This window comes from Rhodospirillales bacterium (assembly GCA_016712595.1).
Classification (GTDB): Bacteria; Pseudomonadota; Alphaproteobacteria; order Rhodospirillales; family Defluviicoccaceae; genus Defluviicoccus.
The window spans coordinates 1174216-1231886 of the sequence record JADJQT010000001.1 but is presented as its reverse complement, the minus strand read 5'-3'; the positions used below and the strand labels follow the sequence as shown (position 1 = coordinate 1231886).

51 protein-coding genes and 1 other RNA gene (2 of these 52 only partly in view) are annotated in these 57671 nt (G+C 64.1%); 37 read left to right on the top strand and 15 right to left on the bottom strand.

Annotated features, from left to right (window positions below; all coding sequences use genetic code 11):
- From IPK66_05595 to IPK66_05580, 4 genes are all read right to left on the bottom strand, one after another.
- Positions 1–106 carry the 5' portion of a DUF1178 family protein gene (locus tag IPK66_05595; GenBank protein ID MBK8174755.1) on the bottom strand. 344 nt of this gene lie to the left of the window's left edge, so only the first 106 of its 450 coding nucleotides appear in the window; the start codon lies at positions 104–106; the stop codon falls past the left edge of the window.
- Between the two features lie 126 nt (positions 107–232).
- Positions 233–1051: a carbon-nitrogen hydrolase family protein gene (locus IPK66_05590; protein MBK8174754.1), complete on the bottom strand. Its 819-nt coding sequence runs from the start codon at positions 1049–1051 to the stop codon at positions 233–235.
- A gap of 10 nt (positions 1052–1061) precedes the next feature.
- On the bottom strand, positions 1062–1325 hold the full coding sequence (gene grxC, locus IPK66_05585) for a glutaredoxin 3 (GenBank protein ID MBK8174753.1): 264 nt from the start codon (positions 1323–1325) through the stop codon (positions 1062–1064).
- On the bottom strand, positions 1312–2163 hold the full coding sequence (locus IPK66_05580; protein ID MBK8174752.1) for a ComF family protein: 852 nt from the start codon (positions 2161–2163) through the stop codon (positions 1312–1314). The genes grxC and IPK66_05580 overlap by 14 nt, the downstream gene beginning before the upstream one ends.
- Before the next feature lie 81 nt (positions 2164–2244).
- Here IPK66_05580 and IPK66_05575 point away from each other — a divergent pair, with 81 nt between their 5' ends.
- The 6 genes from IPK66_05575 (at position 2245) to IPK66_05550 (ending at position 7564) form a co-directional block, all read left to right on the top strand.
- The gene (locus IPK66_05575) at positions 2245–3150 is read left to right on the top strand and encodes a methyltransferase domain-containing protein (GenBank protein ID MBK8174751.1); all 906 of its coding nucleotides are present in this window, start codon (positions 2245–2247) and stop codon (positions 3148–3150) included.
- 63 nt (positions 3151–3213) lie between these two features.
- Complete coding sequence (gene sfsA / locus IPK66_05570) at positions 3214–3948, top strand: DNA/RNA nuclease SfsA (protein MBK8174750.1); 735 nt, start codon at positions 3214–3216, stop codon at positions 3946–3948.
- A 22-nt stretch (positions 3949–3970) separates the two neighbouring features.
- Positions 3971–4786 carry a type I methionyl aminopeptidase gene (gene map, locus IPK66_05565; GenBank protein MBK8174749.1) on the top strand — a complete coding sequence of 272 codons (816 nt, stop codon included), beginning with the start codon at positions 3971–3973 and terminating at the stop codon, positions 4784–4786.
- A 271-nt stretch (positions 4787–5057) separates the two neighbouring features.
- Positions 5058–5918 (top strand): DUF1217 domain-containing protein, encoded by an 861-nt coding sequence (locus IPK66_05560; GenBank protein MBK8174748.1) that lies wholly within the window; start codon positions 5058–5060, stop codon positions 5916–5918.
- A 189-nt stretch (positions 5919–6107) separates the two neighbouring features.
- On the top strand, positions 6108–6569 hold the full coding sequence (locus IPK66_05555) for a YaiI/YqxD family protein (protein ID MBK8174747.1): 462 nt from the start codon (positions 6108–6110) through the stop codon (positions 6567–6569).
- Positions 6570–6838: 269 nt separating this feature from the next.
- Positions 6839–7564: a peptidase gene (locus tag IPK66_05550; protein ID MBK8174746.1), complete on the top strand. Its 726-nt coding sequence runs from the start codon at positions 6839–6841 to the stop codon at positions 7562–7564.
- Between the two features lie 67 nt (positions 7565–7631).
- Here the strand turns inward: IPK66_05550 and fumC are convergent, their stop codons facing one another.
- Complete coding sequence (fumC, locus tag IPK66_05545; protein MBK8174745.1) at positions 7632–9047, bottom strand: class II fumarate hydratase; 1416 nt, start codon at positions 9045–9047, stop codon at positions 7632–7634.
- Between the two features lie 92 nt (positions 9048–9139).
- The gene (locus IPK66_05540) at positions 9140–9766 is read right to left on the bottom strand and encodes a dienelactone hydrolase family protein (GenBank protein MBK8174744.1); all 627 of its coding nucleotides are present in this window, start codon (positions 9764–9766) and stop codon (positions 9140–9142) included.
- 160 nt (positions 9767–9926) lie between these two features.
- Between IPK66_05540 and IPK66_05535 the strand changes: the two genes are divergently transcribed.
- Together IPK66_05535 and IPK66_05530 are read left to right on the top strand one after the other, a co-directional pair.
- Positions 9927–10775: an alpha/beta hydrolase gene (locus IPK66_05535; GenBank protein MBK8174743.1), complete on the top strand. Its 849-nt coding sequence runs from the start codon at positions 9927–9929 to the stop codon at positions 10773–10775.
- An 84-nt stretch (positions 10776–10859) separates the two neighbouring features.
- Complete coding sequence (locus IPK66_05530; GenBank protein MBK8174742.1) at positions 10860–11681, top strand: metallophosphoesterase; 822 nt, start codon at positions 10860–10862, stop codon at positions 11679–11681.
- Here the strand turns inward: IPK66_05530 and IPK66_05525 are convergent.
- The 4 genes from IPK66_05525 to ssrA form a co-directional block, all read right to left on the bottom strand.
- Entirely contained in the window at positions 11627–12118 is a 492-nt protein-coding gene (locus tag IPK66_05525) for a cyclic nucleotide-binding domain-containing protein (protein MBK8174741.1), read from the bottom strand. The two genes, IPK66_05530 and IPK66_05525, sit on opposite strands and share 55 nt — an antisense overlap.
- A 77-nt stretch (positions 12119–12195) precedes the next feature.
- Positions 12196–13833, bottom strand: a complete 1638-nt coding sequence (locus tag IPK66_05520; protein ID MBK8174740.1) for a fumarate hydratase — start codon at positions 13831–13833, stop codon at positions 12196–12198.
- 52 nt (positions 13834–13885) lie between these two features.
- Entirely contained in the window at positions 13886–14374 is a 489-nt protein-coding gene (locus IPK66_05515; GenBank protein MBK8174739.1) for a hypothetical protein, read from the bottom strand.
- 49 nt (positions 14375–14423) lie between these two features.
- Positions 14424–14750, bottom strand: a transfer-messenger RNA (tmRNA) gene (gene ssrA / locus IPK66_05510).
- A 105-nt stretch (positions 14751–14855) separates the two neighbouring features.
- Here ssrA and IPK66_05505 point away from each other — a divergent pair.
- The 3 genes from IPK66_05505 (at position 14856) to polA (ending at position 18938) form a co-directional block, all read left to right on the top strand.
- On the top strand, positions 14856–15764 hold the full coding sequence (locus IPK66_05505) for an FAD-dependent thymidylate synthase (protein ID MBK8174738.1): 909 nt from the start codon (positions 14856–14858) through the stop codon (positions 15762–15764).
- A 91-nt stretch (positions 15765–15855) separates the two neighbouring features.
- Positions 15856–16068: a zinc-finger domain-containing protein gene (locus tag IPK66_05500; GenBank protein MBK8174737.1), complete on the top strand. Its 213-nt coding sequence runs from the start codon at positions 15856–15858 to the stop codon at positions 16066–16068.
- A gap of 20 nt (positions 16069–16088) precedes the next feature.
- Complete coding sequence (polA, locus tag IPK66_05495) at positions 16089–18938, top strand: DNA polymerase I (protein MBK8174736.1); 2850 nt, start codon at positions 16089–16091, stop codon at positions 18936–18938.
- A gap of 29 nt (positions 18939–18967) precedes the next feature.
- Here polA and IPK66_05490 read toward each other — a convergent pair whose 3' ends face one another.
- The gene (locus IPK66_05490) at positions 18968–19681 is read right to left on the bottom strand and encodes a sulfoxide reductase heme-binding subunit YedZ (GenBank protein ID MBK8174735.1); all 714 of its coding nucleotides are present in this window, start codon (positions 19679–19681) and stop codon (positions 18968–18970) included.
- Positions 19682–19689: 8 nt separating this feature from the next.
- Positions 19690–20682 carry a protein-methionine-sulfoxide reductase catalytic subunit MsrP gene (gene msrP, locus IPK66_05485; protein MBK8174734.1) on the bottom strand — a complete coding sequence of 331 codons (993 nt, stop codon included), beginning with the start codon at positions 20680–20682 and terminating at the stop codon, positions 19690–19692.
- A gap of 222 nt (positions 20683–20904) precedes the next feature.
- Between msrP and IPK66_05480 the strand changes: the two genes are divergently transcribed.
- Both IPK66_05480 and IPK66_05475 read left to right on the top strand, forming a co-directional pair.
- Positions 20905–22044 carry a DUF3616 domain-containing protein gene (locus IPK66_05480; GenBank protein MBK8174733.1) on the top strand — a complete coding sequence of 380 codons (1140 nt, stop codon included), beginning with the start codon at positions 20905–20907 and terminating at the stop codon, positions 22042–22044.
- A 138-nt stretch (positions 22045–22182) separates the two neighbouring features.
- The gene (locus IPK66_05475; GenBank protein ID MBK8174732.1) at positions 22183–23577 is read left to right on the top strand and encodes a hypothetical protein; all 1395 of its coding nucleotides are present in this window, start codon (positions 22183–22185) and stop codon (positions 23575–23577) included.
- A 119-nt stretch (positions 23578–23696) separates the two neighbouring features.
- Here IPK66_05475 and IPK66_05470 read toward each other — a convergent pair whose 3' ends face one another.
- The gene (locus IPK66_05470; GenBank protein MBK8174731.1) at positions 23697–25271 is read right to left on the bottom strand and encodes a Ppx/GppA family phosphatase; all 1575 of its coding nucleotides are present in this window, start codon (positions 25269–25271) and stop codon (positions 23697–23699) included.
- Positions 25272–25405: 134 nt separating this feature from the next.
- Here IPK66_05470 and pap point away from each other — a divergent pair, with 134 nt between their 5' ends.
- The 4 genes from pap (at position 25406) to IPK66_05450 (ending at position 31490) form a co-directional block, all read left to right on the top strand.
- Entirely contained in the window at positions 25406–26983 is a 1578-nt protein-coding gene (gene pap, locus IPK66_05465; GenBank protein ID MBK8174730.1) for a polyphosphate:AMP phosphotransferase, read from the top strand.
- Between the two features lie 20 nt (positions 26984–27003).
- Entirely contained in the window at positions 27004–29319 is a 2316-nt protein-coding gene (gene ppk1 / locus IPK66_05460) for a polyphosphate kinase 1 (GenBank protein MBK8174729.1), read from the top strand.
- A complete protein-coding gene (locus tag IPK66_05455; GenBank protein ID MBK8174728.1) occupies positions 29316–29870 on the top strand; it encodes a histidine phosphatase family protein in 555 nt (184 codons plus the stop codon). The genes ppk1 and IPK66_05455 overlap by 4 nt, the downstream gene beginning before the upstream one ends.
- A 726-nt stretch (positions 29871–30596) precedes the next feature.
- The gene (locus IPK66_05450; GenBank protein MBK8174727.1) at positions 30597–31490 is read left to right on the top strand and encodes a mechanosensitive ion channel; all 894 of its coding nucleotides are present in this window, start codon (positions 30597–30599) and stop codon (positions 31488–31490) included.
- A gap of 58 nt (positions 31491–31548) precedes the next feature.
- Here IPK66_05450 and IPK66_05445 read toward each other — a convergent pair whose 3' ends face one another.
- Positions 31549–32727: a zinc ribbon domain-containing protein gene (locus IPK66_05445; GenBank protein ID MBK8174726.1), complete on the bottom strand. Its 1179-nt coding sequence runs from the start codon at positions 32725–32727 to the stop codon at positions 31549–31551.
- 355 nt (positions 32728–33082) lie between these two features.
- On the opposite strand from IPK66_05445, the gene mdo reads away from it, so the two are divergent.
- The 16 genes from mdo to mftB all read left to right on the top strand — a co-directional run bounded on the left by mdo (position 33083) and on the right by mftB (position 50604).
- Entirely contained in the window at positions 33083–34348 is a 1266-nt protein-coding gene (mdo, locus tag IPK66_05440) for an NDMA-dependent methanol dehydrogenase (GenBank protein MBK8174725.1), read from the top strand.
- A 79-nt stretch (positions 34349–34427) separates the two neighbouring features.
- Positions 34428–35531, top strand: a complete 1104-nt coding sequence (locus IPK66_05435; protein MBK8174724.1) for a MoxR family ATPase — start codon at positions 34428–34430, stop codon at positions 35529–35531.
- Positions 35531–37006 (top strand): VWA domain-containing protein, encoded by a 1476-nt coding sequence (locus tag IPK66_05430; GenBank protein MBK8174723.1) that lies wholly within the window; start codon positions 35531–35533, stop codon positions 37004–37006. Before IPK66_05435 ends, IPK66_05430 begins: the two co-directional genes overlap by 1 nt.
- Positions 37007–37026: 20 nt before the next feature.
- Entirely contained in the window at positions 37027–38034 is a 1008-nt protein-coding gene (locus tag IPK66_05425; protein MBK8174722.1) for a hypothetical protein, read from the top strand.
- 21 nt (positions 38035–38055) lie between these two features.
- Positions 38056–39096, top strand: coding sequence for a mycofactocin radical SAM maturase (gene mftC, locus IPK66_05420; protein ID MBK8174721.1), 1041 nt, complete (start codon positions 38056–38058; stop codon positions 39094–39096).
- Positions 39097–39169: 73 nt separating this feature from the next.
- Positions 39170–41143: an NAD(P)-binding protein gene (locus IPK66_05415; GenBank protein MBK8174720.1), complete on the top strand. Its 1974-nt coding sequence runs from the start codon at positions 39170–39172 to the stop codon at positions 41141–41143.
- Positions 41144–43102, top strand: a complete 1959-nt coding sequence (locus tag IPK66_05410) for a mycofactocin system FadH/OYE family oxidoreductase 2 (GenBank protein MBK8174719.1) — start codon at positions 41144–41146, stop codon at positions 43100–43102.
- Positions 43102–44160 carry an electron transfer flavoprotein subunit alpha/FixB family protein gene (locus IPK66_05405; protein MBK8174718.1) on the top strand — a complete coding sequence of 353 codons (1059 nt, stop codon included), beginning with the start codon at positions 43102–43104 and terminating at the stop codon, positions 44158–44160. Before IPK66_05410 ends, IPK66_05405 begins: the two co-directional genes overlap by 1 nt.
- Positions 44157–45527 carry an FAD-dependent oxidoreductase gene (locus IPK66_05400; GenBank protein ID MBK8174717.1) on the top strand — a complete coding sequence of 457 codons (1371 nt, stop codon included), beginning with the start codon at positions 44157–44159 and terminating at the stop codon, positions 45525–45527. The genes IPK66_05405 and IPK66_05400 overlap by 4 nt, the downstream gene beginning before the upstream one ends.
- Complete coding sequence (locus IPK66_05395; protein MBK8174716.1) at positions 45521–45805, top strand: ferredoxin; 285 nt, start codon at positions 45521–45523, stop codon at positions 45803–45805. Before IPK66_05400 ends, IPK66_05395 begins: the two co-directional genes overlap by 7 nt.
- Before the next feature lie 58 nt (positions 45806–45863).
- Positions 45864–46733: a hypothetical protein gene (locus tag IPK66_05390; protein MBK8174715.1), complete on the top strand. Its 870-nt coding sequence runs from the start codon at positions 45864–45866 to the stop codon at positions 46731–46733.
- On the top strand, positions 46730–47527 hold the full coding sequence (gene mftE, locus IPK66_05385; GenBank protein ID MBK8174714.1) for a mycofactocin biosynthesis peptidyl-dipeptidase MftE: 798 nt from the start codon (positions 46730–46732) through the stop codon (positions 47525–47527). Before IPK66_05390 ends, mftE begins: the two co-directional genes overlap by 4 nt.
- A 13-nt stretch (positions 47528–47540) precedes the next feature.
- Positions 47541–49082, top strand: a complete 1542-nt coding sequence (gene mftF, locus IPK66_05380; GenBank protein ID MBK8174713.1) for a mycofactocin biosynthesis glycosyltransferase MftF — start codon at positions 47541–47543, stop codon at positions 49080–49082.
- Positions 49083–49179: 97 nt separating this feature from the next.
- On the top strand, positions 49180–49371 hold the full coding sequence (gene mftA, locus IPK66_05375) for a mycofactocin precursor (GenBank protein ID MBK8174712.1): 192 nt from the start codon (positions 49180–49182) through the stop codon (positions 49369–49371).
- A 76-nt stretch (positions 49372–49447) separates the two neighbouring features.
- Positions 49448–50257, top strand: coding sequence for a mycofactocin-coupled SDR family oxidoreductase (locus tag IPK66_05370; protein ID MBK8174711.1), 810 nt, complete (start codon positions 49448–49450; stop codon positions 50255–50257).
- A complete protein-coding gene (mftB, locus tag IPK66_05365) occupies positions 50254–50604 on the top strand; it encodes a mycofactocin biosynthesis chaperone MftB (protein ID MBK8174710.1) in 351 nt (116 codons plus the stop codon). Before IPK66_05370 ends, mftB begins: the two co-directional genes overlap by 4 nt.
- Positions 50605–50607: 3 nt before the next feature.
- Here mftB and IPK66_05360 read toward each other — a convergent pair whose 3' ends face one another.
- Positions 50608–52881 (bottom strand): copper-translocating P-type ATPase, encoded by a 2274-nt coding sequence (locus IPK66_05360; protein ID MBK8174709.1) that lies wholly within the window; start codon positions 52879–52881, stop codon positions 50608–50610.
- Positions 52882–53315: 434 nt separating this feature from the next.
- Here IPK66_05360 and urtA point away from each other — a divergent pair, with 434 nt between their 5' ends.
- The 4 genes from urtA to urtD all read left to right on the top strand — a co-directional run.
- Positions 53316–54608, top strand: coding sequence for an urea ABC transporter substrate-binding protein (urtA, locus tag IPK66_05355; GenBank protein ID MBK8174708.1), 1293 nt, complete (start codon positions 53316–53318; stop codon positions 54606–54608).
- Between the two features lie 79 nt (positions 54609–54687).
- The gene (gene urtB, locus IPK66_05350; protein MBK8174707.1) at positions 54688–56322 is read left to right on the top strand and encodes an urea ABC transporter permease subunit UrtB; all 1635 of its coding nucleotides are present in this window, start codon (positions 54688–54690) and stop codon (positions 56320–56322) included.
- Between the two features lie 12 nt (positions 56323–56334).
- Positions 56335–57498, top strand: coding sequence for an urea ABC transporter permease subunit UrtC (urtC, locus tag IPK66_05345; GenBank protein ID MBK8174706.1), 1164 nt, complete (start codon positions 56335–56337; stop codon positions 57496–57498).
- A protein-coding gene (gene urtD / locus IPK66_05340; GenBank protein ID MBK8174705.1) for an urea ABC transporter ATP-binding protein UrtD crosses the window boundary here: on the top strand, positions 57495–57671 show its 5' end (the start). 597 nt of this gene lie beyond the right edge of the window; the window shows 177 of its 774 coding nt (coding positions 1–177); the start codon lies at positions 57495–57497; its stop codon lies beyond the right edge, outside the window. The genes urtC and urtD overlap by 4 nt, the downstream gene beginning before the upstream one ends.

Genomic DNA, 57671 nt, shown 5'->3' with positions numbered 1-57671 from the left:
GGCATTCAATCACATGCTCAGCCTGCTGCCGGTCGAACGCGCCGCCACTCTGGAACCACGATTCGAACCGGTGTCCTGCCTCACAAATAAGATCGAAAAGTATCATCACAATTCGCAGCGATCAGAGCGCAATCCAAGTGCGGATTGTCCCTGAGGTATAGACTGAAGGCAGCGGCGGCGCGACCCTTTACGTAAAGCGCATGTCTGAAGCGCGCTTCGCGCAGCGCACCTCTCACCGGAAGGGCCGGTCGTGACTCAACGAAGGGATTCGCGCCCGGGCCTCGACGACACGATCGGGATCGATTTCGGCGATGATGAACCCCGGCTCCTCGCCCCCGTCCGCGAGTACGCCGCCCCACGGATCAATGATGAGTGAATGACCGTACGTCTCGCGGCCCGCGGCGTGCGTACCGCACTGCGCGGCGGCGAAGACGAACGCGCCATTCTCGATTGCGCGCGCGCGCAGCAGGACGTGCCAGTGGGCCCGTCCCGTGGTGCGGGTGAACGCCGCCGGTATCGACAAGAACGTCGCGCCCTGCTGCGCCAGCCGTCGGTAGAGTTGTGGAAACCGCACATCGTAGCAGACGGAAAGTCCGAGCCCCCCCCAAGGCGTTTCCGCCACCACCGCTTGCTCGCCGGGAGCGATCGTCGCCGATTCGCGATAGCTCTCGCCGCCGCCAAGATCGACATCGAAGAGATGGACTTTATCGTATCGGGCGACGATCGCGCCGTTGGAATCGATCAGCAACGACCGGTTTGCCACGTGCCCGTCATCAACCGTTACCGCCAGCGAACCCGCGAGCAGCCACGCGCCCGTTTCCACGGCGAGGTCACGAAAGGCCGCCAATGCTTCATGCGTTGCTTCCGGCCGCGCCTTTTCTTTCAACTGCCGGCTGTCCGGCTCCAGCATGCCGACGTTTTCCGGCGTGAGGATGAGGTCCGCGCCAGCGGCACGCGCAGCGCGAATGAGACCGGCCGCCGCTGCAATGCTCGCGAGAGGCTCGCGCGGTGAATTCGTCTGGACACAGGCGACGGTAAAACCACCGCGCATTCTGCGCTCCTCAGGCAGAAAGACCGAGGAGAGAGTCGAGTTCTCCCGCCCGATCAAGCGCGGCCAGTTCGTCCGAGCCGCCGATCCCGCGCCCATCGATAAAGATCTGGGGCACAGTTTTCGCACCCGGCGCGCGCTGCTCCATCTCGTTGCGTGCTCCGGGCGTGTCCATTACGTCGATCTCGGTAAAAGTGACGCCTTTTTTGGTGAGCAGCGCCTTTGCCCGATGGCAGTAAGGGCAGAATGGCGAGGTGTAGATTTCAACGGAACGCAAGGTCGTCCTCCTCATCAGCACGCGCTGTGCCCGGTTTCGAGCCGGTCGGCGGCACTGGAATTCCGCTCGGCCGGATGACCCGCGCAAGAGCAAGCACGTCGACGGCCTGCGCGCCCGCCGCCAAGAGTGCCCGGGCACAGGCCGCGGCCGTTGAACCCGTGGTATAAACGTCATCGATCAGCAAGATGCGAAAACCGTCGATCTCCCGTTTGTGACGCGCCGGAACCGCGAATGCCCCGCGGACCGTTTTCGCGCGTTCCGCGGGTCCAGACTTGCCCAGTTTATGCGTCCTCTTGCGCCTCACGAGCAGATCGGGCCTCACCGGCGTCAGTGAGAGGCGGCCGATCGCCTGCGCCAGCAACGCCGCTTGATTGTATTTGCGTGAAAAAAGGCGCGTCCAGTGCAGGGGTACCGGCGCGATAATGTCGGCTTGCGTCAGCAACTGCCTGCCGGCCCGCAGCATCCACGGGGCGAAGACACGAACGGCATCCGTGCGATCACCGTTCTTGAATCGCAAGATGAGAGGACGGCTGCCGTCGTCGTAGGCGACGGCAGCACGGACCCGGTGGTGTGGCCGGTCAGTGGCGGCGCAAACGGCACAGACGCACCCGGGGCCCGCATCGAACTCGAACGGAATGCCGCACCGCGCGCAAAGCGGCTCGTGGATGAAGCGCACGGTCGGCCAGCATTCGCTGCACAACGCATGGGCGGTACCGACGATGGTTCCGCACGTGAGGCAACGGGGCGGAAGTACGGCATCCAATGCCGCCCGCCCGAGGCGGGCGATCGCCGAAAAACCCGCTTCGGTCGAAGTCCCCCAAGAAAACGTTGGCTGCATGCCCGTTTGAACCTATTCCGTTGTCATGCCATATAGCAACCAAGTCACCTGCTGCAACCGGGAACGAGAACCACGGGACCGATGAGCGCCCCGATGTTTGTGTTCGACCGGCGCGCCGTCCGCCATCATCGCGATCGGGCTGCCGGAAGCCTGAACGCGCACGATTTCCTGTTCCACGAGGTCGGGAAGCGGTTGGATGACCGCCTGAACGATGTGCGTCGAACGTTCGCCGATGTTCTCGACCTTGGTTGCCATCATGGCGGACTTTCGCAATTCCTCTTGGCGCGCGACGGCGTGCGCACGCTGGTCCAGTGCGACCTGTCACAAGCCATGGTTCACCATGCTCCCGGTCTGCGTGTCGCCGCGGACGAGGAGGCACTGCCGTTCGCGGCGCAAAGCTTCGATCTTGTCGCGAGCGTGCTCAGCCTGCACTGGGTCAACGACCTGCCAGGCACCTTGATTCAGCTCCGCCACGCGCTTCGGCCAGACGGCCTTCTGCTCGCCGCGATACTGGGCGGCGATACGCTGAAGGAACTGCGCAGCGCCCTGGCCGAGGCGGAACTGGCGCTCGAGGGCGGCATCAGTCCGCGGGTGTCTCCGTTCGCCGAGGTTCGCGACATCGGCAACCTGCTGCAGCGCGCGGGATTTGCGCTTCCAGTCGTCGATGTCGATGCAATCACGGTCTCCTATGCGGATCCGCTCCGGCTGCTCGCCGACCTGCGCGGCATGGGCGAGACCAACGCCGTCCGGGAACGACGCAAGTCGGCAAGCCGGCGAGCGACGCTGTTCGAGGCGCTGGATCGCTATCGGCGCGACTGGGCAGACGCCGACGGCCGCATACCGGCGACATTTCAGGTCATCTTCCTGACCGCCTGGGCTCCCGACGCCTCTCAGCCGCGACCACTCCGGCGCGGAAGCGCCACCACCCCCCTCGCCGACGCCCTCGGCGTCACGGAAATCTCCCCCGACGGCCCGGCGCGATCGTGACCGGGCGCGCACCCGGGGGACGCCCGGTTCCGCAAGGGCGGGCTGCCGACGGAAGAATGATCGATGCTCTTCGCACCGCCGCTGATACGCGGCACGCTGATCCAGCGCTACAAGCGGTTCTTCGCCGACGTGCTGCTCGACGATGGACGGACCGTAACGGCTCATTGTCCCAATCCAGGCTCGATGCTGAGCGTCAATGTGCCCGGCGCGGAGGTCTGGCTATCGCCGGCGAACCGTCCGGGGCGGACACTCGCCTTTACCTGGGAATTGATCCGTGCCGGTGGCGTGCTCGTTGGCATCAACACCGGCCGAACAAATGGACTGGTGATCGAAGCGCTCAACGAGTGCCGTATTCCGGAGCTTGCGGGATACATGTCCGCACGGCGCGAAGTACGCTACGGGCGAAATTCGCGCATTGACCTGTTGTTGGAATCGCCCGGTCGCCCCACATGTTTGGTCGAAGTCAAAAACGTGACGCTTTGTCGGTCGATGCAGCCCGAAATCTCAGCGGAGTTCCCGGATTCCGTGACCACACGGGGCGCGAAGCATCTGGTTGAGCTCGCCAGGGCCGTGGCGTCAGGGAGTCGATGCGTTATGCTCTACGTGGCACAACGGGCGGATGTCGAGTCGTTGAGCTTTGCCTCAGACATCGATTCCGAGTATGCCCGCTTGGTGAGGATGGCTGCGGATACTGGCGTTGAGTGCCTTTGTTATCGCTGTGAGGTCGACATGGCGGGCGTTCGGCTCAACCAAGCCATCCCGATCCGTATGCCGGCGCAGGGTCCGGCAATGAGTTGACGTGAACGGAACGATGATCGATATGCGCCGCAACGCACCCCTCGCGGAAATCCGCTCAATCAAAATCCACACCGAGAAAGACTTCGAGAGCATGCGTGCGGCTGGCCGTCTGGCCGCGGAAGCGCTCGATTATATTACGCCCTACGTACAACCGGGCGTGCGGACTGATGAGATTGACCGGCTTTGCGACGATTTCATTCGCAAGCATGGCGGTATTTCAGCACCGCTGAACTATCGTGGTTTTCCCAAGTCGATTTGCACGTCGGTCAACCACGTTGTCTGCCATGGTATTCCGGGCGAGAAGAAGCTGCAGGAAGGCGATATCATCAACATTGACGTCACGCCGATTCTCGACGGCTGGCATGGTGATTGCAGTCGCATGTACTGCGCTGGCAAGGCGTCGGTCAAGGCGCAACGACTGATCGACATCACTTTCGAAGCCATGTGGAGAGGCATCGACGCGGTCAAGCCCGGTGCGACTGTCGGTGACATTGGCTTTGCGATCCAAAGCTTCGTTGAAGAGCAGCGTTTCTCGGTCGTGCGCGATTTTTGCGGCCATGGGGTCGGTCGCGTCTTCCATGATGCTCCCAACATCCCGCACTTTGGCTTTCCCGGCGATGGACCGGTCTTGCGTGAAGGCATGTTCTTTACCATCGAGCCAATGATCAACGCCGGGCGGTGGGAGGTTAAGATTCTCTCCGACGGCTGGACGGCAGTGACCAAGGACCGTTCGCTTTCCGCCCAGTTCGAGCACACGCTCGGCGTCACCGCCGATGGCTACGAAGTCTTTACCCGTTCGCCGGCTGGAGGCGACTGCCCACCGCCCTCCCTGGGCTGACGGCAACGCAAAAACCACTGCAACCGAGATCCGTGGGCGAACAACCGCTTTTTCGCCGACGGCAACATGCGTGCCCTCCTCTTCGATATCCGACCGCACGGGTGGATGTTTTTTGCCGCGTAAGTCCTGATAGCCGCGCTGGGTTAACCACACCTTAACCAATTCCGGGCGACGATGATCCTCCGTGCGCAGGCGGGTTGGCGCCAGGATACATCGGACAACCGATGCCGGACTTGCCGCTGATCCGTGGCCCACGCGAAGGGAGGCTGACATGATTGCTTTGCTTGGGCTGGGTTCAGCCACTCTCGATTACACTGTCGCGGTGAATAACCGAGAACGGCTTAGCAACATGGTCGACAAACAACCGGAAGTGGAATCAAAAGTCAACTATTACAGAGAGAACATAGCCAACGTCACGAGCACGGACGATCTGCTTAACGATCGCCGCTTGTTATCGATCGCGCTCGGTGCGTACGGACTCGAGAGTAAGGTCGATTCAAAGGGCCTTTTGCGCAAGTTGCTGAGCGAAGATCCGACTTCTTCCACATCACTCGCGCAACGAATGGCGGACTCCCGCTATCAAAGCTTCGCCAAAGCATTCGCTTCCTTGCGTGAGGACGGCGGTGCGTCGGTCAAGACCGCCGCAAATGTGGACGCCGTGGTTTCGGCTTATCAACAAACGCAGTACGAAAAAGCTGTTGGTCGCAACGATACCGCGGCCCGGCAGGCACTCTATTTCTCGCGCGTCGCTTCCACGGCCGCAGATTCAGTTTATAAGGTCCTCACGGACAAAACACTGGGCGCGGTGGTTCGCGGCGCCTTAGGACTGCCGGAAGAAACCGCTGCCTTGGACGTCAAGCAGCAGATTCGCCAGTTGCAAGCCAAAGGGTTCGACAACACCAAGCTTTCCGACGCCGATTATGTCAAATCGTTGATCAATAAGTTCCTCGCCAGTCAGGATTCCGAGGGCTCACCCACGGGGGCGGATGAGGATTCAGTAGTCAGCGGCAACGCCAGCGCCGCCCTGTCCATTCTCGGCGCGACCGTCTCATCCGCGGCGAGCGATAACGGCATCTTATCCTTCGATCTGTCATTCCTCGCATCGAACGGGCGCGTGAACATCCTCGCCTGACGCGAAACTTCGCCGCACGGAAGAAACAGCGAGCCCGGCCAATAAGTCAGCTCAATTCGTCCCGAACGACGAGCGCCACCACCGCCGCGTGATCCCCACGACGGTGCGTTTCGATCGCGGCCACAGCCACAGGCCGGAACGAGGCTGAAACGACCCCCTTTCCAGAGATGGGTTCCCACACCCCACCCAATGTGGCAAGCATCGCCGATGATTTATGTCGATGCCGACGCCTGTCCGGTGAAACGCGAGATCTACCGCGTTGCCGAGCGCCATTTGGTCTCGGTCCATATCGTTGCGAACAATTTTATTGCCGTGCCGCGTGATCCGCGGGTCAACCTGATCGTTGTCGGCTCGGAACTCGACGCCGCCGACGACTGGATTGCTCAGCGCGTCGATCGCCGTCACATCGTGGTTACGTCTGATGTCCCCCTTGCCGCTCGATGTGTGAAGGCGGGAGCAACCGTGCTGAAGCCGAACGGGCAAACGTTCACGGATGAATCGATCGGGCTCGCGCTTGCGACGCGAAATCTGATGACGGATCTTCGTTCTGCCGGCGCCGTGACACAGGGACCGCGGCCCTTCACTGCAGCGGACCGCTCCAAATTTCTGTCCGCGCTGCACGAGGCCATTATTCGTTTGAAACGAATATAGTAAGCCGCAATAGCACAGCAGCCTGGAGCAGATTTTCAACTATTTGGGCGTTTTTGCTTCTTTTCTTGCATGTCTTGTCGAATTTCGCATTGATCGTTACCATATCTACCGATGCGACAACACAGACGCTCGTGCGCTTTGATCGATTCAATGGCCTTTGATGATTTTACCACCGTCGGCGCCCAGCCGCGAGCAACGCGCGTGCGCGGGGTTGCGGCTCTTGGCGTTGTACGCTTGAGACGCGATCTGAGCGTCGGCGGATAATTAAAATGACCTATTGCGTGGGCTTGATCCTCGAAGAGGGCATGATTTTCGCGTCCGATTCGCGCACACATGCCGATGTCGATAATTTTGCCAAATTCTGCAAAATGACCGTGTTCGAACGCGTCGGCGATCGGCTGATCGTGCTGCTGAGTTCGGGGAATCTGGCCGGCACGCAGGCCGTTATCGGCCTGTTGAAACAAAGGGGGGATGCCGAGCCCCCGGCTCGCAGCCTGTGGACGGCGCAGACGATGTTCGACGTTGCCAACCTCGTGGCGGACGCGATGCGGGACATCGAGCGCCGCGACGGCCAGTTTCTTGCGGAAAGCGCGATAAAGTTCAACGCCTCGTTCATCCTGGGTGGTCAGATCAAAGGCGAGGCGCCCCGGTTGTTCCGGGTGTACGCTGAAGGAAATTTCATCGAAGCGGGGCGTGATACGCCTTACTTACAAACCGGCGAGACCAAATACGGAAAGCCGATTATCGACCGCGTAATTACGCCTTCGGTGTCACTCGCCGATGCGGCAAAGTGTGTACTGGTTTCTTTCGACTCGACGATGCGCAGCAATCTTTCGGTCGGCATGCCGATCGACATGATCTGCTACCAGCGCGACAGCCTCGCGATGCAGATGCGCCGGCGCTTCGACGAGGGCGATCCCTACTTCGCCGCGTTAAGTCGTCAATGGAGCGAGGGTGTGCGGCAGGTCTTCGGCCGGCTACCCGCATTGCCGTGAGCGGACCGGCGCTCTCCGATGACGAGGCGGTCCGCATGCGTGGCACGGCTCATAGTCGCCCCCCGTCTCAGACGGGACAACTCTCGTCCGGGCCAAGCATCGCTTCCGGGCGTACCCAGCGGTCGAACTCCTCGGCGGTCAGCAACCCGAGCGCCATGGCGGCATCCTTGAGCGTCGTCTTTTCCGCGTGAGCCTTCTTGGCGATCTTCGCCGCCGCGTCATAGCCGATATGCGGGTTGAGGGCGGTGACCAGCATGAGCGAGCGCCCCATCAATTCGGCGATACGCTCGCCATCCGCCGCTATGCCGGCGATGCAATGATCGGTGAAACTCTCGGATGCATCAGCAAGCAGGCGGATGGATTGCAACAGGTTAAAGATCAGGACGGGCTTGAATACGTTCAGCTCGAAGTGGCCGGAGGCGCCGGCAAGAGTGATGGTGACGTGATTGCCGAACACCTGGGCGCAGACCATGGTCATGGCCTCGCACTGGGTCGGATTGACCTTCCCCGGCATGATGGATGAGCCCGGTTCGTTCGCGGGCAAAATCAACTCGCCAAGGCCAGCCCGCGGACCCGAAGCCAGAAAACGAATGTCATTGGCGATTTTGAACAGCGCTGCGGCCAACGCATTCAGCACCCCCGACATCTCGACGATCGCATCATGCGCGGCCAGCGCCTCGAATTTATTCGGCGCGGTCACGAAGGCGAGCCCGGTGATCGCCGCCACCTCCCTGGCGAAGGCTTCGGCAAAACCCGCCCGGGTGTTGAGCCCAGTGCCGACGGCTGTGCCGCCCTGCGCGAGGGCGAGCAGCCGCGGCATCGTGCCGGCGATCCGGGCGATGGCGAAGTCCACCTGCGCCGCATACCCGGAAAATTCCTGACCCAGGCTCAGCGGGGTCGCATCCTGGGTGTGCGTGCGGCCGATCTTGATGATGCGGGCGAAGTCCTGCGCCTTTCCCGCCAGCGCCGCGTGCAGCCTGTGAAGCGCCGGAAGCAAATGGCCGTCGATTTCGCATGCGGCGGCGATATGCATGGCCGTGGGGAACGAATCGTTGGACGACTGGCTCCGGTTGACGTGATCGTTCGGATGGACGGGCGATTTCGAGCCGATGGCGCCGCCCAGCAACTCGATCGCCCGGTTGGAAATGACCTCGTTGGCGTTCATGTTCGTCTGCGTGCCGGACCCGGTCTGCCAGACGACGAGGGGGAAATGCGCGGCGAGCACGCCGGAGATCACTTCGTCCGCCGCCCGCTCGATCGCCGTACCCACCTCGGCGGACAAATCGCCCGCGGCGACATTGACCCGTGCCGCCGCCTTCTTCTGAATGCCGAGCGCGCGCACCAGCGGCTCCGGCATGCGCTCGCCGCCGATGCGGAAGTTTTCCAGCGACCGCTGGGTCTGCGCCCCCCAGTACCGATCAGCCGGAACGGCAATGGTGCCCATGCTGTCCGATTCAATCCGTGACGGCGGTACTGTGTTCATCCTTCTATCCTCCTTCATATCTGAGATCGGAGAGATGCCTGTCCGGTGTTCTCCCGGTGTTCCCCAACCCAGAACACGGCCACTGATTGTCCCTATTCTGCCGCCCGCGCCGCGAGGAATGAGACAATCTCGCACAACGCCTCCTCACGGTTCTGCGCCTCGCTGCGGGAGGATTTCGCTCGTGGCACGAAGCTATGATCGCCGTCCTCGAGATAGTGCACGCGTATCGCCGGCGATAGCGCCAGTTCCGTGATCTCATCGACGAGGCCAAACGGATCGCGCGTGCCCTGCAGGATCAACGTCGCGGTTCGCAGCGCCTGCAGGTGGGTGATGCGCAGCTTTTCCGGCTGGCCGACCGGATGGAACGGATAACCGAGGCAGACGACGCCGCGCACACCGGCCGCATCGGCGATCATGCTGGCCATCCGGCCGCCCAGCGATTTGCCACCGATGATCAGATGATCGGGGCCGAGGCGGTCGATCACGCTCTGCCACGTGTCCAGCAACACGTTCGCTCGATCGGGCGGCCGCTTTTTGTTGTCAAGGCGCCGCGCCGCCATGTAGGGAAACTCGAAGCGGGCGACCCGCCAGCCGGCGCGCGCCACGCCGTGGGCAAAGTCGGTCATGAACGGACTGTCCGACGGCGCTCCCGCGCCGTGAGCAAGCGCAAGCGTCAAAGGCGCGGTCTTTGGGCCGTCGAATTGAAGCTCGATCGCCATTACCGGTTTCGCCTCGTCGGAAACGGAACGCGCGCCTGACCAGGCCAGGGGCTTGCCTCTCGCCGGTTTGCCTCTCGCCGGTTTGCCTATAGTGTAGTGGCGAACTGCCCGCTCGCCCACAGCCGGGGGCGAAATTGCGCCGGAGAGGAAGACACGCCGAATGCCGATGACCGAAAAGAGTTTTCTCGCGCTCGGGCCTCGCGGGTTCCATCGCCTCGTCTACTTCGAGTGGGGCGATCCTGAGAACCAGCGCGTCGTCGTCTGCGTCCATGGCCTTACGCGTCGCGGCCGCGATTTCGACTCGCTCGCCCGGGCGCTCGAAAAGCACTACCGCGTCGTGTGCGTCGATCTGCCCGGACGCGGACAAAGCGATTGGCTGCCTTCCGCCGAAGGCTATCAGCCCGCGACCTATGTGCAGGCGGCAACCGCGCTGATCGCGCGTCTCGACGTCGAGACTCTGGACTGGATCGGCGTCTCGCTGGGCGGCCTCATCGGCATGATGATCGCGGCATCACCGAATTCGCCGATCCGACGCCTGGTCCTCGATGACGTGGGTGCCTACGTCGACGCCGCCCCGTTGCAACGGATATCCGAGTACGTCGGCGAGGACCCCGCGTTCGCCGATCTTGCCGGTCTCGAGGCGTATATGCGCACCGTCAATGCCGGCTATGGCCCGCTCACGGACGCTCAGTGGACCCATCTCGTCAAGCACGGCCATCGCATCGATGAATCCGGACGCTACCGCCAGCATTACGATCCGGCGCTGGGCGAGCCATTCAAGGCCGGCTTCTCCGAGGCGGTCGACCTCTGGGCGCTGTGGGCGCTGGTACCCTGCCCCGTCCTGCTGCTCAGGGGCGCGTGCTCTGATATCCTCACGCCAGCTACGGCCGCGGAGATGCAGGCGCGCAAGCCCGGTATGGAGTTCGTCGAATTTCCCGGCGTCGGCCATGCACCGATGCTGATGGACGAAGCGCAGATTGCCCCCATTGCACGCTGGCTCGGCCAATGACCGCCTTCAAGGCGATTGTCCCTTCCGCCATCGGACGCGACTTCTGACGAAATTTCGCTCTTGGCGAGCAGCGCGGTGAGTCCAATGAAGTTGCTCCTCGTCTCGGACCTGCACTACGCGCTAAAGCAGTTCGACTGGACGGCACGCGTCGCGGAACACTTCGATCTGGTGGTCTTCGCTGGCGATCACCTCGATATTTCCGGCCACGTTGACGGGCGGGCGCAGATCGTCGTCGTTCTCAAGTATTTCGAACGACTGAAGGCGAAGGTCCGGCTGATTGCTTCTTCCGGCAATCACGATCTCGACGCGCGCAATCCTGCGGGTGAGAAATTCGCCCGCTGGATGAGCCGGGTCCGGGACATCGGCGTGCCGACTGACGGTGAGTCACTTTTACTCGACGATACCCTATTCACCATCTGCCCGTGGTGGGACGGCCCGAACGCGCGAGACGCGGTCGGCCAGCTCCTCGCACTGGACGCGGCGAAGCAAAAAAAGCGCTGGATCTGGATCTATCACGCCCCCCCCGATGGCTCGCCGACAAGCTGGAGCGGTGAGAAGCACTTCGGCGACGTCGAACTGCTCCACTGGATCGGCGAATTCGCGCCGGATTACGTCTTCTCGGGTCACATCCACCAATCACCGTTCGTGCGCGGCGGCTCTTGGGTCGACCGTATCGGCTCGACCTGGGTGTTCAACGCCGGCCGGCAGATCGGGCCCGTGCCGACACACATCGTCGTCGATACCGAGCGCCGCGTCGCGTTGTGGTTTTCGCTGGCCGGCGCCGAGATCGTCCCCCTGGATCAACCGCTTCAACGCCCGGTCAGGGAACTCGACGCCATCCCCGACTGGCTTCAGACCTTGGGATCGTCGTACCTGTCCGATCCCGGAACGAACGCCTCGTCCTGATGATGCAAAAGCGTGCCGAGGACTTCGTCGACCATGCTCAAATGATCGCTTCGATCCTCGAACTGCGCTTTGAGGTCGGCGAGATAGCCGGTCACCACGTGCAGACGCCGTGCCAGCAATCGCGATAGCCAGAACGCGATGTCGGGGCGGGAATAAAGATAAGCCTCGGCGTCATCGACCACGTAGGCACGGCACGGCCTCGCGCTCTTGACCGTGGCAGTGTGCGGGATACCGAGCAGAGCCGAGACTTCGCCAAACATCGCGCCGGGCTCGGAGGTTGCGTAAACGCGAACGTCGCCCTTCAGGATCTCGAACAGGCCGTCGATCAGGATGTAGAGCTTGTTCGTTTCGTCGCCTTCCTGGAGCACGACGTCGCCCGCGGCGAACGTCTGCTCAGGAAGTCCTTCGAACAGGGCGAGAATTGAACCCATAGCCAACCGTCCCGTCCCCTGCTCCACCCCCGGGGTGCCGCCGGGGATAACGCCGGCACCGTAAGCGTCTGGCGACCTGCCGATTAGTGGCCGTCGCCACCCGGCTTCATGAATTCGGCAAAGAAATCGTTGCCCTTATCGTCAACGACGATAAATGCCGGGAAGTCCTCGACCTCAATCTTCCAGATCGCTTCCATGCCAAGTTCGGGATATTCGACGCACTCGACCTTTTTGATGCAGTCTTGGGCAAGCCGCGCCGCCGGACCACCGATGGAGCCGAGATAAAAGCCGCCATGCTTCTTGCACGCCGCGGTTACCGCTGCCGAACGGTTGCCCTTGGCCAGCATCACCATGCTGCCGCCCGCCGCCTGGAAGGCATCGACGTAGGCGTCCATACGGCCGGCCGTCGTCGGCCCGAAGGAACCCGACGCATAGCCATCGGGAGTCTTGGCCGGACCCGCGTAATAGACGGCGAGGTCCTTAAAGTACTGCGGCAGCCCCTCGCCGCGATCGAGGCGTTCCTTGAGCTTGGCATGGGCGATGTCGCGGGCGACGATCAGGGGTCCGGAAATCGATACGCGCGTGCGGATCGGGTATTGCGAAAGCGTGTTTCGGACCTCCGACATCGGTCGGGTAAGATCGATCTTCACCACCTCTCCAGAGAGGTTTTCACTGGTGATTTCCGGCAGATACTGGCCGGGGTTGCGCTCAAGCGCCTCAATAAAGACGCCCTCCTTGGAAATTTTTCCGAGGATCTGACGGTCGGCGGAACAGGAAACGCCGATGCCGACGGGACAGGAGGCGCCATGCCGCGGCAAGCGGATGACACGGACGTCATGACAGAAGTACTTGCCACCGAACTGCGCGCCGATCCCCATTGACTGGGTGAGCTTCAGCACCTCCGCCTCCGTCTCGACATCGCGGAAAGCCTGGCCGAATTCGGTGCCCTTGGTCGGCAAGTTGTCGAGATAGCGCGCCGACGCCAACTTGACCGTTTTCAAGGTCATCTCCGCTGACGTACCACCAATGACGATGGCGAGGTGATAAGGCGGGCACGCCGCCGTGCCAAGCGTGCGGATCTTCTCGTCGAGAAATTCGAACAGGCGCTTCGGGTTCAGCAGCGCCTTGGTTTCCTGATAGAGGTAGCTCTTGTTCGCCGAACCGCCCCCCTTCGCCATGAACATGAACTTGTAGTAGTTCCCCTTGGTGGCGTAGAGGTCGATCTGGGCAGGGAGATTGTTGCCGGTATTCTTCTCGGCGAACATATCGAGCGGCGCGACCTGGCTATAGCGCAGGTTCGTTTCGGTGTACGCCTTGAGAATTCCGTAGGAAAGCGCCGCCTCGTCGTCGCCGCTCGTCCAGACGTTCTCGCCTTTTTTACCCATGATGATCGCCGTGCCGGTATCCTGGCACATCGGCAGCACGCCGCTGGCGGCGATGTTCGCGTTCTTCAACAGCTCAAAGGCAACGAAACGATCGTTCGAGGACGCCTCCGGATCATCGATGATCTTGCGCAATTGCGCCAAATGACCGGGGCGAAGCAGGTGCTGGCAGTCGCGCATCGCCTGATCGGCGAGCAGCGTCAGCGCCTGGCCGTCCACCTCGACGATTTCCCGTCCGTTGATCCGGTGCGTGGCGACGAAATCACTGGTTAGCAGGCGGTAGGGTGTTGTGTCCTCGCCCAGCGGAAACATCTCGTGGTGGGCAAAATTATCCGTCATCGATCCCGACCCTTCACATGCGTTCTGGCAAGCCGCTTCGGGAGGCTATCTTCTACTTTTTGCGAAACGTGTCGAGCGCGATTACCTCGCCGGTGGCCGGCTTTTCATCCGCCTGCGGGGCGGACGTGTCTTGCGATTCGGCCGACGCGGCGTCCTCGGCCGGTCGGTCCTCCGCCAGATCGCCGAACAATGTCTTGAGCTGAAGCCCGAAGCTCACCGACGGATCGCCGAACGCCGTGATTGCGGCATAAGGGATCACGAGACGTGATGATCGGCCGTGGAATTTCAGCGTCACCTCAAAGCCGAGATCGTCGACCAGCAGATCCCAGAACTGGTGCTGCAGGACAATCGTCATCTCTTCAGGGTGCTTGGCGCGCAGTTCAGGCGCGATCTCCACGCCCGGCGCACCGGTCACAAACGTCAGATAGAAGTGATGGCTGCCGGGAAGGCCGTGCTCTGCCGTATACAACAGGGCGTTGCGAATAACGCTCCTCAGCGCCTCTTCCAGCCAAAGGTCATAGGGCAATTCGGATATCGTCATGGAAACCGATCAGTGCATATAAGATTAAGCGCCCCGGCCGGGCGGACGAAATGGGAGGCTTCTGGTGCCAGGTGCCTCCCGAACCCCGCTCAAGCCTTAAGCGGCGAGAGCATATGCCTCATTGTCGTTGGCATATAAGGATCGGCCCGATAACGGCGGAACCATGCCGGGCGAAAACCACACCTTTACCACGCACGTCGATCCTGGTTCGCCCCCGTGAAAGGGCCCGCCGGCTGCCAGCCGGCGAGCCCTGGAATTGGTGGAGGCGCCGGGTACTGCCCCCGGGTCCGTAACGCTTATTCCATGAGGCGTTTATCGCCATAGTCGATCGCTCGACGATCGTAATATAGGCTCTCGATCGTCCTTGGCGCAAGTCGGCCGGTCGAATGATCGTCTCGGCGTGCTTTTCGGGCCGGCACGCTTTTCGGACCGGCGGATGGCCGCTAGAGTGCCGGAAAATGACCGCGGACCTTCTGCAACGATGCTCACGCCCGAACAACAAGCGGAAATCGATGCGCAGCACGCGCAAGCCGCGCAAACGCGGCGCGCCTGCGTGCCGGCGCTCGAGGACATTCTCTATCTGCCGCAATCCGTCCTCGACCACGGTTTCGTGCGGGTCATCGACTACATGGGCGATGACGCGGCGATCGTCCAGGCGGCACGGGTCTCGTACGGACGCGGCACGCGACGGGTGCAGGATGACGCGGGACTCATTGACTACCTGATGCGCCATCGCCACTCGACACCATTCGAGATGTGCGAGATCAAGTACCACGTCAAGTTGCCGATCTTCGTCGCCCGGCAATGGATCAGGCACCGCACGGCGAACGTCAACGAGTATTCCGCCCGATACTCGGTGCTCGACAAGGAGTATTATCTCCCACCGCCTGACCAACTGGCATCGCAGTCGGCAAATAACCGGCAAGGTCGCGGAGAGGCACTTTCGGTGGATGATGCCGCGCGCGTGCTGGCCCTCCTGCGCGACGACGCCGAGCGGTGCTACGCCCACTATGAAGAGATGCTCGATCCCGACGGTCTCGGCCTTGCGCGCGAACTGGCCCGGATCAATCTGACGCTCGCCACCTTCACACAGTGGTACTGGAAGATAGACCTGCACAATCTCTTCCATTTCCTCGCCCTGCGCGCCGACGCGCACGCCCAATACGAGATCCGCGCCTATGCGGACGCGATGCTGCGGACGATCGAGCGCTGGGTGCCGCTCGCCTACGCGGCCTTCGTCAAGAACCGGCTGGGGGCGATCGCCCTCTCGGCGCCGGCGTTGCTCGTGGTCAGGCGGATGCTCGCCGGCGAAGCGGTCGACCCATCACAAAGCGGGCTTTCCGCGCGAGAATGGCGGGAATTGATGGCAGCCCTCGGCCGGACGGCCTGATCCGTCAGCCGGCAGATGTCAACTTGACAGGCTTCGCGCGACTGTTGATTGTCCGCTGACGATCGCTATCATTCAGAAATTTCCCAAGCCGATGGTCCTGCCGATGCTTGACGACAGCCCGATTTTCAGCGTTGACGATTCGACCGTCGTCGAGAGCCGCACCGTTCATTGTGATGGTGGCGGTGGAACGCTTGGCCATCCGCGCGTCTACCTGACGATCGAGCCTGAAGGTAGCGTCGTTTGCCCTTATTGCTCGCGCCGTTTCGTCTTGGCCGAGGGCGCCGGCGCGGCGGGCGGGCACTGAGCGAAGCCGAAGACAACCCGATCAGATCAAAGGCGGACCTCGCGGCCGAGCCCGCAGCCACATCTCTCCCGCGCCACGTCCTCCTGATCGACGGCTCGGGCTTCATTTTTCGCGCCTTCCATAAGCTGCCGCCACTGACACGACCGGACGGCACCCCGGTCAATGCCGTGCTCGGTTTCACCAACATGCTGCTCAAGCTGCTCGGCGAGACCGACGCCGATCACCTCGCGGTGATTTTCGATGCTGCGCGGCTCACCTTCCGCAACGATCTCTATCCCGCCTACAAGGCGCATCGACCCGACCCGCCGGACGAGTTGATCCCCCAGTTCGCACTCATCCGCGAGGCGGTGCGCGCGTTCAATGTCGCGTGCATCGAATCAGACGGATGGGAAGCGGACGACCTTATCGCCACCTACGCCCGTCTCGCCCGCGAGGCCGGAGCCGAGGTGACCATCGTCTCGTCCGACAAGGATCTGATGCAGCTCGTCCGACCGGGCGTCGCCATGTTCGATCCGATGAACAACCGGCCGATCGGCGCGGACGAGGTCCGCGAGAAGTTCGGCGTCGGACCGGAGAAGGTGATCGAGGTCCAAGCGCTCGCCGGCGATTCCGTCGACAATGTCCCCGGCGTGCCCGGCATCGGCATCAAGACGGCGGCGCAGCTCATCGAGCAGTTCGGCGACGTCGAAACCCTGCTCGCCCGAGCGGGAGAGATTCGCCAGCCGAAGCGTCGCCAGATGCTCATTGACCATGCGGATGCGGCGCGGATTTCGCGCCAGCTGGTCAGCCTGCGCGACGACGTACCCGAGCCTGTCCCGCTCGCCGCCCTTGAAAAGCGGGCACCCGATCGCGATCGCCTGCTGGCGTTCCTGCAGGAACAGGCGTTCCGCGCGGTGATCGCCCGGCTGCAGAACCGCGGAGACCTCGCGCCCTCCGTGCTTGCCGCTCCCGGCGCTGCCGCATCGGCCGAAACATCGCAAGCAACGGCCGGCGCCCCGCCGGGGGCTGAACCCGCGCCGATTCCGGCGCCGGCCGCGGCGCCGCGGCCCGATGAGGTTCGCTACGAGTTGGTGCAGGACGAAGCGGCACTGGCGCTTTGGGTGAACGAGGCGCAGGCGGCAGGCTATGTCGCCGTCGATACGGAGACGACATCGCTCGACGTCATGCGCGCCGAGCTTGTCGGTGTCTCGCTGTCGATCGTGCCGGGCCGTGCTTGCTATGTGCCGCTCGGCCATCGCGCCACCGACGTCCTCGATCCGTCCCCACGCCAGATTCCGCTCGCCGCGGCGCTCGCGCGGCTCAAGCCGCTGCTTGAAGACGCCGCTGTGCTGAAAATCGGCCAAAACATCAAGTACGACATGCAGGTCCTGGGGCGTCTCGGCATCGCCGTTACCCCGATCGACGATACCATGCTGCTGTCCTATGTGCTGGAAGGCGGCCTGCACGGGCACGGCATGGACGAGCTGGCAGAACTTCACCTCGGACACGTGACCGTCAAGTACGCCGAGGTGACCGGCCGCGGCAAAACGCAGGTCACCTTCGATTGCGTGCCGCTCGATCAGGCCTTGCGCTATGCCGCCGAGGACGCGGACGTCACCTTGCAGTTGCACCGTGCGCTCAAGCCGCGTTTGCAGGCTGAGCGCCTCGTTGGCGTGTACGAAACGCTGGAGCGCCCGCTCGTGCCGGTGCTGGCCGAGATGGAGCGCAACGGCATCATCGTCGACGCGGCCCGCCTGCGCGGGCTCAGCGGGGACTTCGCCGCCAAGCTGGCGGTGCTGGAAGGCGAGATCCATACGTTGGCCGGCCGGCGATTCAACATCGGCTCTCCCAAGCAGCTGGGCGAGGTGTTGTTCGACGAACTCGGACTCGCCACGGGTCGCAAGGGCAAGACCGGCGCCTATGGAACCGGCGCCGACGTGCTCGAGGCACTGGCCGCAGAAGGGCACGACCTGCCGCAAAAGGTGCTCGACTGGCGCCAGCTCGCCAAGCTGAAGAGCACCTACGCCGACGCCCTGGTCAGCCAGATCAACCCCACGACCGGCCGGGTGCATACCAGCTTTCAGCAGGCAGTCGCCGGCACCGGGAGGCTTTCCTCGTCCGATCCCAATCTGCAGAACATTCCGGTGCGCACGGAAGAGGGGCGCAAGATCCGTCGCGCCTTCGTTCCCGCCGACGGCTGCGTGCTGATGAGCGCCGATTACTCGCAGATCGAGCTGCGGCTGCTCGCCGACGTCGCCCGTATCGACGCTCTTGAAGTCGCCTTCCGCGACGGTCAGGACATCCACGCGATGACCGCAAGCCAAGTGTTCGGCGTGCCGATCGAGGGGATGGACCCGCTGGTCCGCCGCAAGGCCAAAGCGATCAATTTCGGCATCATCTATGGCATCTCGCCATTCGGCCTCGCGCGCCAGCTCGGTATCGGCCGCGCCGAGGCCGCCGCCTACATCGATGCCTACTTCGAGCGCTATCCCGGCATCCGCGACTACATGCAGCAGGCGAAGGAGCAGGCCCGCCAGCAAGGCTTCGTGGTCACACCTTTCGGAAGGCGGTGCTGGGTACGGGGGATCAACGAGAAGAATTCGGCGATGCGCAGCTTCGCCGAGCGCGCGGCGATCAACGCACCGATCCAGGGCGGTGCCGCCGACATCATCAAGCGGGCGATGATCCGTGTGTCCCCGGCCCTGGCGCAACGGCACCTCGGCGCCCGGATGCTCTTGCAGGTGCACGACGAACTGCTGTTCGAAGTGCCGGTGGCCGAGGTCGACGAGACGACCGCGGTGGTCTCCGCGGTGATGCAGGGCGTGGCCCGGCTGAGGGTGCCACTCATCGTCGACGTCGGCACCGGCGCCAACTGGGACGAGGCGCACTGAGCCTGCGATTCGACCGGGGAGCGGAGCGTTCAGGCCTCTGGCCGAGCGGGACCGCGGTGCCGCTCGGCGGCGGTAGGAACGACAGGGCGGGCGGCAGGGCGCGGCCTCCAGCGCATCGCCACGCGCCATGCGAGCAGACCGGCAAGCACGCCGGCGTAGATCAGTGGCTCGCGCACGTCTGCCTTGACCATCATGTAAAAATGCACGCAGCCGAGGATCGCCGCCGGGTAGATCAGCATGTGCAGGCGCTTCCAGCGCCGGGCTCCGAGGCGCTTGATCATCGCCGACGTCGAGGTGACAGCCAGTGGCAAGAGCAGCACCGCAGCCAGCATACCAATGGTAATGAAGGGTTTTTTGACAATCGCCGCCCAGATCAGCGGCCAGGCGAAAAACTGGTCGATGGCGATCCACGTCGCGAGGTGCATGACGGCGTAGAAGAAGGCGAAGAGCCCGATCATCCGGCGAAAACGCATGGCCAGCGGCCAGGCGAAAATCTTCGCCACCGGGCTGACCATCAGCGTGATCAGCAGAAAGCGCAAAGTCCAGTCGCCCAGCGAGCGGATCAGGGCCTCGATCGGATTGGCGCCCAGCCCGCCGGTCGCCGCCTGGCAGGCGATCCAGACGAACGGCGCGAGGCAAAGGGCGAAAACGGCGGGCTTGTAGATAAAGCGGATTCGTTGCTCACGCGATCTGCCTGGTGTCCTGCCTGGCGCCTGGGCGGAACCGCGGCGCGCCGGCTCGATCACCTTCGCTAGAACCACTTGCGCAGGTCCATCCCGGAATAAAGACTCGCGACCTGCTCGCCGTAGCCGTTGAACGGCAGCGTCTCGCGGCGAAAGAATTCGCCGATCCGCCGCTCACGCTTCTGGCTCCAGCGCGGATGATCAACATCGGGATTGACGTTGGCGTAAAAGCCGTACTCGTACGGCGCCTGAAGGTTCCACGCCGTCGCCGGCATCTCCTCGACAAAGCTGATGCGAACGATCGACTTGATCCCCTTGAAGCCGTACTTCCACGGTGTCACTAGCCGGATCGGCGCTCCGTTCTGGTTCGGCAGAACCTCCCCATAGAGACCGACGGCAAGCAAGGTGAGCGGGTGCATCGCCTCGTCGAGGCGCAATCCCTCCTTGTATGGCCAGTCGAGCACCCCGCGCCGTTGCCCCGGCATCTGCTTCGGATCGAGCAGCGTTTGCATGGCGACGAACTTGGCGCTGCCGAGCGGCTCGGCGCGCTTGACGATATCGGCGAAGGGAACGCCAACCCAGGGGATGACCATCGACCACGCTTCGACACAGCGCATGCGATAGGTCCGCTCCTCCAGCCGGTTCGCCTTGATGATCTCGTCGACGTCGAGCGTCGCCGGCTTGGCGCACAGCCCATCGATCGTCACGCTCCACGGACGCGCCTTAAGGCTGTCGGCGAGTTGAGCGGGGTCCTCTTTCCCGGTCCCGAATTCGTAGAAGTTATTGTAGTGGGTCGCCGCCTCCACCGGTGTCGGTGTCTCGTCGGTTCCGAACGGCCCCTTGACGGCACCGCTGAGCAGGCCGCGCGGCGTACCGCTTGATGCGCCCGATCCTTCCGCCGGCGTCGCCTGTGGTGCAGCCGCCTTCGCCAGTCCGGCGAGCGCCGATCCAACACCCAGTCCCGCCGCCGCGGCGATAAACCGGCGCCGGTCGAGATAGGCCCGCTTCGGGGTGATTTCAGACGACGCAACGTCGCCTCGATCGCGGAATCTCAGCAGCATTATTTGCCTCCAGCCGCATTTGGCGATGTCTTCGAAACCCGCGCGCCGGTTTCATTCACATAAGGTGAAATACGGGACGTCGGCCTCATCATCAATGTATGGTTCCCATAGCACGAAACGATTAAAAACGCCGTGATCGGCAACCGGTATCTCCTGCCGACAGGCGTGGAGGAAGGTCCGGATCCGCGCTTGCGGCTTAGCGTTTCAAGCGGAATTGGGGGGATGATGGAGGCGCTATTACTCGGGCGCTCGCTGCTGACCTTGGGCGGGGAAAGCACCGGCGCAATGGCGGATAGGATAGGAAACCTATCAGCGGTAACCTTCGCCGGTGATGGAGCCCTGTGGCTTGCGTCCGACGAGCGTCAAGATGCACGCAACAGGCTGATCCGGCTTGCGCCCGACGAAGCGGGCAATTTCACCGCGCCGCAATCGTTTGCCATCGGCGATTTCGTCCGCATGCTTGACGGAAACGATGAACGGGAAAGCGAAGCGGACATCGAGGGCCTCGCTTGCGAGGATGACGCGCTGTGGCTCACGGGATCGCACGCCACCAAGCGCCAGCGACCGGACGCGGGCAGTCTCGCCGACGTTCACCGCCATCTTCACGAAGTCGAACGCGACGCCAATCGCTACCTCCTCGCGCGCATCCCGCTGCACCACGGCATTCCGGCGCATGCAACCGCTTCGGTTGGGGCATCATTGCGCGAGACGGCGGCGGCGCGCCTGGCCGATGGGACCGGCGGCAACGTGCTGATCGAAGCCCTGCGAGAGGACAAGCACCTGGGCCTGTTTCTGCGCCCGGGTGGCGATGGTCGCGGCACCGAGACCCTGCCGCTTCCGGGCAAGGACAACGGCCTTGACATTGAGGGACTCGCCGTGTTTGGCCGGCGTCTGTTTCTCGGCCTGCGTGGACCGGTCCTGCGCGGCTGGGCAATTCTTTTGCAAATTGAACCCGCGGAACAGGGGCGCGGCCTGTTGACCCTTGGCAACCTCGGGCACAAGCGGACGTACTGTAAGCATTTTCTCGACCTCGGCGGCCTCGGCATTCGCGACCTTGCCCGCGATGAGGGCGACCTCTTGATTCTCGCAGGCCCGACCATGACATATGCCGCACCGCAGCGGCTTTACCGGCTTCACGAGGCGGTCTCATTGGCGAACAACAGCGCGAACACGTGCGACGATGGGCAGTTGGCCCGGGTCTGCGATTTGCCGTTCTCGGCCCAAGGCGCTCGAGCGGAGGGGATCACGCCCCTCCTCTGGCGTGGACGCCGCGCGGTCATGGTGGTCTATGATCAGCCCGCCGGGCCGCTCGGAGCACCGCCTGCAGCAGTGCTCGCCGATGTCTTTGCGCTCGACGGGTGAACGAGCCAGCGATCCTCGGATCCGCCCGGGGGGACGGGAACCGCGCCGCGCGTGGGACATTTCCTCGACGAGGCGTCGCCATAAACCGGCGATAGGCTAGCGAGAGCGGATTTCTACCCTCGACGGAAAGGACCAAGAATGCGACGACGCGGGACTCTGGCCGCTCTGGCCGTCGGCATCGCCCTTGCCACGATAAATGGATCTCATCCCGCCTCGGCGGATATTCGTGCGCGCCCGGCCTACGATTTCGTCAATTCATTCGGCGTCTGCGCCCAGCTCGGGCGGCGCAATACGATCTACGGGACATCGTTCGATAATCTCAAGGATGGGCTCAGCGAGCTCGGCATCAGGCACCTGCGCACGATGCCTTCGAACAAGTACACCATCGATAAGGTCGCCGAGCTGAATTCCGACCTCGGCATGCGGCTGGATGCCGTCGTTGATAATGTGCCGGGAGCAGACTTCGCCACGCGTGAGCTCGACGCTGCAGCGGTGCCGGCTTACATCGAGGCGGTGGTCAGCAAGCTGGGACCGGACGCCATCGATTCGTTCGAGGGTCCGAACGAATACAATTGGACGGATAAGACCGGCGGCAACAGCAACTGGGCACAGGACCTGCGCAGTTATATGACCACGGTCAATCAGGTGGTGAACGGAAATTCCGCCACCCGCGGCATTCCGATCGCCTCCCCGTCGCTGGCGGAGAATTCGACCGAACTCTTCCAGCAACTGGGAAACCTGTCTGCCGTCACCAATCTCGGCAACATGCACGCGTATACCGGCGAACGGCCGATGGGCGCCGTGATCACCGACATGATCCGGCTGGCCGGCATCGTCAATCCCGGCCAGCCGGTCATCTTCTCCGAGTTTGGTTGGCAGACGGCGATGAACAAGTGGCAATCCCACCCGTTCACGGAACGCGCCAGGGCAAAATATCTGGCGCGCGCGCTGGCCTCGATCTTCGAGCACGACGTCAAGCGGGCGTACATCTTCCAGCTCGCCGATCACGGCGACGACCCCGGCAATGCCAATCCGCAACTGCATTTTGGCCTGATCGGCAACGACCTGACACGCAAGCCGTCCTTCTATGCGGTGCGCAACATGATGCAAATTCTCTGTGACGACGATGCCGAACTATCGACCCGTACTCTGAAGGCGTCCTTGTCCGGCGGCGCCAACGTCCAGTCGTTCCTCTTGCAAAAGCGCTCCGGTGTCTTCGATCTCGTGCTCTGGCAGGAGGTCGCGAGCTACGAGCAACCCAAATTAACCAATGCGCTGCGGGCGCGTGAATGGAATGCTCCGAACGTACCGGTCACGCTGACCTTCGACGAGAAGATTGCCAGCGCGCGGACCTATCTGCCGTCGGCGCTTGATGGCGACGCCGATGGTGGCCGCAAGCCGAAGTCGGTTCATGATGCGCCAACGTCGCTCAGCCTCGATGTTCCCGACGAGGTGATGATCGTCGAGATTGTGCCCGCGGGCGTAACCGCGCCGGACGCGCCGTCGTCCTGCACGTTCACGCCGCGTCGCTGAGCAGACGCGCGGCGCCACGGCCGCAGGCAGATGAACCGCGCCGGGTGGGACGGGGGCGAGCCTCTCCCCCCGCCTTGCGGGCAGCGCGGGCGTCGCTCGGGTCCGCTCAGGCCGCGAACTCAGGCGACGAACGTTGGCTTGACCCCGATGGCGCGGGCGAGGCGGGTAAAGCGGCGTTCGACGGCCTCGCTGAGGAAAGCCGCGCCGTCGCTCGGTACATCAAGCGTCAGCGTCCTCTCGGTTAGCCGCAACCGTGTCTGAGACAGAAGGCCGGGGGCGCCCCCGGACAGAGTATGGGCGAGACGCAGGCCGAGCCCGGTCATACGTGCCCGGGCGAGGCGCCGCTCGTCGAGAAGCGTGCGCACCGGCGCGGCCATGTGATCGTCTTCGTTGCCGCCATAGCGGATCAAGGTCGCCAGCGCCGTTTCCGCGCGATCGGAATGGGAGAGACCGGGGTATGGGATTCGCAGCACCCGATGATAGGCGTGTAGCGCCCGATAGTCTGGATGCTCGCTCCAGCCGATGTCGCTGAGCAGGCAGGTCGCCAGACGCAGCCGGCGTTCACCCGGGGTCTCCTGCAAGAACAGCGGGCTGAGCCAGTCGAGCATCTCCGCGCCGCTGATCGAAAACCGGCTCGTTCTCTCCGCTGCCATCTCGCAGGCGCTGATCAACGGGTCCTGGCGACGCATCGCCGTTGGCAGCAGTTCCAGCATCTGGCCCTCGCGCATGCCATAGGCCGAGAACACCACTTCTTTCGGCTTGGCCGCGTGCAACAGCGCGGACAGCGCCGCCGCCGCGAACGGCAGTGTCTGCTGGCGCGCCGCCGCCACGCCGGGCAGTCGCTCGAGCGTGTTCAAGCTGAGGCTTGCGATCAGTTCGGCCAGTTTGCGCGCCTGGAAAAAACCGATGGTATAATTGTCGACGACATGCAGGGGATGATGCGTCTGGTCGATGAAGACACGGGCCAACGCCCGCCACGAACCGCCGACGCAAAAGATCGTGCGCCCGCCGATGTCTTTGAGCCATGGCACGTCGGCGAGCCTCTCGTCGAGGATGGCCCGCGCCTTTGCCCGGTCACCGCCCGATTCCTCGCCGACGCGCAAGTGACCGCCGGGCAAGGTGGCGAAGCGCCCGACCTCGCCCTTTTCGAGACTGACCAGATCAAGGCTGCCGCCGCCAAGATCGCCCAGCATGCCGTCGGCGTTGGGTGTGCCGTTGAGCAGACCGACCGCGGCAAGACGCGCCTCTTCGGCGCCGGACAGAACGTGGACCGGAAACCCGCAGGTTTCCTCGATGCGGGCGACAAAGGCCGGACCGTCAACAGCGTCGCGAACGGCGGCCGTCGCCACCAGTTCCAGCCGCTCGATTCCCATCGCCCGGGCGAGGCGCACGAAGCGCAGCAGGCTGCGCCGGGCTTCGTCGATGCCTTTGGGGTTGAGCCGCCCGGTCTGCCCGAGACCGGCGCCGAGCGCGCACTGCGCTTTTTCGTTGAAGATCGGAATCGGCAGCCGTGTCGGGACGTCGTAGACGACGAGACGCACGGTATTGGAGCCAATGTCGACGACGCCGACACGGCCGGGGACCGGACGGTCGTCATCACCGCGTCCGTACGGCTTGCCCTCGCCGCACGCGTCCAACACCCGCGCAGGCCCCTCCGGGTCACGTGTATGAGGATCGCTGTCCGCTCCCGCCATGTCGCTCCCAATGCTCGTTCAGAGTCTTTCAAACCTAGGCTTTGTGCCTATCACGCCAGTAAAGCGCGAACACCCTGGTGGAGACAACAGGGGTAGGAACGTTTAGCATACGTGCCAACGACAGGGATCAGAAAATGTTTAGGACAGCGGAACTCGGGCGTTGCGTGCCCAAGGACGAATATCATACCGCCGTACCGCAACTGCGCGCTGGCCTGCTCGAGGTTCAGCAGCAACTCAGGACGGCGCCATTTCCGGTGATCATCGTCTTCGGCGGTGTCGACAAGGGCGGTAAGATCGAGACGATCAATCTTCTGAACGAATGGCTCGATCCGCGCTGGTTGATCACGCGCGCCTACGGTCCGCCCTCGGACGAAATGGCCGAACGTCCAGAATACTGGCGGTACTGGCGCGATTTGCCACGCAAGGGGCGGATCGGGCTGTTTTTGCGCTGCTGGTACTCGCGCCCCATCCTCGACCGGGTCTACGGCCAGACGAGCGAGGCCGAATTCGACGCGGCGCTTGATCGCATCATCGCCTTCGAGCGCTGCCTGACGGACGACAACGCGCTGATTCTAAAATACTGGATGCATCTCGGCAAACAGGCGCAAAAGGATCGGCTGACCAAGCTCGAGGCCAATCCACTGACACGGTGGCGGGTAAACAAGAGCGACTGGGATCATTGGCATCTCTACGAGAAGTTCATCGCCGCCGCAGAGCGCACCATCCGGCGCACATCGACTGGCCGGGCGTCGTGGCAGATCGTCGAGGGCGCCGACAAGCGATACCGCAGCCTGACTGTCGGCAAGTCCATCCTCGATGCGATCCACCACCACCTCGAGGAGATCGAACTGCACGCAAGGGTCGCCGACGAACTCCGGGCGCGCGTTCGCGCCGAGCCCGAGGGCATACCTCCCGAAGAGCCCGATATGGTGGAGACGGCGACGAAGACCATCCAACTGCCGCGGGTCAGCGTTCTCAGCCGGCTCGATGTCACCCAGGCGATGGACAAGAAGCCCTACGAGAAGCGTCTCGAGGAATTTCAGGGCAAGTTGAACCATAACTGCCGCCGGGCGAAGGAACTCGGCATTTCGTCACTTCTGGTCTTCGAGGGCTGGGACGCCGCCGGCAAGGGCGGCGCGGTGCGACGGATTGTCGCGGCGCTCGACGCCCGCGACTACGAAGTCATCCCCATCGCCGCGCCCACCGACGAGGAACGGGCGCAACACTACCTCTGGCGCTTTTGGCGGCACCTGTCCCGCGCTGGCCGGATGACGATTTTTGATCGCAGCTGGTACGGCCGCGTCCTTGTCGAGCGTGTCGAGGGCTTCGCTACGGACAACGAATGGAAGCGCGCCTACGCTGAGATCAACGAGTTCGAGGACCAGCTCATCTGCCATGGCATCGTACTGTGCAAGTTCTGGTTCCACATCACCAAGGACGAGCAGCTCGCCCGCTTCCAGGCCCGGGAGGGAACCGCCTACAAGCGCTGGAAGCTGACGGACGAAGACTGGCGGAACCGGGAGAAGTGGGACATGTACGAAGCCGCCGTTGACGACATGATCGAGCATACGTCGACGACATCGGCACCGTGGACCCTCGTCGAAGCGAACGATAAGCGCTTTTCCCGCATCAAGGTCTTAAGCACCGTCGTCGAGCGCCTCGGCGCGGGAATCGCGCGCAGCGAGACGGCGGGCCCGCCGCCGACGCAGTGAAACCAACTGGAGAAGTCAGGATGAGCGATACGCCGAGCAAGCCGGATCCGTCGATCATCGACGACGAAGGATTGCACGAGTTTGTCGTCGTTGCGACCGAGAGCAGCGAGACGAACGACGAGGCGACGATCGAACTGCCGTCACTGGATAACTCGCGGATCGCGTTCGATGTGGCGTTCGATGTGGCGTCCGATTCGACGGCGGAGAAATCGCCCGCCGTCAACTTGCGGGCCTACGAGCTTTATCTCAATCGCGAGCTGACATGGCTTCAGTTCAACTTTCGCGTGCTGAATGAGGCCCGCGACAAGCGCACCCCACTGCTCGAGCGCGTCAAGTTTCTGGCGATCGCCGCCGGCAACATGGACGAGTTCTTCATGAAGCGTGTCGGCGGCTTGAAACAACAGATCGGCGCAGGCGTCCACAGGCTCAGTGTCGATGGGCGGACGCCGGGTCAGCAACTCGACGAGTGCCGCATCGTCATGGCGGAGTTCCGGCGCCAGCAGCGCGAGGTTTATCTCGATCTGCTTGTCGATCTGGAGCACGCCAACATCCGCATCATTCCGTTCTCGGCCCTTGAGTCCGCGCAGCAGGACAGCATTCGCGCCCACTATCAGGACAACATCTTTCCGCTGATCACTCCGCTGGCGATGGACCCGGCGCATCCCTTTCCGTTCATCTCCAATCTTTCCCTCAACCTGCTCGTCACCTTGCGCTTTCCCAAGGAGCGCCAGACGACGATGGCGCGCGTCAAGGTCCCCGTCGGCGGGGGCGTGCCGCGGTTCTTGAAGGTGGGCAACGAGAACCATTTCGTCCTGCTCGAGGACGTGATGGGAAATTGCCTCGAAGACCTCTTCCCCGGCATGGAAATCGCCTCTGTCGAGTTCTTCCGGGTGACGCGCAACTCGAACACGGAACGCGGCGAGGAGCAGGCGGACGATCTGGTGCAGATGATCGAAGCGGAACTGCGTGACCGCAAGTTCGCGCCCATCGTCCGCCTCGAGGTTGAATCCGGAATCAGCACCAATCACCGTGGGATGCTGGCGGCGGAACTCGGCCTCGACGAGGACCTCGATGTTTACGAGACGGACGTCATGATCGGCATGCGCGACCTGTGGGATCTCGTGCGCCTCGACATTCCGCAGCTTCACGATGCCAGCCATCAGCCGATCGATAACGTCAAGCTCCAGGATAACGACAGCATATTCCATATCATTCGCGAGAATGGCCCGATCCTGCTGCACCACCCTTACGAATCATTCGCAACCTCGGTGGTTCGCTTCGTCCGTGAAGCCGCCGAGGACCCCAAGGTGCTGGCGATCAAGATGACGCTCTATCGCACCTCGAAATCGACGATGATCATCGATTACCTGATTGACGCGGCCGAGAACGGCAAACAGGTGGCGGTAAACGTGGAGCTGAAAGCGCGCTTTGACGAGGCGGCCAACCTGCGCTGGGCGAGCCGCCTGGAAGAAGCGGGCATCCATGTGACGTACGGCGTGCTCGGCCTGAAGACACATGCAAAGGCGATCCTCGTCATCCGCCGCGATTACAACGGGCTGCGTCGCTACGTGCACATCGGCACCGGCAATTACCACGCGGGCACGGCGCGCCTTTATTGCGACCTCGGCCTTCTGACCTGCGACAAGGATATCGGCGTCGATCTCAGTGAATTGTTTAATTATCTGACGACCGGCTGCCGCCCGGCGCACAGTTACCGAAAGATACTCGCCGCGCCACACTTAATGAAGAAAGGGCTACTGGCGAAGATTGATCGCGAAATCGCCGGTCATTCACTGGACTCGCCTGGCCTGATCCGCTTCAAGGCGAATGCGCTCGAGGACATCGACATTGTCGAATCCCTCTACCGCGCCTCGCAAGCCGGCGTCAAGGTTGAACTGATCATTCGCGATACCTGCCGGCTTCGCCCCGGCCTCGCAGGAATTTCTGATACGATCACGGTGGTCAGTGTTGTCGGCCGCTTCCTCGAACACGCGCGCATCTACTACTTCCGCAACGGCGGCGATGAGGAATACTTCATCGGCTCCGCCGACACCATGTCGCGCAACCTCGAGAGCCGGGTGGAAATTCTCGTTCCGATCGAAAATCACAGCTTGCGCAAGGAATTGCATGCGTTGTTTGAAACCCAGATGAGCGATCAGCGAAGCGTTTGGGATATGCAGCCGGACGGCACCTACGTGCAGCGCCGCCCATCACGCGGCTCGCGCGGCCGGCCTTGTCAGGAAATTCTCGTCGAGGCATCGCGATTGCGGGCCGAGCGGGCGCGTCGCCTGCGCAAGGTCAAGCCGCGCGCCTTCGCCCGGCGAGGGCCAAAGTGACGGCGTACGCGAAGCCGAAGGCGGGGATGACGAAAACGCTGTTCCTGCTGCGGCATGCCAAGTCGAGCTGGAAGGAGACGGGCCTCGAAGACTTCGATCGTTCGCTCAATCGTCGAGGCCGCGCCGCGGCGACGGCCATCGGACAGTACCTCGCCGAAGCGAACATCGCGCCGGCGCAAATTCTCTGTTCGTCGGCCAAAAGAACGCGCGAGACGCTCGAGCGTGTCCAAGGCGCGCTCACTACCGCTGTTCCTACCCGTTTCGAACGCGGAATCTATCTAGCGGAGGCGCCGGCGCTGCTGCGGCGGATTAAACGGCTGAGCGACAGCCTCGCCTCGGTGATGATCGTCGGCCACAATCCGGGTCTGGAAATTCTTGCCGAGATGCTGATCAATGACGGAGACGAATCTTTGCGCCAGGCGCTGGCGGCGAAATTTCCGACCGGCAGCCTGTGCATCATCAAGGCGGATGTCGTTCACTGGGCCGAGTTTAAAGCGAGGTGCGGCCAGCTCGTAGCGTTTGTCTGTCCGCGTCAACTGATCGGAGAATGACCGTCTTCGGCCTTGCTTCCCATCGGCAAGTCCGCTGCAGGCCGTCAGTCGAGCGAACCACGCCACGGTGACAGACGGCGCGACCGCGTCTCACCGCTTCCCATGGATCGCGCCGGTCAGGTTTCGCACGACGCGGCGTTGAGCTTTGCCCGGGAAACGCCGATTGTTCGCGCCGTTATCTCAGCTAAACCGGCTGGCCGGTCGTCCCGCGCGACGCGTACCATCGGGCGACGCAGTTTCGGGCAAAGGAAATCGCGCTTGGCTTTGATCGATACCTGGACCAATCCGGACCGTCTTCTGAAGACCTTCGAAAGCGCGCGCGCCTGGCTGCTGGCGAACGTGCTGGCGCCGCAAACGCTGGCCCAGATCGCGGCCGCGGCGGGAGCGTTCCTGCTGGCCTGGATCATTGCACCCCGCCTGCGCGCGATGATCGATCGGCGCCTGATCCCCCACCTGACCAACCTGCGGGCCCGGCAGGTGGCGTACGGCGTTCTGGCGCTGACGTTGCCGATCCTGTGGCTACTCGGCGAATGGCTGATAATGGTGGCAGCCGCCCGGGCGGGCTGGCCCCACCCGCTGGTCAAGGTGATCACCAGCCTGGTCGCCGCATGGATCGTCATCCGCATTACCGCGAACCTGGTTCGCGATCCCTTTTGGTCCAGAGCGATCGCCGTTGTCGCCTGGACCCTCGCCGCACTGAACATCCTCGGCCTTCTCGACGATGCCATGGCCGTTCTCGACGGTGTCGCGTTCGATGTCGGCAAAGTGCACATATCGGCCTTGGCGGTGATCAAGGCGGGATTGCTGCTGGCATTTCTTCTCTGGGGGGCGAACCGCCTCTCGGTGCTCGTCGATCGCCGGCTTGCGGCCTTCCCTCGATTGACGCCGTCGGTCCTGCTGTTGTTCGGCAAGCTTTTCAAGCTCAGCCTCTTCGCCATCGCCGTGCTGGTGGCACTCGGTAGTGTCGGCATCGATATCACCGCGCTCGCGGTCTTTACCGGCGCGATCGGTGTCGGCATCGGCTTCGGCCTTCAATCGATCGTCAGCAACTTCGTCGCCGGCATCATCCTTCTCGTCGAACGTAGCCTGAAGATCGGCGATTTTGTCGAAGTATCCTCGGGCGCGCGCGGAGTGGTGCGCGAGATCAACATCCGCAATACAGTCATCACCACCAACGATAACATCGACATCATCGTGCCGAACTCGGAGTTCGTGAACGGAACCGTCACCAACTGGACATTCGGCGACGCGTATCGCCGCATCCGCGTGCCGTTCGGCGTCGCCTACGCCTCCGATAAGGAAATCGTGCGCAAGGCGGGACTGGAAGCCGCTGCGGCCGTCGATTTCACGCTGACCGACCAGCCGAGGCGCGCGCCGCAGGTCTGGCTGGTGAACTTCGGCGATTCGAGTTTGAATTTCGAGCTTGTCGTGTGGATCAATCCCGACGCGGTGAAGCGGCCCGCCGCCGTCAATGCCGCCTACTGCTGGGCGCTGCACACGGCACTCGAGAAATACGGCATCGAGATCCCCTTCCCCCAGCGCGACCTGCATATCCGCTCGACGATTCCTTTGGACGTAAAACCCCAAGCGCCAGCCGCCGAGGCGGATCAGGGCGGCTGACGCCGCCCCGTCGCCAACATCGCTTCGCCCGCCTTGTTGGGCCTTCGCGGCGGGACCGTCATCGCGCCGCGGCGGGCATAAACCGCGCCAGCGCGTCCTGTGCCGCGCCGCGCAGGGCCGGCGCCGCCGTGGGTGCCTGCGCCACAGCCTGGTAAGCGGCGAGGGCGTCTTGGGTCATCCCGGCATCCTCGGCCAGCATCGCCACGATGAACCGCGTCGCCAATGATGCGGGCTGCCCCGCCTCGGCATCGGACAGCCACATAAAGGTGGCGACGACATCCGCCGCCGGCGCAGCCGAAAGCCAGCGCGCCACCAACGGTGAGCGCTCGCTGCCCCGTCGCCACGGCGCGTTGTGCTCGAAGTACCGGGAGAGGATGGCCTGCTGGCCCACCGTCAGATCGCGCTTTTCCACCCGCATCTCGTTCAGCGCGCGCACAAGCTCACGGTCCGCCGCGTTGTCGGTCGAATCGGTCAGCGCGGCGAGCTGGAGCGTGGCAACGAACGCGTCTTCGCGTCCTTCGCGCCGTGCCGCGTCAAAGTGCGCGCGTGCGTGCGCCTGCCGCTCGTCGTCCCCCTCGCCCGCTTCAGGGTTAAAGCGGCTGAGAATCCAAAAGCCCCACATGGCGTGCGCATAAGGGTTGCCCGGGTCCTTCTCGAGCGCGCGCGCGAACAAGGCGTCGACCTCAAGGCCGGCACGCCCGTCGCGCTGGCGCAGATAATTAGCCCAACCCATGTGCGCCAGGGCGTCGGCGGCCCGCCGGGGATCTTGCGCGTTGACCACACCCCGCGCCAATGCCGGCAGCAATCGCTCGACGATGTCCGAGAAGCGGTCCTCGCCGCCGACGCGGATGTCGCGCAGCCATTGCATGGCGAGGGCGATTTGTTCGTCGCGCGCCTGCGGCGAGCCGGGATTGAGCGTCAGCGCATCGCCAAGGAGCTGCCACGCCCCGGCATAATCGCCGGTGCTTCGCTGCAGTTCGGACGCGCGCACCAACTCGTCGATCGCCGCCGCACGATCGCGCCAGTCCGAGTAGAGTCCATCGAGCTGCTTGAGGGTGAAAATAAACGAAATCAGCGCTGTGGTTCCACCGATCCACTTGAGCGCAGTACCGACAAGTTTCCAGCGATTGCGGACTTGCGACGATCCGCAGTGCGGGCAAACGCTGGCACCCGGACGGATCGGCTCGCAACACGACGAGCATTCCTTTTGCGCCGGCCCGTCGATCGCGTCCGCCATGTTGCAAGGTCTCTTTCCACCCCGTCAGCGCGTCGCGTTCGTCGGACGACGGCTGTACACCGTTCGGGGAAAAACTCGCATCAACCGTCGATTCACGCAAGAGCGGCGCCTGAGCTTCGCGCTATTCGAGACCGAGTAACATTAACGCCAAACGCATTCGACGAAGGTCGAGCCACCAAAGTCTCCCTGTTTCTCTTCGAATACTCGGAGCATCTTTTCCGGGTTCGCGATCTACGCGTAATTCGGGGGCGGGTGGGCCAAAGAGCCGAAAAGCCGGTGCTCGCAAAACAATGCACCCGAAGGCGGTCCCAAGAGAGGCTTAGGCAACAAACATCGTTTGAGGAGGAGACGTGCCATGCAAGTCGAGAAACTATGGCAATTTCCGATTAAGGAATTCCATCGCATTCCGCGCGGCCTGCTTGGCCCCGGTGCTTATGAGTTGGTTGGCGTCGAGGCGAAGAAACTGGGCTTCAAGCGATCGCTGTTATCGACCAGCGGTCTTCGTGGCACGGGAATCATCGACGACATCGTCGGCAAGGTGAAGTATCAGGGCATCGACGTCGTCGTCTATGACAAGATCGAGTCAAACCCCAAAGACTACAACTGCATGGAGATCGCCGATCTCTACATGAAGGAGAAGTGCGACAGCTTTATCTCGGTCGGCGGCGGCAGCACCACGGACGCGACCAAGGGCGCCCGGCTGGTCATTGCTCACGACGGGCGCAACATCAACGAATTCGATGGGTTTAACAAGTCCGAGAACCCCGACAACCCGCCGCACATTGCCGTCAACACCACCGCCGGCACCGGCTCGGAGACAAGCTGGGCCTTCGTCATCACCGACACGACGTCGGAAAAGGCCCCCTACAAGTGGCTGGGCTTCGATGATAACTGCCCGGTGACTCTGAGCATCAACGACCCGGTGCTGTTTTTCTCCTTGCCGCAGGACCTGACCGCCTACTGCGGTTTCGACGTGCTGGCGCACGCGTCCGAGCCCTACGTTTCGCGCCTCGATTTTCTGCCGAGCCTCGGCAGCGCGTTGAAGGCGATCGAGCTGATCTCGCAGAACCTGCGCCGCGCGGTGTTCGAGCCCAGCAACTACGACGCGCGCTACAATATGATGTACGCCTCCTACATCTCGGCGCAGGCGTTCAACAGCGGTGGTCTCGGCATCATCCACTCGATCTCCCATGCCATCAGCGCGTTCTACGACAGCCACCACGGCCTGAACAACGCCATCGGCCTGCCGCGCGTATGGGAGTTCAACATGCCCACCTGCTACAAGCGGTTCCGCGATATCGCCCGGGCGATGGGCGAGAACGTCGACGGGCTGAGCGACGTCGCCGCCGCCGACCGCGCGCTCGAGGCGGCGGTCAAGCTCAGCAAGGACGTCGGCATCCCCGAGAACTTTTCCAGCATCGGCACCTACACCAAGTCGCAGATGGGCAAGGGCAAGTATGCCCAGTGGATGAACGGCGGCATCAACGGTGACGATCACAACGTCGATCGCATCACCAAGCACGTGCAGGGCGACGGCTCGACTCCGGGCAACGCCCGCGAGGTGACCTACGCCGCTGTCGCGCCGGTGGTCAAGCACTCCCTGGTCGGGTCCTATTACTGAGCCGGCTCGCGCCGTTTCCTTTAACGAAAACCGGATTCATCTCTAATTCGGGAGATGAATCCGGACCGCGAGAGCTGGCATGTTCGAAACGATTGGACAAACAATCGAGCAGTTGGCGGCGCAGAACTACATCTGCGACCGCAAGCTCGCCACCGTCGCCTTCCTCGCCTGGAAGATGTGCAAGCCGATCCTCATCGAGGGGCCGGCCGGTGTCGGGAAGACGGAACTGGCCAAGGTCATCGCCCGGGCGTCGGGCCGCGATCTGATCCGCCTGCAGTGTTACGGCGGGCTCGACGAGGCGCATGCCCTTTACGAGTGGGAATACAGCAAGCAACTCCTCTATACCCAGATCCTGCGGGACAAGATCAGCACCTTCTTCGCCAACGTCGACGATCTGCACGAGGCGGTGGAGCAGTTGCGACGGCATGAGAACGTCTTCTTCTCCGAGCACTTCATCGTTCGTCGTCCGATCCTGCAGGCGATCAGTGCCGAGGAGCCGGTGGTGCTGCTGATCGACGAGATCGATCGCGCTGAAGAACAGTTCGAAGCGTTCCTGCTCGAGTTCCTCAGCGATTTCCAGGTTACCGTGCCGGAAATCGGCACGGTAACGGCGAAGACGCCGCCTTACGTGGTGATTACCAGCAACAATACCCGCGACCTCAGTGATGCGCTGAAGCGCCGCTGCCTGCATCTGTTCATCGGCTATCCCGACGAGCAACGGGAGCTGGAAATCATCCGCCTGAAGGTTCCCGGAATTAGCGCCACGTTGGCGACGCAGGCGGTCGACGTCATTCGCCGCATGCGCAGCCTTGATTTGCGCAAGGCCCCCAGCATCAGCGAAACACTGGATTGGGCTCAGGCGCTCGTTCTGCTCAATGTCGAATCGCTCGACCGCCGGGTCCTCGAGGAAACACTGCAGCTGTTGATCAAGTACGAGCGCGATACCCGCCAGGTCAGCGAGCGCCTCTCCTGGCTGCTGGAGGGCGAAGAGTGGACACCGTCCGCCTCGGAATCGGGCTCGGCGCTCGGAGATCGCGGGCGTCCCGTCCCCATCGGCCCGCGGCCGCCGCTCAAGCAGGCCGAGCCCGATATTCACGACATGGAAGCCCGACGGCGCGAGCACGCGGCCCGCTACTTTGGGCGTGACCGGCTTCGTCCGGAGTCATCCGGCGGGGAGTCGTGATGGACGCGGCGATCAATCGCTTCATCTTTCTGCTCAAGCGCAGTGGCGTCGGCATTTCACCGGCGGAATCGATGGATGCCGTTCGCGCGCTGATGCACGTCTCCCTCGCCGAGCGCGAACTCGTGCGCTGCGCCTTGCGCGCCACCTTGATCAAGGATCACCGGGACGAGGCGGTGTTCGACGAACAGTTCGAGCTGTTCTTCGGCCTTCCCGCTCCGTCGTCGCCACCCGCCGATGCGCCCGAAATTCCCTTCGAGGCGCAGCCGCTCGCGGCGGAAAAGCTCGTTCTCGATCCGGAGGACGAGGACATACCGGTCGGCAACGGCGAAACCACGCCGCAAGAGCGCATGAAGATCCAGCCGGGCAGCCTCGCCGAGCTCGGTCAGAATTTGATCTTAAAACGGGCGCAATCTCTGCTCGATCCAGTGATGCAGCGGGCGACCCACCAGATCAACGCCCGGCGCGCCGGCTCTTCTTCCCGACCGGGCGATCTGAACTTCTCCGACATTCGCGATACGCTCGACGCTGATCTCATCGCCGGCGCGGTCGAGCGGTTGCTTGCGGATCTGAAGGATCTCGACCTCGACGAGGCGCTGCTCGACGCCCTGGCGCAGCAGGCACCCGCGATCGTCGAGGCGCTGCCGGAAACGCTGAAGCGATTTCTTGAAGCCGAACTCGCGCGCAAGGCCGACCGGGAGCGCGTGGCCGAGCCGCGGCGCCGCCGCGCCGTAGAACATGGCTTCACCGAGGCCGAACGCTCGGAGATGGCGGAGATGGTCCGCCGTCTCGGCCGTCGCATGCGCGGCGCGCGCTCCTATCGCCGCGTGCTCACGCGCAAGGGGCGCATTCACGTCGCTCGAACCTTGCGCAACAGCATGGTCTACGATGGCATCCCGTTCCATCCGGTAACGACGAGCCTGCGCCGGGAGAAGCCACGCATCGTCGTGATCTGCGATGTCAGCCTTTCGGTGCGCAACGCCGCGCGATTTACCCTGCATCTCGTCTACAGCATGCAGGCCCTGTTCGATCAGGTGCGCAGTTTCGTCTTCGTCAGCGATCTCGCCGAGGCCAGCCAGTTCTTCGAGCGGTCAACCATCGAAGAGGCCATCGCCGCGATCTTCGACGGCGAACTCATCGACTGCGATGCCAACAGCAACTACGGCCGCGCGCTTGAGATCTTCTATGAACGCCACCTTTCGGTGGTGACCGGCGAGACGACGGTGATCATTCTCGGTGACGGACGTGGCAATCGTAATCCGCCGAACGTCTGGGTATTGGAGGAAATCCGCCGCCGGTGCCGGCAACTCGTCTGGCTGTCTCCCGAACCCCGGGGAAGCTGGGGCCTCGGCAGCTCGGACATGCCGCTCTACGAGCCGATCTGCCATCGCGCCGAAGTGGTGCGCAATCTCGATCAACTGGGCCAGGTCGCGGACGAATTGGTCCGCGGTTATACCGCCGGTCCTCACGGCCATTAGAAAAGGTGCGTGCACGAACGATGAGCCATTTGACGTTCTCCCGGCTGCGACACTCCGTCCTCGTCAAGGGACTCTCGGAGCGCGCGCAACTCCTGGCGTCGAGCCGGCATTTCTCCATTTTCGCGATGATCGACGTGGAAGCTTCGGGCCAATGCGCAGCCGATGCGGCGGGCGACGACATCATCGTCGTGCACGACTTCACCCGTGACCAGATCGACAACAACATCGGCTCTTACGTTGCCAATGAGCTCCTGCCCCTGATCGCCGCCTTGCGGCGCGCCAATGGCTGCGACGAGTACGGTTTCGGCGAGCATGAGACCTTCGAGCGTTACGTCGGCGAGATCGTGCGCTCGATCGACGGCAGCGAGCGACGCGCGTGGCATCTTTACTACGACAATACTCTCGCAGCGCTTCGCGCCCCCGCACTCGCGAACGGTGGCAACGAAACACCAGACTTCATCGGCGATTTTTCCGCGATCTATCGCCGCGCCGCCGAACTTGCCGCCGAGGTTGGGCCGACGACGCTGCTCGACGCCGCGACCTGCTTCGGATTTCTGCCTCTGCTGCTCGCGAGCAATGGCGCGCAAGCCGGCAACCACGACCGGCCGCCGCGCAGAATCACCGCCTGCGATCTCAATCCTGCCCTGGTTGCTCTCGCCGACGACTATGCGCGCGCACGGGCGATGGCCGATGTCAGCTTTTTGCGCGTCGATGTTCTCGCCGACGACATCGAAGGCGAGTTCGCGCCGCTGGCTCCGGCGTTCGAGGTCGTCACCGCCGTTCATCTGCTCGAACACCTCGATGCCGAACAGACGCCACGAGCGATCGACAATCTCTGGCAGCTCACCCGGCGGCGCCTGATCATAGCCGTGCCGCTTGAAGCAGCGCCCGATGCGCGGTTCGGCCACCGGCAGGTATTCGACGAAGAGCGGCTTTCCGCCCTCGGCGAGCGGACCGGCGGCAGTTGCCGGTTTTTCGAGGATCACGGTGGCTGGCTCGTTGTCGACCGTTCCGGTCACCAGAACTAACGACAAAAAGGGAGGCTACGCATGAGCTACGAGACGTTCCGCAAAGGTCTTGAGGCGCCGATCTGCCTGACCTGGGAAATCACCTATGGCTGCAACCTCGCCTGTGTCCACTGCCTGTCGTCATCGGGAAAGCGCCGGCGCGACGAACTGACCACCGCCGAAGCCAAACGGCTGATCGACGAATGGGCGGAGATGAAGGTCTTCTACATCAACGTCGGCGGCGGAGAACCGATGAGCCGGCGCGATTTCTACGAGCTCATGGACTACGCCCTGATGCGCAATATCGGGGTGAAGTTCAGCACCAACGGCACGCTCATCGACGAGCACGCCGCCGCCTGGATCGCCTCTCGCGACTATCTCGACGTGCAGATCAGCCTCGACGGCGCGCGGCCGCAGACGAACGATCCGGTTCGCGGCGCGGGATCGTACGAGAAGGCCCTCCGCGCGATGGAACGACTCCACCGGCATCAATTCCGTTTCAAGATCAACGCGACCGTGACCCGTCACAACCTCGACGAGATCGATGATCTCTACGCGCTGGCGGAGCGGTTTGAGGCCGAGCTGCGGCTCACCCGCCTGCGCCCGAGCGGGCGCGGCGTCAACGTCTGGGACGAACTCAAGCCGACCCACGCGCAGAACCGCGTTCTCTACGACTGGTTGCTGCGGCATCGCGACGTGCTGACCGGCGATTCCTTCTTTCACCTGTCGGCCTATGGCGAGCCGATGGACGGACTCAACATGTGCGGCGCCGGGCGCATCGTCTGCTGCGTCGATCCGGTGGGCGAGGTTTACGCCTGCCCGTTCATGCTGGCACCGGAGTTTTCCGGCGGAAACGTCCGCGGGAACGGCGGCTTTACCCAGGTTTGGCGTTCGTCGCCGCTGTTCGCGCACCTGCGTGAATGGCAGGTCGGCGGAAGCTGCCAGACGTGCAACGCCTATTCCGCCTGCCACGGCGGTTGCATGGCGGTCAAGCACTTCACTGGCCGATCGGTCGACGCCCCCGATCCCGACTGCGTTTTCAACAACGGCGATACGACGTCGGAGTTGGTGGCGGTCGAGTGAACGGACGCCAGCGCCGAGAAGGCGCAGGCATAGCGGACGGCATGGGAGGCGGCGGGAAAAAGGCGAGGGCGCGATGATCAAGCTGCGAGAGAACGAAGCGGCGAGCCTGTTCACGCCGCTGATCCTGGGACGGCGAACGGCCCCGAGCCGGATTGTCTTTGGTACGCATCAGACGAACTTCGCGACGCACAACCGGTTTGAAAAGCGCCATGCCACCTATTACGCCGCGCGCGCCGCTGGCGGTACCGGTGTGATCGTGCTCGAAGGCAGTGTCGTCCATCCCTCCGACCGACCCTACGAGTACGCGATCTTCGGCTATGACAAAGAGGTCGTCGATGGCTACCGCCTGGTCGCCGAGGCGATCCACCGGCATGGGGCGCTTGCCCTCGCCCATCTCACCCACAGTGGCATGCAGGGCAGCAGCCATGTCAGCCAGCTGCCGCTATGGGCGCCGTCTCCGGTCCCGGAGGTCAACAGCCGCGAACTGCCGAAGGAAATGGAGGTCGAGGACATTGCCGCGGTGATCGAAGGCTTCGTTGCCGCGGCCCGGTACGCGATTGATGGCGGGCTTGACGGCGTCGAGATCAATGCCGGGCAGGACAGCCTCCTGCGCCAGTTCATCTCGCCGCTTACCAACCATCGCAGCGACGGGCACGGTGGAAGCCTGGAGAACCGGCTGCGCCTGGTGCGCGCCGTCATCCGCGCCGTGCGCGAGGAGATGGGGCCCGAACCGGTGCTTGGCTTGCGGCTCGTCGGCGACGAATACGCGCCTTGGGCGGGGATCAAGCCGGAGGACGCGTCCGAGATCGCAGCGCTGCTTGCCGCCAGCGAGGGACGGGTGGATTTCATCAGCGTGACCAGCGGCAGCATCTATTCCGCGCACTTGACACGGCCGGGGCTATATATGCCGCCCGCCTTCGCCGCGCACCTTGCCGCCGGCATCAAGGCGGCGGTCGCGGTGCCGGTGATCGCGCAAGGCAGCATCGCCGATGCGCAGACAGCGATGTCCCTTATCGAGCACGAAACCGCCGACGCGGTCGAGATGACCCGCGCGCTGATCGCTGATCCCGACCTTGCGGTGAAGGTGCGTGAGGGCCGCAGTGAAGCGGTGCGGCCATGCCTGCTGTCCAACCAGGACAATATCGTCGGCATGGTACAGAACCCCCGGCTGAGCTGCGTCAACAATCCCGCCGCCGGGTACGAGGGAACACCGGAGTTCGCGCCGTTGACCCGGGCGCCGATGCATTACCGCGTGATGGTCGTCGGCGCCGGGCCGGCGGGCCTGGAAGCGGCGCGGGTCGCCGCCCTTCGCGGTCACGCGGTCACCGTTTGGGAAAAAAGCGAACAGGCAGGCGGGGCCGTGCGCCTCGCGGCGATGGCGCCCGGGCGAGATCGGCTCGGTCTCGCCGTCGACTGGCTGGAAGACCAGGTGCGCAAGCTGCAGGTGATCATCCGCACCGGTATCGCCGTTACGCCTGAACGCGTGCGCGAGGAAGACCCCGACGCGGTCATCGTTACCACCGGCGGACGAGCCGCGCCGTTCTCGCCGGGAAGCGACGGAGCCACGGTGGTCGGCCCGCGCCAGGTGCTGGCCGGCAACGTGGCCGTGGAGGCGGGCAAGGCGGTGGTCCTCGATTCCGTCGGCGATACAATCGGCATGGGAGTCGCCGAATGGCTCGCCGAACATGGCTGGCGGGTCGAGGTGGTGACAAGCGATATGTTCGTCGGCCAGAAGCTCACGGCGTCGATGGAACTCACGCCGTGGAACCAGCGGGCCTGCGCCAAGGGAATCGCCTTTCGCCCGCAGGTCGACGTCCAGCGCATCGTCGGGCGGACAGTGATCGGCGCCGATCGATTTGACCGACAAACGATGACGATTGATGACGTCGACCTTGTCGTCGCCGTCGCCCCCGAAGTCCCCGACGAAGATCTTTACTACGCGCTGAAGGATGAAGGGAGACGGGTGTTCCGCGCCGGAGACTGCGTCGCACCGCGCTATCTGAGCCAGGCGATCCTCGAAGGCTACCGTGCCGGGAGGGAGGTGTAGATGAGTACTCCGTCCCGGTTCCTCTTCACCCCGCTGAAGATCGGCAGCGTCACCGTCCAGAACCGCATCGTCTTCTCGGCGCACCTGACCAACTATGCCGAAGACTTCATGCCGACCGATCGCCATGCCTACTATTACCGCGAGCGCGCGCGCGGCGGGACCGGACTGATCATCACCGAAGAGCACTCGACGCACCCGACCGATCATCCATACGAGAAGCTTATCCACGCGTTCAATCCGAAGGTCATTCCCGGCTACCGGCGAATCACCGAGATGGTCCACGCCGAGGGCGTGCCGATTCTGGCGCAGATCAACCACAACGGCGGTCAAAGCAGCGGGATGTTCACCCGCCTGCCCGCCTGGGCGCCATCGGCCTTGGCCGATCCGTTGTTTCGCGAGGTGCCGAAGGCGGTTGAAAAAGAGGAAATCCAGCAGATCATCGACGGTTACGCCACCGTCGCCGCATACACCCGCAAGGGCGGCTTCGACGGGGTCGAGTTGCAGTGCTCGCATTCCTCGATCGTTCGCCAGTTCCTGTCGCGCAACACCAACCGGCGATCCGACGAATATGGTGGCGGTCTGGAAAACCGGGCGCGGCTCCTGCGGGAAATCATCGCCGCCATCCGCGTGGCGGTCGGCCGCGAGTATGTCATCAGCGTCCGGCTGTGCGGTGATGAACTGATCCGTGATGGCATCACCATCGACGAAGCGGTGGCGCTCGCGCGCATCCTCGAGGAGGACCGCCAGATCGACGTCATCAACACCAGCATCGGCACCGCGACGCAGACGCTCTACATGATCGAGGCGTCGATGCGCATCCCGCCGAACTACGCGATGTTCATCCCGTCGGCGATCCGCAAGGCGGTGCGCCTGCCGGTGATCGGAGTCGGGCGGGTTAAGGATCCGATCCAGGCGGAACGCCTCCTCGTCGAGGGGCACGCCGATCTCGTCGGCATCGTCCGCGCGCAGATCGCCGATCCCGAGTTTGCCCGCAAGGCACGCGAGGGAAGGGCCGACGACATCCGCCTGTGCCTTTCCTGCAATCAGGAATGCGTCGGCCGGATGGGCCTCAACCGCTGGCTCGGCTGCATCGAAACACCGGCGACGGGGCGCGAGCGCGAACTCGGCATCGGCACGCTGCAGCGCGTAAAGGAGGCGAAGCGCGTGATCGTCGTCGGCGGCGGTCCGGCCGGACTGAAAGCCGCGGTGATCGCCGCCCGTCGCGGGCATCGGGTGACGCTGCTGGAAAAGGCGGCGCAACTGGGCGGGCAGGTCGTCTGGGCCTCGCGCGTCACCAACCGCACTGAGTTTGGCGACATCGTGCGCAACCTGCTGCACGAGGTCGAACAGCTTCAGATCGAGGTGCGCACCGGCGCCGAGGCGACTGCCGAGCTCGTCCTTGCGGAGAAGCCGGACGCGGTGGTGATCGCCACCGGATCGACGGTGGATCGCGGCGCCATTCCCGGCAGCGACGGGACCGAGGTGGCCGACGTCACCGACATCCTGTCGGGGACGGTCAAGCCCGGTAAGCAGGCCCTGATCATCGACCGGCTCGGCTTTCACGAAGCCACCAGCACCGCCGAATTCCTCGCCGAGCAGGGGGTCGCGGTCGAGGTGGTGACCCCCACGCTCTATGTTGGCCAGGATCTGGGCGTGACCCTCGATCTTGAGAACTGGTACCGCCAGGCGCGGCGCCTCAAGATTACCTGCACGCCGAACCATTCCGTCCTCAGCATTGAGGACGGCGTCGTTACGGCACTTCACAACTACAGCGGCCAGATCGTCCATTTCCCCAAAGTCGATACCATCGTGCTGGCGATTCACCGCAAGGCGAACTGCTCCCTTTACTCGGCGCTCAAGGGGCGCGTGCAGGATCTGCACCGGATCGGCGATTGCGTTTCACCGCGCCGGGCGCACGCCGCGATCATCGAAGGCGAAAAGGCAGGGAGGGCCATCTGATGGCACAGCCGCCCATCGTTGTCGTCGCTGAGACCGCGCACGGCGAAGTCACGCTGTCGAGCCTCGAATGCGTTGAAGAAGCGCGGGAAATCGCCGATGGCCTGGGAGCGGGCGTCGAGGTGCTCCTTGCCGGGTACGACATCGCTCCGCTGGCCGATGAGTTCGTCGCCCACGGCGCTGACCGGGTTACGGTCGTCGAGCATCCGGCACTCGCCCAGTTCAGTGCCGACGGCTGGCTGGCGGCCCTGGCGCCGCTGCTGCGGGCTGCACGCCCGGCGCTGACGCTGGCACCCGACAGCGGCTACGGTCGTACTTGGCTGCCGCGCCTGTCCGCCCGCTGGCGCGTTCCGCTCGCCACCGGCTGCATCCGCGCCAAGATGATCGAGGACGGCTATCCCGAGATCTACCGGATCAGCCACGACGGAAAGCTGCACGAGCGCCAGATCTGGTCGCGCGGAATGCCGGTCATGGTGATGCTCGCGCCCGGAGTCCGTGGACTTGGCGCCCCACGCGCCAACCCGGGGGCGGAGATCGTGCGCATCACGCCCGCGTTGGACGTCGCCTCCTTGCGCGACCGCACGCTGCGCACCCTGCCACCCGATCCGCACGACGTCGATCTCAGCGAGGCGGAGCGGATCGTTTCCGGTGGCCTTGGCGTGGGCGGACCGGACGGCGTGGCGCAGCTCCAGGAACTGGCGGACGAACTGCACGCCTCACTCGGCGGCACCCGCGTCGTCGCCGATCGCGGATGGCTGCCGTCTGACCGGTTCATCGGCATCACCGGGCGCATCGTCTCGCCCAAGCTTTATATCGCGCTGGGTGTTTCGGGCGCGGGACAGCACCTCGCCGGCATCGGCGGCGCCGAGACGATCATCGCGATCAACATCGACCGTACCTCGCCGATGCTCAAGACGGCCGACCTCGGAATCGTCGGCGATCTTCACCAGATCGTCCCGATCCTCATTCGCAAGCTGCGCGAGATCACGACGGGCGAGGAACCCATTCCTTCCCGTCCGACGACGATAGCTCCACTGCAACTTCAGGTAACCGGCCGATGAGCCCCGACCACTCCCGTTCGTTCGTAACCGCAGCGAGCGACATGACGACGCCCCCCGACGAGCATTTCGATGTCATCGTCGTCGGCGCTGGACCCGCCGGCAGCGCCGCCGCGCTGGTCGCGGCACGCGCCGGCCTGAAGGTGCTTCTGGTCGAACGCGGCGAATATCCGGGCGCGAAAAACGTCTCGGGTGCCTGCTTCTATGGCAGTGCCGTGCTGAACGAGCTGATCCCGAACTGGTGGGAAAAAGCGCCGGTCGAGCGGTACGTCTGCCGCCGCGATCTGGTGCTGATGTCGGAGACGACCGCGGTTTCGATGGATTTTCGCTCGGCCGCGGCGGGTTATGTCGAGCCGCCCTACAACGCGTTCACCATCTTGCGGCCGAAATTCGATCGCTGGTTCGCGGCCCAGGCGGAGGCCGCCGGCGCCTTCCTGCTGACCTCCACCGTCGTCGACGACGTCATCAAGGAACGCGGCCGCGTCGTCGGCATCAAGGTCAGGCGCGAGCATGGCGAGGTCAGAGGCGATGTCGTCATCGCCTGCGATGGCGTGAATTCCTGGCTTGCCAAGAAGGCGGGATTGCAGCGCGATCTGCACGACCACGAGGTTTCGCTCGGCGTCAAGGAGGTCCTCGGCCTCGACGAGGCAGTCATTCGCGAGCGCTTTCATCTCACCGGCAACGAGGGCGTGGCCTACGAATACGTAGGCGCCGTCACCCAGGACGTGCGCGGCGGAGCGTTTCTTTATACCAACAAGTCGTCGCTCTCGGTCGGCATCATCGGACAGGTTTCATCCCTCGTCGAGGCGAAGAAGCGCCCTTACGATATCCTCGAACATTTCAAGTCCCATCCCGCGGTCGCCCCGCTGGTGCGCGGCGGCAAACTGCGCGAGTACTCGGCGCACCTGATCCCCGAAGCCGGCTGGAAGATGATGCCTCAGCTTGTCGCACCCGGCATGCTGATAGCCGGCGACGCGGCAGGCTTCTGCCTCGCCACCGGCCTTTACATCGAGGGCATCAACTACGCGATGCAGTCGGGCATCGCCGCCGCCAAGGCGGCGATCCATGCCTGCGCCTGCCGCGACTTCGGCAAGCATACGCTCGCTCGCTATACCGAGCTTTTATGGCCGCACAACGTCTTCACCGATTTCCGCGCCTTCAAGCACGCGCCTGGCTTCGTCAACGGCAACCGCTTGCAGAACCTCTATCCCGACCTTGTCGCCCACGGCACCGAAATGCTCTTCCAGGTCAACGGGCAGGCGAAGCAGAAGATTCTGCCGCTCTCGTTCAAGGTGATGCGACAGTATAAAGTAAAGTCACGGCACGTTCTGTCCGACCTTTACAAGGTTGCGAGGGCCTACCTATGGTAATGACCACCCACGAAGAAAAGATGCATACGACCCGCTTCAGGGTCGACGACAAACCACATATCGTTGTCGATCCGGATAAATGCAAAACCTGCTCGGTCCGTGCCTGTGTCTATGTCTGCCCCGCCAATCTTTTCGTGCCGCTTGGCGACGGCAGTGTGTTGTTCAATTACGAGCAATGCTTCGAATGCGGCACATGCTTCATCGTCTGCAGCAAGGAAGGTGCCCTGCGCTGGGACTATCCCGATGGCGGATACGGCGTGACGTTCCGCGAATCCTGAAGCTACGGATGGTTTCGCCTCGCCCGGCAACCGGCCGATCGGAGAAAAAGGGCCAGAAATGCATATCGCCGTCTGCCTTACCTATGTTCCCGACCCGGATACGATCGAGGTCGATCCCCTGACCGGCGAGATCGATAGCGGCCGCACGCTCCACATTCTTAACCCGGCGGATGCCGTTGCCTTGGAGATGGGGCTGCGCCTGCGCGCCACGGGCGATACGTTAAGTGCGCTGACCGTGGGTCCCATCGAGGCTGAAACGGTGCTGCGCGAGGCGCTCGCCGTCGGCGCCGATCGGGTGCTGCGCCTGTGGGACGAGGGACGATCGGGCACCAAGCCCGCCGTCACCTCCATTCTCATCGCGGCGGCCCTGCGCACCGAAGGCCTGCCCGATCTGGTGCTGTGCGGCGGCCGCAGCCTGGAGCGCGGTTCGGGGAAAATTCCGGCATTGCTGGGCGAATACCTGAACTGGCCCGTCGTCACCGAGATCACCGAGCTCAGCGTCGATGCCGCGCGCGTTCATTTTCACCGGCGCCTTGATCGTGGCGCCCGCTCCGAGGGGGAAGTCACCATGCCGGCGGTCCTCGGCCTCGCCGCCGGCGGCGTCCGCTTGCGCTATGCGAGCCTGCCCGGCCTGATGCAGGCGAAACGGGCGGCCATCCCCGCGCGTGACCTGCCCGATCTCGGCCTTTCCCCGCTCGATCTGGCGTTTCCGTCATCGACGGTGCATGCGGCGATGCCACCGCGACCCCGGCCGCGAACGATCTTCATTCCCGACAGCAGCCTGTCCCCCGAAGAACGCATCGCCCAGATCATGTCCGCCGGAATCGCCCAGAAGGCGAGTGAGATCATCGAGGGATCGCCCGAGGACATGGCCGATGCGATCATCGCCTTCCTGCGCGCGCGTGGCTTCCTGGACGAGACGGTGTGACCAATCACCTCGCCGATCAGACCTGGCCGGAGGTGGCCGAGGCCGTCGCTGACGGAGCTCGCACGGTGATCTTGCCGCTGGGCGCGACCGAACAGCATGGTCCGCACCTGCCGATGGGCACGGATACCGTCCGTGCGCAGGCGCTGGCAGAACGCCTCGCAGCGCACCTTACGGACGCGATCATCGCACCGGCGCTGCCGATCGGCTGCTCCGACGAGCACATCGGGTTCGCCGGACTGCTGAGCCTCGAGCATGAGACCCTCGCCAGCGTCATCGTCGATTGCGCGCGGCGGATGAGCGGCTGGGGCGTGCGCCGGCTGGTGCTGCTCTCGGCCCACGGCGGCAATGTCCGCGCGATCGAGAGCGCGTGCGCGCGCCTTGGCGATGAACTGCCCGAGCTCGAGGTTCGGCCCCTCGGCTGCTCCACCGCCGCGTCGGCGGCATTGATCGCCATCGCGCGAGCGGACGGGATTTCACCCGAGGCACTGGGACTGCACGCCGGCGAGGGCGAGACCTCCGAGATGCTCTGCCTGCGTCCCGATTTGGTCCGTCGGGAACGCATCGTCGCGGGGTATGTCGGGCCGGCCGACGACCTCATGTCCAGGCTCATCGACGCCGGACTGCGCCCGATAACACCCACCGGCACGCTGGGGGACGCCCGATATGCCGACGGCTCGCGCGGGGAGCGCTACTTGGCTCAGGAAATCGCCGACTACCGGCGATGCCTGGCCCATTCCGCGAGTTCGGCGGCGGCGAAGGATCGGGACCCACCGATGAGCGGGGCAACCGCATGACCGGGACAGACGGATGATCGAAGCCGGGGCGCGCGTTGCTGAACCGTCGGCGACGGCCGCGAGCGGTGCGCTGGTCAACTTGTGCGCCGCCGATGGGGCGCGCTATGCGCTTCAGCCGAACCTCGAACTCGTCGCCGACCGGACGCATGCACAGGTCGGCAGCGGTGTCCTGTTTTCGGCACGTCCGCTGCTGGCAATGCGCCTGAGCGCCTTGGCATTTTCGCTGCTTTCCGCGCTCGGACAGGGGAGCACCGCAACCGAGGTCGCGCGGCGCGTGCCGGGTGTCTCGGCGCGCGAAGCGGCGACCTTCCTTGACTCCCTCGTTTGCCGCCGCCTGCTCATCCGCACGCCGGCAGCCCTCGTCCGCTGGCCGCGGGTAACGATCATCGTCGCCGCACGCAATCGCCCGGCGGCGAGCCGGAGGTGCGTCGAATCCCTGCTCGCGATCGACTATCCGGGCGAGCGCGAGATCCTCGTCGTCGACGACGCATCCGAGCCGCCGCTCCGCACGGTCCTTGGCGATCTGCCGATCCGCCTCCTGCGCTGCGCGCGCAACATCGGCCCGTCCGCCGCGCGCAACCGCGCCGCCGCCGAGGCGGAAGGAGAGCTGGTGGCGTTCATCGACAACGACTGTGAGGCCGACCCCGCGTGGTTGCGGGTGCTTGTGCCGCATTTCGCTGATCCGAGGATCGGCATCGTCGGCGGGAGGGTCATAGCGCCGCCCCCGGACGGGCGCATCGCCGCATTCGAGACCGTCCGTTCGCCGCTTGATATGGGGCCGAATGCCGGGCCGGTCGGGCCGAATGAGGCGATCGCCTATCTGCCGACCTGCAACCTAATCGTTCGCAGCGACATTCTGCTCGCCGAGCGCGGGTTCGCCAGCGAAATGCAGCTCGGCGAGGACGTCGATTTCATCTGGCGCGTGCTCGAACGCGGCCACAGCGCCTGGTACGAACCGCAGGGCCGGATCGTCCATCATCATCGCGATCGCCTGGGCGCGCTGCTCGCCCGCCGCGCCGATTACGCCTCGTCGGAGGCAGACCTGCAGTGTCGTCATCGGCAAAATCGGCGCACCTTGCGCCTGCCGCGCGTTTCGCTCCTGGCCCTCGCCACCGTGACGATCGCCCTGGTTTCTCCGCCGCTGGCCCTGGCAGGGACGATGCTGATCGCCGCCATCGTCGCCTTCGAGGTACGGGCGAAGTGGAGCCGTTTGCGCGGCATGGGCCTCCTCGTCTCCCTTGGCGACGTCGGTGCGGCGCTCCTGCGCGAGCACGGCGCCGCGCTCTATCACCTGAGCGCCAGCACCGTGCGCTATGAGGGGCTCATACTTCTCGCCGCCGGACTTGTTGTGCCCGCCCTGCTCCCGGCGATCGCGGTTCTGCTGCTCACCGCGCCCGTCATCGATTATCGCCGACTGCGCCCACCGCTCGCACCTTCGACGTTCGTCGGTCTGTACTGGCTGGAAATGGCGGCTTATCAACTGGGTGTTTGGCGTGGATGCCTGCGGCGCCGCACGCTTCGCCCGTTTCTGCCGCGCGTGCGGTGGGAACGGTGACGTGCGGTGCAACACTCAAGCGGCGCTCGCGGAGCGATCGGGCGTTCGGCGCCGCACGCCACGACGGACAATGATACGTCCAACGGAGGTAGGAAAAATGCTCAAGGAATACGAAAGCGACGGAACGAACGTCGATACCGAAACGCCTGGCGGAAACGCGGCAGCCGGCTTGACGCCGCCACCTTCAGCGCCTGTCGCAATCACCGTGCCGCCGTCGGACAAACTGCGCATTCTCGAGGAAGTCGTCATCGAGGAAGTCAGCATCGACGGGATGTGCGGCGTTTACTGATCCTCGCCAGCGCACGCGGCCGTGGCCGGTTTACGCCCGCGCGGTCGCGGCGCATGACAGCCGGCAGGAGGTCCAAATGGGCAAGCTTGACGGCAAGGTCGCTCTGATCACCGGCGCCGCCCGCGGCCAGGGGCGCGCGCACGCGGTGACGATGGCCCGGGAGGGGGCCGACATCGCGGCGCTCGATATCTGCCGCCAGCTCTCCTACCCCCGTTATCCGCTTGCCACCACCGATGATCTCGCCGAGACGGTCAGGCAGGTGGGCGAACTCGGGCGCAAGGCGTTGCGCATCGAAGCCGACGTCCGCAGCGCCGAGGACATGGAGCGGGCGGTCGCGGAGACGGTCGGCACACTCGGCCACATCGATATTCTCGTCTGCAATGCCGGCATCGCCGACATGGCGTTGTGCTGGGACATCACCGAAGAGTGGTGGGACATCATGCTCGACGTCAATCTCAAGGGCTGCTGGCTGGCGGTAAAGTACGTGGTGCCGCGCATGCTGGCGCAGAACACCGGCGGGCGTATCCTCATGACATCGTCCGTCGCCGGGCTGCGGGGCGAACCCGGCATGGCGCACTACTGCGCCTCGAAGTGGGGAATTGTCGGGCTGGCCAAGTCCCTGGCCCAGGAACTGGCTCCCTACAACATCACGGTGAATACCCTACACCCGACCGCGGTGAATACCGACATCATCACCGGGATGGCCCAGGCGGCGGGAATGGCGCGGCACGAGCTCGTCGATTTCATCTTCACCGGCCACTCCCTGCCGGTGAAGCTCATCGAGGCGATGGATGTCGCCAGCGCCGCGCTGTGGCTCGCCTCCGATGACGCGCGTTACGTAACCGGACATACGTTGAAAGTGGATGCGGGAAGGATGCTGAAATGACGACGCAGGACGGACGGGTTCGACTTGCAGCCGGCGTTGCGATCCGCGCCGAGCGCTTCGGCGGGCTGATCTATCGCTACGACAACCGCCGTCTCTACTTCATCCATTCGCGCATCGCCGCTGATTTTCTCCTCGGGCTTGATGACAGCTCTTCGCTCGTCGACGCCGCCCATGCATTCGTGCAAAGCCAAGGCCTGACGGCGGAGCAGGTCAAGCCGTTGCTCGACAGCGTGGCGCAGCTTGAACGCATGGGCCTTCTTGTCCGCGACACCGATCCGTCCGCCGGGCCGGCAAGTCCCCTTGCGTCCGTGCCGACATCTCCGTCAACCGGGCTCACCCACCGCTGAGGGTCAGGCGCGCGCCGCCGCGGCCATCCCGCGCCGATCTGTGCCGGTCGTCCGCCGGGGACGCCATGCGCGCAAGCGCAGCGAATTGCACACGACGCAGGTCGAGCTGAGCGCCATCGCCGCGCCTGCCAGCGCCGGGCTGAGTTCGCCCGCGGCGGCGAGCGGCAGGCCGACGAGGTTGTAGACGAATGCCCAGAACAGGTTCTGGCGGATCTTCAGCCACGTCGCCCGCGAGACGTCGAGCGCCGCCGGAACCAGGCGTACGTCGGGTCGCATCAAGGTAATTCCGGCGGTCTCCATGGCGACATCGGTGCCGGTTCCCATGGCGATGCCAACGTCCGCCGCCGCCAGCGCCGGTGCGTCGTTGATGCCGTCACCGACCATCGCCACCACCTTGCCTTCGCTGCGAATGGCACTGACGGCAGCCGCCTTCCCGTCCGGGCGCACGGAACCGCGCGCCGCGTCAAGCCCGAGCTCGCGGGCGACGGCGGCGGCGATGCGCTCGGTATCGCCCGACAGCATCCGCGTTTCGATCCGTCGTGCCTTCAACGCCGCGACGGCGACGCGCGCTTCCGCGCGAAGTGGATCGGCGATTCCAAGGATACCGGCGACCGTTCCGCCGATGGCGACCATGGCCGGAGTGCGCCCCGCCAATTCCATTGCGGCGAGGTGCGCTTCGATATCGGCCGAGAGCCCGATGCCCTCGCCATCCATGAGGGCGCGATTGCCGATCGCGACCGTCACGCCGCCGATGCGACCGATCACTCCCATGCCCGGGCGACTGCGCACCGCCTCCGCCGGCGAGGGCGATATGCCCCGCTCACCGGCGTAATCCAGAACCGCCTTGGCCAGCGGGTGCTCGCTGCCGGCCTGAATCGCCGCCGCCGCCGCGAGTACCTCCGTCGAGTCCCGCTCGATGGGCTCGATCTGAATAACCTTTGGCTGCCCAAGGGTCAGCGTTCCCGTCTTGTCAAAAACAACCGTATCGATCCGGTGCGCCCGTTCCAGCGCTTCGATGTCGCGGATGAGCACACCCGCCCGCGCGGCGGCACCGGTGCCGGCGACGAGCGCCGTGGGTGTGGCAAGACCGAGCGCGCACGGGCAGGCGATCACCAGAACCGAAACCGCGGCGATCAGCGCCGCCTCGAAATCGGCGGTGACGAGCATCCAGCCGACAAACGTCGCCGCGGCAAGCGCGATGACGACCGGAACGAATACGGCACTGGCCCGGTCAACCAACCGCTGCACGGGAGCCTTGCCGACCTGCGCGTGCTCGACCAGCCGAATGATGCGAGCGAGCGTTGAATCGGCGCCGACGGCAACCGCGCGCATCCGCAGCCGGCCGGTTCCGTTGATCGCACCACCGGTAACCGCGTCGTCCGCGCGCTTTGCCACCGGCAGGCTCTCGCCGGTGATCAGGGATTCGTCGACCTCGCTCTCACCGTCAAGGACGCTGCCATCGACCGGAATGCGTTCTCCGGGAAGGACGACGAGAACGTCGCCCGCCGCGACGCGGGCGATCGGCACGGTCTCCACCGCTCCGCCGCGTTCAATCCGCGCGGTTTCCGGGCGCAGCGCCATCAGCCGGCGGATCGCCGCCGTCGTTCCCCGCTTGGCGCGGGCCTCGAGCCATTTCCCCGCCATGACCATGGTGATGATGACCGCCGCGCCCTCGAAATAGAGATGGCCTCCGGCCTGCTCACCGGACCGCAGCAGCATCGCCAAGCTGAACGCGTAGGCGGCACTAGTGCCGAGCGCCACCAGGACATCCATGTTGCCGGAGCCGCCGCGTAACGCCCGCCAGGCTCCGCGATAAAACCGGGCGCCGACGACGAACTGCACGAGGCTGGCCAGCGCCGCCTCGACATAAGGGCTCATATGCCAGGCAATGCCGAGGGACATCGCCGCCATTTGCGCGACCAGCGGCGCCGTCATCGCGGCCGAGAAGGCGAGCAACCATAGATCGCGGCGCGCCTGACGCTGCTGTCCATCTTCAGCGTCGTCAGCCGTCCCCTCGCCCGTCGGCACATCCGCCACGTACTCCGTGGCGCCATAACCGGCGCGCTCGACGGTTTCGATCAGCACGCTCGCCTCCGGGCCGCCGGGCTCGAGGTCAATTTCAGCGCGCTCAATGGCAAGATTGACCGAGGCGTCGCGCACTCCCGGAACCCGCCGCAGCGCCTTCTCCACTCGCCCGGCACATGCAGCGCAGGTCATGCCGGTAACATTGAGGGAAACCGCGGCGCGATCCGGCGCGAGAATTTCAACTCGGTTCATCGCGGCGTCATCGGGCATTCGCTTTTCCTCGTATCGGCACGTCCCGGACCGCATCGCGCGCTCGGTGGGTACCCCGCGTGCCCATCGGCGCACCCACCCGATAATAGGGAGTTAAGACTGCGGTGCGCCGAGGGCAACCAACAGGGGACTCTCGCGATCGCGCAAGGGGGGAGCACCCGGCGCCTTGGTCCCTCACCTATCGCCGCCACGCCGGTTGCTTACGCCATAGGCAGTGCTGCCCAATTACGCAACGGCGTCGCCATCATACCGACCACGAGGCGCCGCTCGGCGCCACGCGATCGCCAATCTTGTGCACGTGGCGAAAAAACAGGCGCCGCGCACCAGCCCGCCGTCTTGGCTGATGCCTTGGCCTTGTTCTTGCGTGCTTATCACGCTGTGTCGATCGGGGGCGGTTGGAGGAGGGAGATTCTCAAATGAAGAAGGTACTATTCGCGCTTGGCGTCGCCGTGATGACGGCCGTCGGCATCATCAGCCAAGCCAAAGCAGAAGACACCATTAAGGTCGGCATTCTGCATTCGCTCTCCGGCACCATGGCGATCAGCGAGACGACGCTGAAAGACGCGATGCTGATGCTGATCGATGACCAGAACAAGAAGGGCGGACTGCTCGGCAAAAAGCTTGAGCCTGTCGTCGTCGATCCGGCGTCGAACTGGCCGCTGTTCGCCGAGAAGGCACGCGAACTGCTGCAAAAGGATAAGGTCGCCGCCGTGTTCGGCTGCTGGACATCCGTCTCGCGCAAGTCCGTGTTGCCGGTCTTCGAGGAACTCGACGGCCTGCTGTTCTACCCGGTGCAATACGAGGGTGAGGAAAGCTCGCGCAACGTCTTTTACACGGGCGCCGCGCCGAACCAGCAAGCCATCCCCGCCGTCGAATATCTAATGAGCGAGGAAGGCGGTGGAGCGAAGCGCTGGGTACTGCTTGGCACCGACTACGTCTATCCACGCACGACCAACAAGATTCTGCGCGCCTTCCTGCATTCTAAGGGCGTGAGCGACGACGACATCATGGAGAATTACACGCCGTTCGGCCACTCCGACTGGCAGACGATCGTCGCCGACGTCAAGAAATTCTCCTCGGCTGGCAAGAAGACCGCAGTGGTCTCGACGATCAACGGTGATGCGAACGTGCCGTTCTACAAGGAGCTGGCAAACCAGGGCATCAAGGCCGAAGACATTCCGGTCGTCGCGTTTTCCGTCGGCGAGGAGGAACTCGCCGGTATCGATACGGCGCCGCTCGTCGGCCACCTTGCGGCCTGGAACTACTTCATGAGCGTCGACTCGCCGGAGAACAAGAAGTTCATCGACAAGTGGCACGCCTACATCAAGAACCCCAAGCGCGTGACCAATGATCCGATGGAGGCCCACTACATCGGCTTCAACATGTGGGTACAGGCGGTCGAGCAGGCCGGCACCACCGATGTCGACGCCGTGCGCCAGGCGATGTACGGCCAGAAGGTCAAGAACCTGACCGGCGGCACCGCGGTGATGAACGTCAACCACCACCTGTCCAAGCCGGTGCTGATCGGCGAGATTCAACCGGACGGCCAGTTCCAGGTCGTCTGGCAGACCAAGGGCGAAGTCGTCGGCGACGCGTGGTCGGACTTCATTCCGGAGAGCGCCAAGCTGACCGCCGATTGGACCTACCCCTGGGTCTGCGGCAACTGCCAAAAGCCGAAATACGGCGCAGCCGTGCCGGCTGGCCTCTAACGCCTTCAGCGCGGATGGCGGCCGCGCTTTGCGGCCGGCCATCCGCACGTCACCGCCCTCCCACCGGGAAATCGAGATGATGAGCCACGCGGCGCGCTGGAATTTGCGGCTCTTATCGGCCGTCTTCGCTGCATTCCTGATTGCGTTAGCCGCGACTCCCGCGGATGCCGACGACGTCGAGCAACTGGTTCAGGCGCTCGGCGATCGCAATTTCTCCACCAAGATCACCGCGGTCGGGGACCTCGCGGCAACCGGCGATCCGCGCGCCGTGCCCGTGTTGGACGCGATGCTGGCCGGGGACCTCGCCGTCCGCAGCAGCGATTCAAAAGTGGTGATCATCGAGCACAGCGGCCGAACGATGATCGTGCGCGATCCGCTGACTCTCGCCGAGATCGGGGAAGCACAGCCGGCGGACATCGACGCGATTACCGTCAATAACCGATTGCGCGGGGTCCTGCGCGGCGCGCTCGGCGGCCTGACCTTGCTGAGCCCGGACGCAGATCGCCGCCGTGCCGCCGCTGACGCGGTGTTCAAGACCGCGGACGCGACGCTTTTGCCGCTGCTCGAAAAGGCGCAGGCGCGCGAGACCGACACCGGCGTGCGCGAGCGGATGGACCGGGCGCTGGCGGCGATGCGCGTCAGCACGGCGACCGGCGTGGACCAGCGATTGGCGGCAATCGCGACGTTACGCGGATTCCCCGACCCCGACGTCCGTTCCCTGCTGGCAAATATCGCCGCCTCCGACACCGACCCGGCGGTGCATAAAGCCGCGAGAGATGCGCTGGACCATGTCGAGCTGCGGCTGACGCTCTGGGGACTGCTCGGCAACGTCTTCCAGGGGGTGAGCCTCGGCTCGGTGCTTCTGCTTGCCGCCGTCGGCCTTGCCATCACCTTCGGGGTGATGGGCGTGATCAACATGGCGCACGGCGAAATGGTGATGCTCGGCGCCTATACGACCTTCGTCGTCCAGGACCTGTTTCGCACCTACGCGCCCGGCGCCCTCGACTACGCGCTCCTGGTGGCGGTACCGTCCGCATTCGTCGTCACCGGCCTGGTGGGGATCGCCGTCGAACGCAGCATCATCCGTTTCCTTTATGGCCGCCCGCTGGAAACGTTGCTGGCGACCTGGGGTCTCAGCCTGATCCTCCAGCAGGTGGTGCGCACGGTGTTCGGGCCGAGCAACCGTGAGGTCAGCAATCCGAGCTGGATGAGTGGAGCGGTCGATCTCGTCGGTGGCCTGACCCTCACCTATAACCGCATCTGGATCATCGTTTTCAGCCTCGTCGTCTTCGCCTTGCTGATGCTGCTCATCCGCGGCTCGGCGTTCGGCCTGCAGATGCGCGCGGTCACACAAAACCGGCGGATGGCGGCAGCGATGGGGATCCGCACCGGGGCGGTCGACGCCCTGACCTTCGGTCTCGGCTCGGCCATCGCCGGCATCGCCGGTGTCGCCCTCAGCCAGATCGACAACGTCAGCCCCAACCTCGGCCAGTCCTATATCATCGACAGCTTCATGGTCGTCGTTTTCGGCGGTGTCGGGAACCTCTGGGGCACCCTCGTCGGCGGACTGAGCCTGGGGCTCGTCAACAAGTTCCTCGAGCCGTATGCCGGCGCCGTTCTCGGCAAGATCCTCGTGCTCGTCGCCATCATCTTGTTCATTCAAAAACGGCCGCGCGGACTCTTCGCGCTCAAGGGCCGTGCGGTGGAGAATTAAGCCGTGGCCCTTATCCGCACGACCCCGGGCCGCTCGTCCAGCAACGTCGCCGCCGTGATCACCATCGCGGTACTGATTGCTGCGGCGGTCCTCGTCCCGGTCTCGAATCTCACATTGTCGAGCGACTCGCCGCTGCACATCCCGACATACCTCGTCAGTCTGCTCGGCAAGTATCTGTGCTTTGCCCTGCTCGCGCTCAGCGTCGATCTGATCTGGGGGTACTGTGGCATTCTCAGCCTCGGTCATGGCGCCTTCTTTGCCCTCGGCGGCTACGCCATCGGCATGCACCTGATGCGCGAGATCGGCACCCGCGGTGTCTACGGCAACGCATCGCTGCCGGACTTCATGGTGTTCCTCAACTGGAAGGAACTGCCGTGGTACTGGCACGGGTTCGATTCCTTCCCATTCGCCGTCGCCATGGTGATGGTAGTGCCGGGGCTGCTGGCGGCGGTATTTGGCTGGTTCGCCTTTCGCTCGCGCGTGACCGGGGTTTACCTGTCGATCATCAGTCAGGCACTGACCTTCGCGCTGATGCTGGCGTTCTTCCGCAACGACATGGGCTTCGGCGGCAATAACGGGCTGACCGATTTCAAGGACGTGCTCGGCTACGACCTGCAGGCCGACACCACGCGCGCGGCGCTATTCGCGCTGACGGCATTTCTTCTCGCCCTCGCCTACGCCGCTTGCCGGCTGATCACCGCCTCGCGCCTCGGCAAGGTCCTGGTGGCCATCCGTGACGCGGAGAGCCGGGTGCGGTTCCTCGGATACCGGGTTGAGTACTATAAGCTCTTCGTCTTCGTCTTCTCCGCGGTGCTGGCGGGGATCGCGGGCGCGCTCTACGTTCCCCAGGTGGGGATCATCAATCCGTCCGAATTCGCCCCCGCCAATTCGATCGAGATCGTCATCTGGGTCGCCATCGGCGGACGAGGAACGCTTCACGGCGCCATCCTCGGCGCGCTTTTGGTCAACTACCTGAAGACTTACCTGACCGGCGCCATTCCCGAGATCTGGCTGTTCGCCCTCGGCGGCCTGTTCATCGCCGCAACCCTGTTTCTGCCGAAAGGCGTGATCGGCATCCTCGGTCGGGGGACCCGTGAGGCGATCCCCGAGCCAGCGGAGGCCGCCGCCGCTGAAACCGGCAAGGGAACGGGAAAGGTCCAGGAGCCCGCGCGATGACCGCACCGCACATTCATGCGCGCCCCGAGCGCAAGGACACGATCCTTTACGTCGATGGCGTGACGGTCAGCTTCGACGGCTTCAGGGCGCTAAACGAACTCAGCCTTTACATCCTCGCCGGTGAGATGCGCGCGATCATCGGTCCGAACGGCGCCGGCAAGACGACGATGATG

Excerpts from the sequence above, each read along its gene's own strand:
- mdo (MBK8174725.1), top strand. The coding sequence starts at position 33,083 with ATGCAAGTCGAGAAACTATGGCAATTTCCGATTAAGGAATTCCATCGC.
- IPK66_05505 (MBK8174738.1), top strand. The coding sequence starts at position 14,856 with ATGCTCACGCCCGAACAACAAGCGGAAATCGATGCGCAGCACGCGCAA.
- IPK66_05410 (MBK8174719.1), top strand. The coding sequence starts at position 41,144 with ATGAGTACTCCGTCCCGGTTCCTCTTCACCCCGCTGAAGATCGGCAGC.
- IPK66_05370 (MBK8174711.1), top strand. The coding sequence starts at position 49,448 with ATGGGCAAGCTTGACGGCAAGGTCGCTCTGATCACCGGCGCCGCCCGC.
- msrP (MBK8174734.1), bottom strand. The coding sequence starts at position 20,682 with ATGCTGCTGAGATTCCGCGATCGAGGCGACGTTGCGTCGTCTGAAATC.
- IPK66_05425 (MBK8174722.1), top strand. The coding sequence starts at position 37,027 with ATGAGCCATTTGACGTTCTCCCGGCTGCGACACTCCGTCCTCGTCAAG.
- map (MBK8174749.1), top strand. The coding sequence starts at position 3,971 with ATGCGCCGCAACGCACCCCTCGCGGAAATCCGCTCAATCAAAATCCAC.
- IPK66_05445 (MBK8174726.1), bottom strand. The coding sequence starts at position 32,727 with ATGGCGGACGCGATCGACGGGCCGGCGCAAAAGGAATGCTCGTCGTGT.
- IPK66_05590 (MBK8174754.1), bottom strand. The coding sequence starts at position 1,051 with ATGCGCGGTGGTTTTACCGTCGCCTGTGTCCAGACGAATTCACCGCGC.
- IPK66_05470 (MBK8174731.1), bottom strand. The coding sequence starts at position 25,271 with ATGGCGGGAGCGGACAGCGATCCTCATACACGTGACCCGGAGGGGCCT.
- IPK66_05450 (MBK8174727.1), top strand. The coding sequence starts at position 30,597 with ATGGCCGTTCTCGACGGTGTCGCGTTCGATGTCGGCAAAGTGCACATA.
- urtB (MBK8174707.1), top strand. The coding sequence starts at position 54,688 with ATGAGCCACGCGGCGCGCTGGAATTTGCGGCTCTTATCGGCCGTCTTC.
- IPK66_05400 (MBK8174717.1), top strand. The coding sequence starts at position 44,157 with ATGAGCCCCGACCACTCCCGTTCGTTCGTAACCGCAGCGAGCGACATG.
- IPK66_05430 (MBK8174723.1), top strand. The coding sequence starts at position 35,531 with ATGGACGCGGCGATCAATCGCTTCATCTTTCTGCTCAAGCGCAGTGGC.
- ppk1 (MBK8174729.1), top strand. The coding sequence starts at position 27,004 with ATGAGCGATACGCCGAGCAAGCCGGATCCGTCGATCATCGACGACGAA.
- IPK66_05515 (MBK8174739.1), bottom strand. The coding sequence starts at position 14,374 with ATGACGATATCCGAATTGCCCTATGACCTTTGGCTGGAAGAGGCGCTG.
- IPK66_05540 (MBK8174744.1), bottom strand. The coding sequence starts at position 9,766 with ATGGCGATCGAGCTTCAATTCGACGGCCCAAAGACCGCGCCTTTGACG.
- sfsA (MBK8174750.1), top strand. The coding sequence starts at position 3,214 with ATGCTCTTCGCACCGCCGCTGATACGCGGCACGCTGATCCAGCGCTAC.
- urtA (MBK8174708.1), top strand. The coding sequence starts at position 53,316 with ATGAAGAAGGTACTATTCGCGCTTGGCGTCGCCGTGATGACGGCCGTC.
- mftB (MBK8174710.1), top strand. The coding sequence starts at position 50,254 with ATGACGACGCAGGACGGACGGGTTCGACTTGCAGCCGGCGTTGCGATC.
- IPK66_05475 (MBK8174732.1), top strand. The coding sequence starts at position 22,183 with ATGCGACGACGCGGGACTCTGGCCGCTCTGGCCGTCGGCATCGCCCTT.
- fumC (MBK8174745.1), bottom strand. The coding sequence starts at position 9,047 with ATGAACACAGTACCGCCGTCACGGATTGAATCGGACAGCATGGGCACC.
- IPK66_05435 (MBK8174724.1), top strand. The coding sequence starts at position 34,428 with ATGTTCGAAACGATTGGACAAACAATCGAGCAGTTGGCGGCGCAGAAC.
- mftC (MBK8174721.1), top strand. The coding sequence starts at position 38,056 with ATGAGCTACGAGACGTTCCGCAAAGGTCTTGAGGCGCCGATCTGCCTG.
- IPK66_05500 (MBK8174737.1), top strand. The coding sequence starts at position 15,856 with ATGGTCCTGCCGATGCTTGACGACAGCCCGATTTTCAGCGTTGACGAT.
- IPK66_05550 (MBK8174746.1), top strand. The coding sequence starts at position 6,839 with ATGACCTATTGCGTGGGCTTGATCCTCGAAGAGGGCATGATTTTCGCG.
- IPK66_05415 (MBK8174720.1), top strand. The coding sequence starts at position 39,170 with ATGATCAAGCTGCGAGAGAACGAAGCGGCGAGCCTGTTCACGCCGCTG.
- IPK66_05390 (MBK8174715.1), top strand. The coding sequence starts at position 45,864 with ATGCATATCGCCGTCTGCCTTACCTATGTTCCCGACCCGGATACGATC.
- IPK66_05535 (MBK8174743.1), top strand. The coding sequence starts at position 9,927 with ATGCCGATGACCGAAAAGAGTTTTCTCGCGCTCGGGCCTCGCGGGTTC.
- IPK66_05480 (MBK8174733.1), top strand. The coding sequence starts at position 20,905 with ATGATGGAGGCGCTATTACTCGGGCGCTCGCTGCTGACCTTGGGCGGG.
- mftF (MBK8174713.1), top strand. The coding sequence starts at position 47,541 with ATGATCGAAGCCGGGGCGCGCGTTGCTGAACCGTCGGCGACGGCCGCG.
- IPK66_05395 (MBK8174716.1), top strand. The coding sequence starts at position 45,521 with ATGGTAATGACCACCCACGAAGAAAAGATGCATACGACCCGCTTCAGG.
- IPK66_05575 (MBK8174751.1), top strand. The coding sequence starts at position 2,245 with ATGAGCGCCCCGATGTTTGTGTTCGACCGGCGCGCCGTCCGCCATCAT.
- IPK66_05580 (MBK8174752.1), bottom strand. The coding sequence starts at position 2,163 with ATGCAGCCAACGTTTTCTTGGGGGACTTCGACCGAAGCGGGTTTTTCG.
- IPK66_05520 (MBK8174740.1), bottom strand. The coding sequence starts at position 13,833 with ATGACGGATAATTTTGCCCACCACGAGATGTTTCCGCTGGGCGAGGAC.
- mftA (MBK8174712.1), top strand. The coding sequence starts at position 49,180 with ATGCTCAAGGAATACGAAAGCGACGGAACGAACGTCGATACCGAAACG.
- pap (MBK8174730.1), top strand. The coding sequence starts at position 25,406 with ATGTTTAGGACAGCGGAACTCGGGCGTTGCGTGCCCAAGGACGAATAT.
- IPK66_05360 (MBK8174709.1), bottom strand. The coding sequence starts at position 52,881 with ATGAACCGAGTTGAAATTCTCGCGCCGGATCGCGCCGCGGTTTCCCTC.
- IPK66_05405 (MBK8174718.1), top strand. The coding sequence starts at position 43,102 with ATGGCACAGCCGCCCATCGTTGTCGTCGCTGAGACCGCGCACGGCGAA.
- IPK66_05555 (MBK8174747.1), top strand. The coding sequence starts at position 6,108 with ATGTGGCAAGCATCGCCGATGATTTATGTCGATGCCGACGCCTGTCCG.
- IPK66_05530 (MBK8174742.1), top strand. The coding sequence starts at position 10,860 with ATGAAGTTGCTCCTCGTCTCGGACCTGCACTACGCGCTAAAGCAGTTC.
- IPK66_05560 (MBK8174748.1), top strand. The coding sequence starts at position 5,058 with ATGATTGCTTTGCTTGGGCTGGGTTCAGCCACTCTCGATTACACTGTC.